The organism is Sphingobacterium sp. NPDC055346, from assembly GCF_053645235.1.
Genome location: NZ_JBSHMI010000001.1, coordinates 115,344 through 173,014, shown reverse-complemented (window position 1 = coordinate 173,014; position 57,671 = coordinate 115,344). Strand labels below are relative to the sequence as shown.

The window sequence follows — 57,671 nt, the reverse complement described above, 5'->3', positions numbered from 1 at the left end:
CTGTCTTATTGCTGCCATATACTTCTCCACGGCTTATGTTTGTTACTGAAGCGATATAGATAATCGGAATGATGGCAATGTACCAGTAGCTCAATGAATCTGGTAAAACGGCCATTCCCAATAATAGGTTCAATCCTCTACAGCCACCCATGACGATTGGGCCAGCTAAAAAATGATGTTTTGCTTGGCCATTGTACAGTAGGCACATCAGGACGATGGCCAATGAAATATAGAATGCCGTCATATTGACCTGAAAGGCCAAAAAGCATCCAATTGCAAAGGCTAATGTACCCAAGATACTGGCAGCGGATTTTTTGATCCTGCCCGAAGGAATAGGTCGTTCCGGACGCTCCACTTTATCCAGTGCAGCATCAAACACATCATTGAAGACTATGCCCCCAGTATATAAACACATACTGGAAATGGTAATCCAGATCAATGGATTGACCTGCGGCAAATCTTGTTGCAGAAACAAGCAGGCTAAAGCGACACCAGCTAAAACATCAGATATGGCTGTTAAAACATTGGACGGCCTGATGATTTGGATCCATGGTTTCAACATACGCAATGGTATTAAGAAATAATAATAGAATCCTTATTTAACCTAGGTTGTTGACCACCACGAAGGATTGTATTACCTTCAAATTTCTCATTCGGATCTGCAAATAAAGTCTTGTCCAAAGTGCTTAGGTCAAGATGCTTGCTGACTTGGAAGGCATCCAATGCATTCTGATAGGTCACCTTTTCCACATCTTCTTTGGAAACACCATATTGGAGCATCAGGGCAGCCGTTTTGGGCACAGCCAAGGGGTCTGAAATTCCCCAATCTGCTGCTGAATTGACCATGATCCTTTCCGAGCCGTATTCCTTTACGATTTCCACCATGCGTTCATTTCCCATCTTGGTAAATGGATAAATGGTAAAGCCGGCGTAAAAACCACGGTCCAATACTTCTTTTACCGTTTCTTCGGAGTTATGGTCAATGATCACCGTTTGAGGATCGAGGCCATGTTCAATGGCAATATCCATACTTCGTGTCGTACCACGTGTTTTATCGCGGTGTGGGGTATGAACCTGAACGGGAAGTCCAGCTTCTTTAGCAAGCTCAAGTTGAGCTCTATAATATTTATCTTCAGCAGGAGTCTGGTCATCGAAACCAATTTCTCCAATGCCGAGAACCCCTTCCTTGTAAATGAAATGAGGAAGTAATTCCATGACTTGTTCTGCTAAAGCTTCATTGTTAGCTTCTCTAGAATTAAGCCCAATGGTACAGAAGTGTCTTATACCAAATTGGGAAGCTCTAAATCTTTCCCAACCAATCAGGCTACTATAATAATCTTTAAAGGTATCTATTCCAGTTCTAGGCTGTCCAACCCAAAAAGCGGGTTCGATCAGTAATAGGACGCCCGCATCAAACAGCGCTTGGTAATCATCCGTCGTTCGTGAAACCATATGAATATGTGGGTCCACAAATTTCATCCCTTTAATTAATTCAAAGTCTAGCGGCATTGGTTTCCCCATGCTTGCTAGGTCTCTATTTAATTCTGTGCACATTCCTGTCTGTTTTTAATTTTTCTCTAATAATTCTGGGCTATTGTTTTGCTGCTTCAAGATGTCTTTAGCGCGAGGAGGTAAGTGATCCTTCGCCAAAACCCATAACATGGGATGTATCTCTCGATTGGCAGAATCGCGTTCATAAATATAGTCGACAATGGAGTTTGCAAGATGGATATTGTTGCGGTCGTACAGACCGTAGATCTTCTTGATGTCCTTGCCTGTAAAAAAGCTTTTTAAAATCATTTGGTTCCAGGCCTCTTCATTTAAATAGGTAGCAGGAAACTTATTCTGCTCCATGATAGCGCCTTGCACCAGCCCAATATTATTCCGAATACCCTCTTGGCAACGGTCGATCCAGATTCTTGGGAACTGGAAGATGTTCAAAGCCGAATACAGGGCTTCTAGCTCCTGCATGTCTGCATAGTTGAACAACTTCTCGATAAAGGTAAAATAGGGTTCTTGTTGATCTTCGATCAAACCCAATAGGTAAACTCTCGCAAGTCTAAGTACGGTCCAATGGTCAACAATCAGCGGATTGCTATCCTCTTGGACCATACTTACTGTTTTATCCTTGCTGGTATTTAATTTCCTGCTCAATGAGGAAAATATCCTTACAAAACTTGTAGAATAATTATCTGCAATATTTCTTTCACATTCCTCTAAATAGCTTTTCTCCTCTGCGGTCAGCAGTTCGAATAAGGTATTTCTCACTTGTTCTTTCCATTCCATATTGCGGTTTATATTATAATTACTTTAAAATTTTTATCTGCATGTCTTTGTACTCTACTTTCATTGGTGGACCAACATGCACTTGAACACCAATCAATCCCTTCTCCTTGCGGTTTTCTGGATCATTGTCAATCACCTCGGCGATTACCTTTCCATTGATAAAATGTGTTAATTTATTGCCTTCAGCAACGATTTCCAGATCATTCCAATCATTGGGTTTTACTATGGTCTTTAATTCTTCATCGGTAGCTACTGAATCGATTACCTTCATATTTGTCCAGGCATTGCCTTTCGACTCGCCTTTATTTCCATCTGCAGGGTTCAATATTTCAGTTCGCTGACCACGGTATGCTAAGGTTGTTCGCTTTCGTTCCTCATAGTTTTGACCAGTGTAATTATTCTTTCCATCAATGTCTGCCTGATAACCTCGTAGGGCATTGGGCACCTCTGTGAAACGATCGCTTCTGTAATTTACACCACTATTTCCATTTTCGGAAATTTTAAATTTAGTTTTCAGTGAAAAGTCCGCAACGTCACCTCCATTCCAGATCAAAAATGTATTGTTTTTCAATGGTTCTTGATCCTCACGGATCTCGCCTGAAAGGATCCCGTTTTCCATTTTCCAATAGGTCGTGTCACCTTCCCAACCGGATAGGGAATTGGGCTCAAACATCGCGATATAACCGTCTTCTAACCCTATGGTATCCGTAGCTGCACTGTCCTGTTTATCGTTTTGTTCTGCATTGCTTCCATTGCAAGAACCTAGTAAAATAGTAGCACTGAGGCAGATACAGCAATATTTGAATAATTTTTTCATAATGGATTTCTCTAATGCTTATTTATTCTTCCACTCTACATGGGTATCTTCCCATTTTCTGTTTTTTGCAGAGTTGATAACCGCTTCGCAGACCTTCTGTGTTTCCAGGGCATCCCTAAAAGTTGGGTGGCATTCTTCGCCTGTTTCCAAGGTTTGTAAAAAATCTGCTACTTGGTGTACGAAGGAATGCTCATATCCCAAAGATAGACCCGGAACCCACCATTTATCCATGTAAGGTTGGTCGCCATCTGTAACATGGATTGAGCGCCATCCTTTGACGATGGAATCATCAGCATTGTTGAAATATTCCAATCGGTTCATATCATGTAGATCCCATTTCAAGGAACCCTTTTCACCATTGATCTCAAAGGTAAATAAGGCTTTGTGACCACGGGCATAGCGCGTAGATTCAAACAGCCCTAAAGACTCATTATCAAAATGACAATGGAATATACAGGCATCATCGATCTTGACATCTTCCATTTTTCCGGTCTCTTCATGCATACGCTGCTTTACGAAGATTTCCGTCATGGCCGATACATCCTTGATACCTCCATTGATCCACATCGCTAAATCAATACAGTGTGCCAATAGGTCACCGGTAACTCCGGAACCCGCAGCATCTGCATCCATTCTCCAAAATGCGGCACCTCCCTGTGGAAGGTTCTCGTTGATGGTCCAATCCTGAAGGAAGTTACTTCGATAGTGGAAGATCTTGCCTAGCTTGCCGCTGTCGACGATCTGTTTAGCCAATGTAACGGCAGGTAAACGGCGGTAATTGTACCAAATGGTGTTTTTCACCTTATTGGTTTCAACGGCTTCTACCATTTTCTCGCCTTCTTCCAAAGTTCTGGAAAGCGGTTTTTCGCAGAGCACCATTTTACCGGCAGCCGCTGCAGCAACAGCGATTTCCATATGCATGTTGTTTGGGGTACAGATGTCTACCGCATCGATATCATCCCTAGCGATCAGTTTCTTCCAGTCGGTCTCGTAGGACTCATAGCCCCACTGCTCCGCAAAGGCTTTCACTTTGTCTTCACTGCGTGAACATACAGCCTTTAGGACAGGTGTATATTCCAGATCAGGAAAGAAATTAGGTACGCGTTTATATCCATTAGAATGGGTTCTTCCCATGAATCCACATCCTATTAATCCAATTCTTAATTCTTTTTTGCTCATGATTTTTTCTTTTGAAGATTACTCCGACCATCCATTTACCTCGCGAACCTCGATCAAGGTTTTCAAGATCGAATCCCAGGTTTCTTGTTTGTGCATGACCTCATTTGGGAACATACATCCATCCCAACAGATATGGTTGAAGGCTTTGGTCGGATTGCCATTTTCATCCTTCATCCAGAAGCCAGCATCCTTAGCGATATCCAAACGACCGTTAGGGTCTGTCGGTAAACAGTGTCTTCCGGTTTTATCGTGTGATCCTGATCCAAATACGGTTCCATCATTTTGGGCAACGTGGAAGTCTATGGTCCAAGGGCGTAGTTTAGAAGTCAGGAACTTAAGTCCTCGTTCCAATTCTTCACGGTCATCCCATTGGAAATCAGGTTTTAAGATGCGGTCTTCAGGTGCGTTATAGCCCAATAGATAAAGGAAAGTATGGGACATATCTGCCTGGAAGCCCATATTATCACGATCTACCATCTCTAGGGTTTCCAGCATGGTTTTCCAACTTTGCATACCACCCCAACAGATTTCACCTTCAGCCGCTAAACGCTCGCCATATTCTGCCGCAGCATCGCAAGCCCTACGGAAAGTGTCTGCAATTAATTTGGTGTTTTCCGTTGGGTTCTTCGCCCATTCCTCTACACTGCTCGCTGAGTCCACACGGATTACATTATTGGTTCGGATTCCTTCTTTTCTTAGTTTATATCCAAACTCAGCAGCTTTTCTTACCACTTCTACAAAGCGGTCTCTGTCTGCTTGAGAGCCCATTGCTGAACCACCATCGGGAGGCCAGATAGGGGCAACTAGCGTACCTATAGCTAGACCATAGGTTCCTCCAATCTTGTCTACCACTGATTTTATATGGTCGTCCGAAGTGTCCAACTTAACATGTGGGTCAAATAATCCTAAGTCAATACCATCGAATTTTACGCCGTTTACTTCTGCTTTTGCTGTTTTTTCCAATAACTCATCCAAAGAAATGATGGGTTCATGGTCTCCTTTTCCAACAATGCCTGGCCATGTAGCATTGTGTAATTTTGGGAAATTGTTCTTGCTCATAACTACGTTTATTTATTCATTAATTAACCTTTTACTACCAAATCCGGATTGTCTGGACCGAAATGCTTTAACATCACGATCGGATCTGTAGTAGAATGGTTCTGAATGGTTACTCCTCTTTTTGCCGCTTCTTCAGATACAAAGTATTCATCAAAAGTCAGTTGTCCATAACGGATCAAGGCTGGTGTTTCGATGGTCCAATCATTCATCTTGCCATATCCCTGCATCATGATCAATCCATAGGCTGCTCCATCTGTAATGGTTACGGTTTGTCCAGGGAATACCGTTAATTCTTTGGCACTGAAAGCGGTTGATTTATAGCATACCCATTTCTCTGAATAGCCTAGGCTTTCCATTTCTTTTTCATCCTTCACTGGAAGTGGAGCCATAAATCTATTTTTCATCATATCCGGGTCAACGTTCAGATCCCAGTCAATGATATCCATCAAGGCGTCATAATCGCCTTTCATGTTTTCAGGTACACCTTTCCATAATAACTCTTCAGGGATGATCGCTTCATTCACCAAGGATTGGTACATCGCAAAAACATCTGAAGCCTTTTGCGGTTCATAGGTACATAAGCTACCTGGAGCATGCAATAAGCCGGGAGGAACATCCCATCCGGTACCCGGTTCCAAGCGGTATGCTTGAGAGTAATTGGTGATCTTATTGTCACCTTTGGCAAAGTTCTCCAGACATTCTTTGATAGTCTCTTTCGGAGTTCCAGGAGCAATTCCCATAAAGGTATATGGGAAATCACCGCCATGGTTGTTCAACTGTGGTGGGAAATAATACGCCTCTGGTTTTCCTTGTTGTTCGATCAGCGCCGCTTTTTCATCATTGTGGTGGATGTGGTGGGGTAGTGGTCCCATGTTGTCAAAGAACTTGGAATACATAGGCCAGCTTTGATATTCATCCCAAAGACGGTCACCAATTAATTTTCCTTTTAAATGGTCAACGCAGTCAGCTAATAATACCTGTTCTGTTTTACCATTTTCTTCATATACTACAAAACTCAATCCTTCAAATTCACCCGTCAAAGGACCATTCTTAGCAGGAGTAGTCGATGAAAACCAACGTTCATCAATACCACCACGTTCACCGCCTAATACATAATAGTCATCGGGGTGAAGTTTTATCCTTCTGCCTGGTACACAAAAAGATCTTGGCACCCAGTTAGGTGCTAATCTCAATATTCCTTTGCCTTGTTCGAATGCCTTTTCAATGATTTCCATTCTAATTATTTTTATAGGTTTATATACTTGTTTACAAATTCCGTAATGGAGTCGGGGTTATTCAATATACTGATTTCTAAGTTATATTTCCGCTTTTCTCCAGGTTTCAATTGGATTAATTCCCCTCGTTCGCGCATCAGTTTCTGTCCGAGTGGAGGGTTGGTGCCAGGTTCCAGACCTGTTACATATTCACCTCTGCCCCAATGTTGCCAATTGGTCAACCAAGGCAGCTGCTTCTTATTGAAGCTTAATTTTAAGGCAAAGCCTAATTTTTCATTGAAGATTCCACAGTCTACTTGGCCTTGCTCATTACTATCCACATCTATCAATGCTGCTTCTTCCCCTGAACCACTGTGGTCCTCCCTTGGTTCTTGACAGGTTCGGAAGTCTTGTCCTTCTTTAAAAATCTTGTTGTCTGCGCCGGTTTCGCGAGATTGCCAAGCTCCTTTCCAGAGCAGTTTGGTTCCCGCATCAATGAAAGGCCACCCAAAGTTGAAATGGTATAAAATCATATGGGAAGAATAGATATTACCGATATTCTGGATCTCATCATCCAAATAAATGGTTGGATGACCTAGAATGCATCGTATTGTGCGCGTAATCTCGATGTTATCTCCTAGGGGATGGCCTTGAAATATTTTTCCAGTAATGGACATTTCGTAATCGCCGTTGGCTAGATCGGGCTGCTTGATGGATATGAGTTCTGCAGGGCTGTTGCTGAATTGATCATGCAAGCCGCGTTGTCCATGTTCATCTTGTTCCGGTCCTCCAACATGGGTGACCCCACAGGTCGTCAGTAATCCACCTCCAAAGGTTCTTAACCAATCGATTCCCTGGTCTGAGAAGGGTTGCGGAGCAGTGACCCCCAAGCGACTTAGCCAACTCAAGTTAAACTGATTGAACGAAGCGTCCGCTATGTCCATACCGCGGTCGATGACTACCTTGAATCGTAGTCCTGCCCCGGTATTGATCCAAGCTATACGTGTTCCTTTCCCCCTTCCATTATCCAAAATGGAAGTTTCTATGCCTCCAACTTGGGCCACATGGGAGACTTTGTTCAACCAGTCTTGCTTTGAGTTTTCCAATGCCTTACTTATTTTTTGTTATAAACTTCACTTTTTTCATTACCACCGGACATCAGGTAGGCCATGATATCTTTAACTTCATCAGGACTCATTACATTCAATGTTCCTGGAGGCATGATGGATACCTCGGAACGGTTCATGGATTTAACTGTGTTTTTCGCAATGGTCTTGGTCACTTGAGGAGCGTATGGATTCTGTGAAATCACATAATTGTGTTCATCCTCACTCATCAAACGGCCTAATACATTCGTTCCATCTTTCAGATTGAATACTTTGGATTCATACTGATCAGAAATCACCTTACTAGGTTCGATGATCGCCTCTAACATATCGCGTTTAGAAAAACGGGTGCCTAATTGGGTTAAATCAGGACCTACGGAACCCCCTTCACCTTTGATGGTATGGCAGGAACCACACTTAACAGCAAGGAACAGTTCTCTTCCGCGGTTGAAATTGCGAACACCGGTGTTTTCATCCACAACTTTCAGTGCCGAATCAATTTCCCATGCTCTACCTGGACCCTTCGGACCCTCTACTTTCTCAGCCAATCTATTTCCTTGAGCATTGATCAAAGAGTCTCCTGACATCTTACCGTACATGGCAAGTTGGTCTTGCGGTACGTTTTTCAATGCCATTTTACGTGCATTGTCAATAAAACCGATGTAACTGTTACCGCCTTTATAGCCGAATGCTTTGTAGAACCAATTGAAATATTGCTCACGTAGCTCCGGGGTCCAACCCACACTGGTATTGCTCAATGCAGTAGCCATGAAGATCTGTTGAGCAGGTGGAATATTGGCCAACATATCAGCAATGTCCAATCCATACTGTGGATTTCTCAGGATTAAATCCGAAGAGTTCATAAAGCTGGTTTGGGTGGTGTCATCTTTTGCATTGGCTAGAATGTCAAGTGTCTTCTTAACTGCCGGTTCACTGTTTAGGGCAAGTAAGATTTTGGACAGTTCCCTATTGGTATAGTTGGATTTGGCAGGGTAGAAAGGTTCTAACCTTTGGGCCAAAGCAGCTGCATCAGCATCATTGACCTTACCCATGCGGGCAATGACAATTTCGTAAACCCTTAGCAGGTTTTCCAACATCTTAGGTGTAATCTTTTCTACTGGAATAGTAGCCAGTTTTTTCATGATCTGAGGCTGAAGGGAAGGATCAGCAACATGTGCCATCGCTACCATCGCTTCAGTCAATCGAACCACGTTGCGTTCTGCAAAAACTTTGTCTTTCCAGGTCTCAAACGGTTGGTGTTCTACTGCTAAACGTGCAGCATAACGGATGAATCTATCCTCATGACCTAAATATTCCCAAACTTTATCAACAGTTCCTGCCGCAGATGGTCTGTGGTATTGCTCAATCTCTCTACGCAATTTCACCAATTCATTAGGCTCAGCTTTTTTGACCTCATTATTGATCTTATCACGATCTTTATGGTATACACGGTATAAGTCAGATTCCAAACGTCTACCACCCGTAAGGAAGTAAAGACTTCCATCTGGACCAATGGTTCCATCGGTCAAAGGTAGTGGAGATCCTGAGATAAATTCTTCCGCTTTCGCTGTATAGCTAGCTCCATTTGGTTGTAATTGGATGGCATAGATGATACCGAAACTCCAATCAAATGCGAACAGGCTGTTTCTATATTTATCAGGAAACTTAGCTTGGCTAGGGTTGATGAAGTTAGTAGGAGAACCTTGACCGATATTTAACGTCGCAGGTAGATTGTCCAAGAATCTTTCGTCCCATTTTGCATCTCCCTTTCTCCAGCCGTATTCACCACCACTAGGAACATGTAAAATCCTGGTCGGACGGTACCAAGGCATTCCGAAATCCCATTCCATATCCGAGTCGTAGGTAAATAATTCGCCTTCATTATTGAAGGCTAAGTCAAAACCATTACGCATACCCGATGCAATAAGATCCCAGGATTTTCCTTCTGAATCCGTCTTTGCAATCCATCCACCGTTCAAGTGTGAATCCGCATCGTGTCCATGGGTATCAAGGATATAAGGAATCAGATTGTCCACCTTATCGTTAGGTAATGAACGGTAATTGTCCATTTTTGGGATCTTAGTAAAGTTACCGGCAATTACATAGATCATAGAATCTGGCCCTAGCACAATGCTGTGCGGTCCATGTTCCCCTTCGCCTTCCAATTCCATCAATTGCGTGATTTTATCTAATTTATCATCGTTGTTGGTGTCTTGAAGTCTATATAGGCCAGAGCCTTTTGAAAGGTTCTCATTAGGACGGTGGTTGATCATCACATATAAGCTGTTATATGCCCATAGCAAACCTTGCGCAAAGCCCATCCCAACCTTATTGCTGGTCGTATCATTAGGGTCACGGCCTTCAATAGGGAAGTCTAATGCTTCAATTTTCGGCTTAACAGTTGAATCTGAACCAAGAGGAGGCAATTCAACGCGGAATAGACCACCAAATTGATCCGATGTTATCATACGACCTTTGTCATCAAAAGTCATGGAAACCCAAGATCCTTTTTTGTCATCAGAAGGGCTGTAGATATGCTCGATTTCAAAGCCATCGGGCAATGTTATTTTATCCGTTTTTGGATTGGGTTCTTTTACCTCCTCCTTTTCCTTCTCTTGCTTACATGCTCCTGCGAATATAAACAGGAACAAGGCAAACAAATACAATTGTGCTCTTTTCGTTTTTATCATTTGGTTTTTATGTTGATATAGTTTATAACAGCTTAAAAATGCCTACCAACCCTCATTCTGTTTGATTCCATTGATCTGAACCTCACGCTGAGGGATCGGATAAAGGAGTTTGAACGGTTGGATATTATATGAAGCACTGCTCAGTCGAGTCAATCTTTTCTTTTCCTCGGCACCATGAGCAGTCATCACTTCAATGGCTTTTCCAGTTCTCAGAAGTTGATACCACCTATGGTTTTCAAAGGCAACTTCAACTCTTATTTCATTTGCAATGGCCGTTCTCAAAGCATCTTTGGTCAGTCCTGACAAAGGTTTCAATCCGGCTCTTTTTCTCACGATATTCAGGTTTGCCGTTGGATCTCCTGATCCAACCTCGTTCTGCGCCTCTGCTAACATCAAAAGGACGTGTGCATAGCGATAGATTGGCCAGTTTTCATTCGATCTTCCATCCTCGATATAAGGCGCATGATAGTACTTCTTGATAAATGGCATACTACCTCCAAAAGCTTTTGACTCTTGAAATGCTGCATTTGAAGGGTCGTTGAACATTTGAATAGACTTATCTCTACGCACATCTCCCTGTTCATAGGCGTTATATATGCTCGGTGTAGGAATGTTGCTTCCGCCTAAGTTTCCGGAGAAACCGACCAATTGCATCTTGGCATTCCTAGGGCCGAACATGAATATGAAGTTGCTGTTTTCACCTTCTACTGATTGGTCAAACTGTACTTCAAAAACTGACTCTGCATTATTCTTTGAATTAGGACTAAAACAGGATGCATAATCTGGCATCAATGAATAGCCTAATTTGGTTACTTCTTGAAAATTGGTTACTGCCTCAGCATATTGCTTTCTCGTTAGGTAGACTTCGCCTAATAAGGTATAAGCTGCGCCTTTGGTCGCCCTTCCAACGCTACCCTTATCATAACTTGGAAGTAAGTTTGCGATGGCATCTTTAGCATCTTGGATAATGACTGCATAAATTTCGTCAACTGTCCCTTTCTTGCCATCCGAGAATGCATCCGAAGGATTGGCAACCTCTTTTGTCAGCAATGGAACTTCTCCAAAAAGTCTTACTAAATGAAAGTACGAAAATGCTCTCAAAAACTTCGCCTCTCCTAGGTATTGTAACTTTAATTTTTCATCCGAGAACTGTACTTGGTCAATTCTGCTGATGATGGCGTTGGATTGTTGGATCGCAACGTAAAGGTTTACCCAAGTGGTATTCACGTAGTTATTGGAAGAGGTGATCAAGAATTCATCAATTTCTTCCCGCTGCTGCACGCCACGGTCCGTTTCATCATATTGATAATTGGTATTGTCCGATCTCATCTCTGTCATTGCATTGAAATCACTCGTATAGAGTACCTGCAATCTGCTGTATGCACCATTTACTGCCCGAAGGATTTGTCCTTCGTTTTCATAATAGTTCTCTCCACTGGAAAAGGTATAGGGTTTTACATCCAATAATTTATTGCAGGAGCTCATGCTCAATAACCCTAGACCTAATAGAATATATCTTAGTTTCATAATCCTTGTCTTAAAAATTGAAATTCAACCCTAATGTGTAAATCTTTGGAACAGGGTAAGCCGAATAGTCGATCCCTGGTACCAATGGACTTATATCCCCTCTGTTTATGTTAGTTCCTTCTGGGTTTCCATCATAATTGGTAAATAAGAATGGATTCTGAAGGTTAGCATAAATCCTAAGGTTGTTTAACACTCCACCAATGCTCTTAGGGAGGGAGTAGCCTATTGTAATGTTCTTGATCCATAGGTAATCTGTCTTTTGGACAAATAGGGAATGGGTATCACGATACATTACACGGCCTCTACCAGTACCATTGGTTGTTGGTACCAAACCACTACCTGGATTAGATTCTGATCTCCAACGATCAGCAACCTCCTTACGCACATTGAATACCCCGTCGATGTTGTCTGTATAGAACCTGGTCGCATGCAACATTTCCTGTCCCATGGAACCGACCATCATCACTCGGAAATCGAATGCTTTATAAGTCAAGGTATTGGTCATACCAAAGTTGAAGTCAGGATAAGGATTACCGATTACCGCAAAGTCATCATTTGGTGTAATCTGGCCATCTCCGTTCACATCCTTCATTTTTAAGTTCCCTGGGATTGCTCCTGGGAATGCTGGATTATTGTCTACATCTGCTTGATTTTGATAAATTCCTTCTACCACATAGCCAATGATCATACCTACCGGTTGACCAATCTCGGTGATATTGGTAAAGTTTCCTTCCGAACTCTGTCCTGAGAAGATAGGGTCTGTACTACGGCCGAGGGCAATGACTTTGTTGCGGTTGAATGAAATATTGAAGTCGGTATTCCAGGTAAAGTTTTCACGGGCAATATTTGCTGAACTGATTGAGAACTCGAAACCTTTATTTTCGACATCACCACGATTTTCTACTACGGAGCCGAATCCTGATGAGTTAGGAATTGGGGTATTCAATAATAGATCTAAGGTGTTACGTTTATAATAGTTGGCGGTTAAAGTCAACCGGTTATTCCATGTAGTGAAATCCAAACCAATGTTCAACTCCTTCATCCTTTCCCAACCTAGGAAGCTGTTTCCAAGACTGTTCATCACACGACCTGGTGCCAATCCGCCTCCAAAAATATAGTTGGAAGCACCGATGCTGCTTAATGAAGCATAATTGGCAATATTGAAGTTACCTGAACGTCCATAAGAAGCCCTTAGTTTTAACTCATCGATCCATTCTTTATCTTTCAGGAAAGCTTCTTCGGATAATCGCCAACCGACTGCAACCGATGGGAAAGAACCCCAGCGATTGTCCTTACCAAATCTTGAGGAGCCATCCGCACGGAAAGACCCTGTCAAGATATATCGATCTAGGTAGGAGTAGTTAACCCTAGCTAAATAGGATATCAATCCCCAGTCTTCAATTCCTGTGCCTCCGGTTATTCTTGCTGCAGCATTCAAGGTCTGAATGTCGTCATCTGGGAATTGGGCACCGTTGAAGTTGGCATTCTTGTTCTTTTGCATTTGGATGGAATAACCTGCCAATGCAGAAATCGAATGTCCGTTATCTGAAGAGTAATCGTAGTTTAAGGTGTTTTCATTTGCCCAGTTGATGTATTGGCCTCTTCCATAACTTCCGCTAGGAATAGATGCACCAGGGGCATTTTGATTAGGTAGAGTGGAAGGTCTAAAGGTCTCGCCACTTTCATCTTGATAGTCTACGTTGAAGGTAGTCTTGAACTTTAGGTTGTCCAAAAAGCTATATTCTGCATAGGTACTCATCAATAGCTTTAACTTGGAGCTCTTGTTGGTCCGCTCATTTAAGAACATCACAGGATTTGGGTTCCCAAAAGTTCCAGCAGATTGAATATACGGAACATAGGAGCCATCATCGTTATATATTTTGGCGACAGGAGTCGTGATCTCAAAGAATTCATCCCGTCCTTGTCCATTGATTCCACCTTCAATGTAGGATAGGGTAGGGTTGATGTTCATCCCTAATTTTAATTTCTTTGCAAAATTCCCTTCCACATTCGCACGGATGGAGAAACGGTCAAAGCCCGAGTTCAACATCACGCCCTTCTGGTTCAAATATCCTGCAGACACAAAAGAACGAATGCTTTCATTACCACCAGAGAAATTCACGTTGATATCCGACATCGGAGCGATTCGGGTAACTGCATCATACCAATCCACACCTTCACCCAATGCAGCAGGGTTTCTATATTCTTCAGGGATATCATTTATTGTGGGTTCCCTTCCTTCTTCAAACCTGATTTTATCTTCGATGGCCTCTTTCCTGAATTGTGCAAATTCTTCAGCATTCATCAGGTTAGGTCTACCTTTCTGAGGGACTTGTTGTAAGCCGGAACTTGCCGCTACATCGATTCTCATCTTACCATCCGTACCACGTTTGGTATTGATCAAGATTACCCCATTAGAGCCTCTAGAACCATAAATTGCCGTGGCAGAAGCATCCTTCAATACGGTCATCGACTCAATATCGTTGGGGTTGATGGTTGCCAAAGGATTTCCCCTTTCACTGGATGATCCAGGAACTGGAAATCCATCAATAACATAGAGTGGCTGGCTACCAGCACCAATTGCCCCAATTCCCCTGATCTGAATCCTTGGTCCACCACCTGGAGTACCATTGGAATTACTGACCTGTACTCCCGAAAGTTGTCCGGTTAATGCTTGGTCAGGACTAGCGATAGCCTGTCCTTTTACATTTTTCATGGACACAGCGGCAATCGATCCAGTAACGTCTTTTTTCTGCTGACTACCATAACCAACGACTACCACTTCGGTAATGTCCTCACTGCTACTGTCCAATGCAATGTTTTGTGTACCAGCAGCATTGACAACGATTTCCTTCGAAGTGAAACCAATATTGTCAAAGGTCAGGGTTTGGCCTTTGTTCAATTCGATTTCATAATTTCCGTTTTCATCGGTTGCAGTCGCCGAGTTTGTGCCTTTTACGCGAACAGAAACACCAGCAATAGGAACCCCATTGGCATCACTAACCGTTCCTGTGACCTTGATTTTCTCTTGACCAAACAAGTTTAAGTTGCTGATGCCCGTGTTATGTTCCACGGAGATGTTGTGTGTTTCTTTATTCATAGTAGAATAATTGTTGACCTCGGAATAGCCGGCCTGCGATAGAATCAAAGCAGGAAAGATCAACGATAATTGCAGGAATCTTTTCTTGGGTTCATTTCCGAATGTGAACCCTAAAACCCTCCTAAATGTTACGATAGGCGCAATTGATCGATGGTTTTTAGTTTTGTTTAATTGGTCATATTGCATACCTTTGCAAAGTTAAATGGTTAAACAATAAAGAGTTTCGACCCTCTTGGTTAGTTTAAAAAGACCATTGATATTGAACCGATAGTGCGGGAACACTGTCGGTTTTTTTATTGGTCTTTTTCAATGTTATTGTTCAATAACAGATCATCCTTTTTCTAAGTAATACATGTTTTCGTTTTTCATTTGGTTTATTGGCAGTCTAGGTTGAAGAGCTACCGGAATTAGTTATTAGTTATAGGTTGCCAATACTTTGGCTGTAATCCAAATATAGCTATCCACTTTAGGTTGAGCATCCTGCACCGTCCTGTAGAATGGTTTTGAATGAGGATTGGAGGGGAGAAAAGGAGGGGAGATTTGAGAGGTGTTTTAGTCGTGTCACCCTGATGCAAGAAGGGTCTCGGAGTACGATTTTGACTTGAGTTCCATAAAGTTCCGAGATGTTTCGTGCCTCAACATGACAAAATAAAAGAAACTCACAAAAACACTTTTTCACTCACTAATCAGGAATTGGTTTAGGATCTAGTGTAATTCTTCTGCTTCATCGTTAAGAAACTTCCATTCTGGATTAAAATCATTTATTAATGCTTCCTTTTTCGCTCTGGTCCATCCCTTAATTTCTTTTTCTTTATTAATAGCCGCACGTATATTCTCGAAAATCTCATAAAACAAGAGGTATTTTATCTTATATTTTTTTGTAAAACTATTCATTCCATAATTTTGAAACTCATGTTGATATAATCGATATCTCAAATTATTGGTAACTCCAGTGTAAAGGACAGTCCTTGATAGATTTGGAATTATATAGACAAAATATAATTTTTTGATTGGCTTCATGTCAATAAGGTAGGGGTTCTGTATTACTTAGAACTTTACTTTTTATTAATTAATCCCCCCACCTGATAGGACAGGATAGTCTTACCCTTACCCATTCCTATCTTTAATCAATCCCGCTTTTCTTCCAAAACTTATCCACTTAATAAAACTATTGCATAAAAAGGATGAAAATGGAAAGGTAATTTCCGAAATTGAAGTACCTAAAATATTATACCTGATTAAATCATAACGAATGGGGACCCTAAGGATAGTATGCTGTATTTGTCTAGGCTTGTTGTTAAACCTTGCAGCTTCGTATGCTAGCATACAGCCTAAATATCTGCGTACAGAATATAAGATCAATCCCTATGTAGAAGAAAGTAAACCGCGATTGAGTTGGGAGCTTGAAGGCAAGGGATTCAACCAATCTCAATTAGCTTATCAGGTTATGGTAGCCAGTTCGGAACCCTTGCTTAGAAAGAACCAAGCAGACCTTTGGGACAGCAAAAAGGTAAATGGCAACCAAACCAATCAGATTGAATATGCTGGAAAGTTACTTCAGTCGGGACAACGGGTTTATTGGAAGGTCCGCTCCTGGGATGAAAAGGATAGAGTTGGCAAATGGTCGGAAATCCAATATTGGGAATTGGCGAAACCTAACCCACAGGATTGGAAAGCAAAGTGGATCGGGGTTGATTTAAACCACTTAGCTCCTAAAGGAGAATATCATTTACCACCTTCGCCATATTTACGAAAAGAGGTCTCTCTAAAGAAGAAGATTAAATCCGCGCGATTATACATTAGCTCCCTTGGACTCCATAATTTTTATGTCAATGGAGAAAAGATAGGGCGCGATTATTTTGCATCAGGTTGGACTGACTATAATAAGCGTGTATATTACAATGTATATGATGTCACAGACCAATTGAGCGATGGAAACAATGTGTTTGGCGCCATATTATCCAGTGGCTGGTATGCCGGTTATTTAGGCTATGCCTTGTTGGTCGGTTCCCCGCAGGTAAACCAGTTCTATGGAAAATTCCCTCTTTTGAAGGCACAGATCGATGTAACCTACGAGGATGGGAGCAAAGAGCATATTGCCTCCGATTCAAGTTGGAAATACAGTACTGGTGCCATACTGGAATCAGATTTCTTGGAAGGTGAAAAGCATGATGCCAGAAAGGAACCACAGGGATGGAATAGGGTTGGTTTCGATGCAAGTGCGTGGACCGATATCCAAGAGTTTCCAGACCAAGAAGGGCAGGAACTTGAAATCTATCCAAGTAATCCAGTTCGGGTATTGCAGGAGTTATCCGCCAAGTCCATTAAGAAAATTGCTGATGGTCAATATATCGTGGATTTTGGCCAAAACTTCGCTGGTAATATCCGGTTAAAGATCAATGGCAGCAAAGGAGATTCCCTGGTCTTTCGATATGGAGAAATGCTGTTTCCTGATGGTAAGCTGATGACGGATAACCTGCGAAAAGCAAGAGCTACGGATACATACATCCTAAACGGGTCAAAGAATGAGGAGTGGAGTCCTAGCTTCACCTTTCATGGGTTCCAGTTCGTGGAAGTTACCGGATTAAAAGTGGAACCTAGCCTTGATTTCTTGACAGGCTTGGTGATGAGTTCGGATCTCGACCAGGTAGGAAGTTTTGAATCCGACAATCCCATGCTAAATCAGCTGTACAGTAATATCCTTTGGACCCAGAAAGCTAATTATCTAGATATACCGACCGACTGTCCGCAAAGGGATGAAAGGTTGGGCTGGACGGGCGATGCCCAAGTATATATGCGTTCGGCGATCTTCAATGCCGATGTTGCGCCATTCCACAAGAAATGGATCAAAGACCTGAATGATTCCCAATGGCCGAATGGTGCCTATCCCATCTATGCCCCTATGCCAGTTAATGCAGAAGGGGTAGCTGCAATCAGAGCATCCGATTCTTTCTCACCGGGCTGGTCTGAGGCGGGGATTATCTGCACTTATGAATATTTTAAAGCCTATAATGACCTTTGCATTGTTCGGGAGTCACTTCCATTTATGAGGAAATTTATGGCTTTCCTAAAGTCCAGGACGAAAGGCCATGTGTTGCAGGAAGGAGCTTTTGAAGATGTAAACCCAAAAGGTGGATTTGGAGATTGGTTGTCGGTAGGAGAAAAGACAAGTCCTGATCTATTGGCCACAACCTACTATTTCTACTGCAATAAATTGATGGCTGAGATGTGTCGTGCAATTGGAGATATGCAACTAGCTACGGATTATGAAAAGGAGTCCTTTGCCGTTAAGATGGGGTTCAAACAACATTATATGGACGAACATGGAAAACTGAAAACCAATGCCGCGTTCTATGGAAAGGGTGAAGGCTATGTGGAAGGTCAAAACGGCTTTTCTGGCCATACCCAAACCGCCTATGCCAATGCATTGTATTCAGGAATATTGGATGAGCAGGATGAAGCTTTGGCAGGTAAATATCTCCGAGAGCTTTTGGAAGCCAATGGCAATAAGTTGAGTACCGGTTTCTTGGGTTTCAAGCCGCTTTTGCCAGCATTGACTGCTTCTGGTTCAACTGATAAGGCTTACATGCTCTTACAAAGTACTGAATACCCATCCTTAGGCTACGAGGTGGTAAATGGAGCGACTTCCATTTGGGAACGTTGGGATAGCTATAGCAAGGAAAAGGGATTTGTCCATAATGCAGCCATGAATTCTTTCTCACACTATGCTTTCGGTTCGGTAAACGAATGGATGTTTGAGCATTTGCTCGGCATAAAGTTGAAAGAAAATGGTTTCCAGGAGGTCTATATACAGCCTGAAATTGGTCATTTTGGAATCAATGAGGTAGCGGGATCCTTTCATTCCATAGCTGGCAACATCAAAAGTGCATGGAGCAGGTCGGAAAAGGAAGTCATACAGGAAATCCAGATTCCAGTCAATGTGGTCGCTTATTGCAGTATAAATACGGAGGATCTAAAGGATGTAAAAATAAATGGAGAACCCATTGATCGAAACAACCTCGTACGTTCCTTAAAGAAACTAGATGGGAAAATCTTGGTCGAACTTGGCTCGGGTAAGTATACAATCAGAACAGCTCTTTAATCAAAATATATTTATGAAACAGGTAGCTTTTAAAATGAAACTTCTGCCGGGCAATGAAGCGGAATATCTTCGTCGGCATCAGGAGATATGGCCGAAATTGGCAAAACTCTTAAAAGAGAATGGAATCTCTGATTATTCCATTTTTTTAGATCCGGAGACCTTGGATCTCTTTGCGGTGCAGACCTTGGCTGAGGGATTTGTAGAACAAAAATTAAAGGCAGATCCTATTATGAAGGAATGGTGGGCCTATATGAAGGATCTGATGGAAACCAATGCAGATTATTCACCAAAAACTTTTCCCTTAAAACAAGTATTTTACTTACCTTAGGATGTATACAAAGTAAACCTATATTGTAATACATATCTTATGACTTCCAAGGTAACTGATTTCTTAAAGACCATCCAGATTAGTGACTTTTCTGCTACCCCAAAATACAAGCAGCTAGCCAGTGCTATTATCGATGCGGTCAAGAACGGTGCATTGGAAAAAGAGGATATGCTACCCTCCATCAATGAACTTTCGGTGTATGTGGATATTTCTCGGGATACCGTGGAAAAAGCATATAAGTTCCTTAAAAATGCGGAAGTCATCGCCTCCATTCCGGGTAAAGGATATTACATTGCGACCACAGATGTCAAACAGAGACAGAAGATCGCGATCCTCCTTAATAAGCTCAGTGCCCATAAAAAGTTGGTTTATGATTCCTTTGCAAGAGAATTGGAAGATGATGCCGCCCTCGATCTTTTTGTATATAACTCAGATATCACCTATCTGCGGACCCTTTTAGGTGGATTGACGAAGACCTATGATTATTATGTGCTCTTCCCTCACTTTAAGGAAGGAAGGGATCAAGCTCCTGATATTATCAATAAATTGATTCCACCTGAAAAGTTGATCCTATTGGGTAAGTATATAGATGATATACAAGGGGATTTTGCAGCGGTATATGAGAATTATGAGAAGGATATCTATGGGGCATTGGAAGAGGCCCTTCCTTCCCTGAGTAAGTACCATACCCTGAACCTGATCTTTCCGGACAATAGTGACTATCCCAAAGCGATTATCAAGGGATTCTATAAATTTGCCCAGCAATATGCGTTCAACCATTCTCTAGTCAGTGAATTGGAGAAGGAAAAAATAGAATTGGGTAGCTGTTATATCAATATCGCAGAAGATGACCTGGTTAAGCTATTGGACAAGATCATTAAAAAGAACCTCAAGATAGGGCAGGATGTAGGCGTAATCTCCTACAATGAAACCCCTTTAAAGAAATTTATCCTCAATGGGATCACCACGATTTCCACTGATTTTGAAATGATGGGTAAGATGGCGGCAGAGCTTATCAAGAACAAATCGAAAGATCATGTAGAAGTTCCTTTTTACCTGAAGCAAAGGTCATCAATTTAATGAGTTAGTAAATTTAGTAAGTAAGGATCATCAAAAATCGTTTCCGTTCATAAACAATTTGTTCTGTAATCTGTTCAATATCAGGTTACAAAAGCAATAACCTTATGAAAATCGTAAAGACTGTTATTTTTACCCTATTCGGCTTGGCCTTTATATTCTTCGGAACAGCCAAGTTCATCAATATCATTCCGACACCTGAATTGACTGAGGAACAATTATCCATTACAGCAGCATTAGTGAAATTGAAATGGCTTATCCCCTTGGTCGGTACGATGGAGATTATCGGAGGTCTTTTGGTCGCTATCCCCAAAACTCGGGCATTAGGGGCTATAATCCTGTTGCCTATATTGATAGGAGTATTCCTTCATCATGCTACCTTAGATCCTTCAGGAGCGCCGATGGCTGCCGTATTGGGATTGATTGATATTTGGATCATAGTCGACAACTGGAAGAGATACCTGCCTATGATAAAATAGCACCTTCCGGATCCCTTTTCCATTCAATCGTTTGAACCAGGATTAAATGGATGGGAGGATGGACCAAGATCATGGTATAACCGTGGCATTCTAACTATTTTTGGACGTGCTACTGTAGTGGCGTATTGCAAACGACCGCCCCATACAAACCTAAAATAATATCATCCCTTTGGCTGACCCTTTTCCATTCCTTCGTTTGAACCAGGATTAAAGGGATGGGAGGATAGACCAAGATTTAAACTGCATCAAACAAATAATTGACCGATGGTTCTTTAGCACATTTCCAATTCTGAACGAGGAGTGAAGAATCTGTACGGTTCTTATAAAAATGGCCTGTCATCTTCAATCGAAGATTGAAGAACTGTACACCAATGCTATCATTTTTGATTATCAGTATTTATAGTTCCGAGATGTTTCGTTCCTCAACATGACAGGCAGAGGGAATTAAAGGGTATAGCTCTGAGATGTTTCGTTCGTCAACATGACAAAAAAAGCTAAAAAGATAGCCGCTTTCCACTCTCTCACATCTCATATCTCACATCTCAAATCCAAAAACAAAAAAAGCGAGCATCGCTCGCTTTTTTTGTTTTTCCTATTTCACTGGATATTCCTTAAAAATTCCTTCTACCACTTTCGGTAAATTGTTGATTGATTTTTCAGGGGTTTGAATTTCACCTGATCCTCTCGCTTGCCATACCACCGAATTTGATTTTCGGTCCAAGGCTTCGATGATCAAGTGGGAGTAGCGGACTTTTTCTTTTCCTACCGGATAAGATCTTCCGCCCCAGCCGTAACCCCACCAAGGACTGAAGCCCCAAGGACCACCCCAGCCCCAGCCTGTATTCCCGTACACCATTCTGCTTTTGTTGTTCACTATCGTGATATAACGGAACAGGATGTCTGGATTTTCTTTGCTGTAGCGCATTCCTCTAGCCTCTAATTCACGGTTTGCAGTCGACAGAATATTATTTCTGGCGATATCGTTCGTAAAGTAGTTCTTGGAAAGTGAATCTACAGGAGGTAACCAACCATATGTTTTATATTGTGCGAAGTCCAAAGTCTGGACCCTCGTGGTATTATATTTATAGGAGCTACAGGAGCCTAAAATGAAGACTACCCCAAGTAGCATGATTGACCAAAACTTTTTCATAAATCTCAATTTATTTATTAGACGTATTTTACCTTAAAAAGTTTAACCGCTAAACGAATATTTTGCAACCAATGGCATGGACCTGCCTGGGCCAAATGCTTTAGGGCTAACGCGCAGAATAGGAGGGGCTTGGAATCTTTTGAATTCTGCATTGCAAAGCAGTTTATAGATCCTGTTTACCAAGCTTTCCTCGAAGCCTAAATTGATCACATCCTCCTTGGATTTTTCCATTTCAATCAATTGGAAAAGGACAGCATCCAAAAGATCATAATCAGGTAGGGAATCCGAATCCTTTTGATCAGGTCTTAACTCTGCCGATGGCGGTTTAACGATTGTATTGATAGGGATAATTTCCCGTTCACGGTTTATGTATTTTGCCAGCTCGTATGCCTGTGTTTTATAAACATCGCCAATGACACTGATTGAACCAGCCATGTCGCCATATAGGGTGCCATAGCCAACTGCAGCTTCACTTTTGTTGGAGGTGTTCAAAAGGATGTTTCCAAATTTATTGGAAATCGCCATCAGCAAGGTGCCACGGGTTCTCGCCTGAATGTTTTCTTCGGTGGTGTCTTTCTCACGGCCAGCAAAGGTTTCTTCAAGAGTAGACTCAAAGGCAGCTGCAATATCTTTAATCGGAATAATCTGATGTTGGCATCCGGTATTCTCCACCAGGTCCAAGGCATCTTTCAGCGAGTGGTCCGTAGAATAAACCGAAGGCATCAGGATCGAAAGAACATTTTCAGGACCTAAGGCTTCGCAGGCTAATGCAGCAACCAATGCTGAATCTAGACCTCCTGAAAGCCCAAGTATCGCAGACTTAAACCCTGATTTTTGAAAATAATCTTTTAGTCCCAAGATCAAGGCATCATGGATCAAAGATATTTCCGAGGTTTTGCGTGGATTATACTCCACAGTCGATTTCAGTTCATTGTTGATCAATTCCACAAACTGTAGGTCTTCCTCAAAAGCCTTTAATTCCAAAATTACCTCAGCTTTTTTGTTCAATGCCAAGGAACGACCATCAAAAATGATATCCGTCTGGGCACCGATTTGATTGACATAGATTAAAGGAGCGTTTGCTTTGATCACATTGCGTTTCAGTACATTTTTTCGGCTTTCAAAATGGGTGTATGAAAACGGTGATGCAGCAATATTAATGATCAGGTCGGGGTTCTCTTTGGCCAACTCCAACATGATGTCGCCAACATAAGAATTTGGTCCATCATCATCCCATAGATCTTCACAGATGGTCAACGCAATGGTTTTCTCTTTGAATTTTATGCAGCTTACCTGCGCATTAGGTTCAAAATAGCGGTACTCATCAAAAACATCGTAATCTGGGAGCAAGCTCTTTTTGGTAATTTGCTTAACTTGTCCTTGTTCGATCAAAACAGCGGCATTGTAAAGGGATTTTCCTTCTCCGTCTTGATTCGGAACTGGAGCGCCAATGATACAGGCGATGTCCTGACAGTGTTCAGCAATGTTCTCTATGCTATGATAGCATTGCTGTAAAAAGGCAGTGTTTCGCAAAAGATCCTTAGCAGGATAGCCTCCAATAGCCAATTCTGCAAATACGATCAGTTCAGCGCCTTCATTCTTTGCTTTCAGGATGCTGTCGATAATTTTTTGATTGTTCTTTTCGAAATTTCCTATATGGTAGTTGAGCTGTGATAAAGCAATCTTCATGTGTTGACTTTTATTGTAAAAATAGTAATTTAATTTAGTTATTGCCTAAGGCCTTTATGCCATAAAGTAACAAATACAGGAAAATTTCAGGCCGAATTTAGAAGTCACTCTTTTGTTTTGACCTTATTCGAGACACATTCGGAATTTTCGCAAAATGAATTGAATACTTTGAAAGGATTTCCCGAATGTGTCTCGAATGAGTCTCGAATGAAACCCAAATTTCTATCTAGGTTTTTAGGTTGAGATCCAACAGAAAAAGGCAACCTTTCGATTGCCTTTTTGTAAATATTATTTGATTTTTTGCGCTTAGTTTGCGTTTCTGATATCTGTTACTTCAATAGTAAAGATCAGCGGTGAATCCGCAGGGATATTTTCTTGTGCTTGGTTATCATAACACAAAGGAGAAGGAGCGATAAATCTCACTTTATTTCCTTTTAATAATCCATGAGGTAAAACACCAGAATAACCTGATGAAGCTTTAGGGTAGAACATCACCATCCAAGAAGTGATTAATCTGTTGATGGTCATTTGAGTAGCGGTTGTTTTTTCTTCAAAAACTTTTCCATCCATTAATTCACCTTTATATTTTACGTTTGCAATTACTGGTACCCAACCATTACCTGCAGAAACATATTCGAATGCAGCACTATCAACTGTTGTAGGCAATACTTCGTACCAAATACCGTAAGCTGAATCTATGTTATCACCGAAATGCTCTCTTGCATAAGCTTCAATAAGTGGAGCCTGTTTTTTCAAAGTTGAATCGATTCTTCTTTGATTTGCTTCATAATCAAAATCATTAGTTTCCGTCTTCATACAAGAAGAAACACTTACCACAGCCAAAAGAGCAACTAAGAATAATTTTAAGTTTTTCATATTTGTTTTTAGTATCATTAATAATGCTTCTGATAACGCATGAATTTTTTAATACGCTACAGTTGCGGGTATAAATTTATAAAATATTTAATAGTTGCTTAATACTTAAGTAATTAAATTTTTTGAATTTCATGGAAAAATCGGTGTCTAAGATAATGGTAGTAGGGAAAACAGCCCTGTTTTTGCTGCCCATTAAAATACTTGCCAAGGGGTGATGTTTTCCAGTCCTTTTGGATTTTAATTCGCTCGCGTAGACCTCTCCGTCGAATCTCACGGTATCTACGGATTCTGCGTCAAACTCTACGGCATAATATCCTGAATTGAGCTTTTCGATCACTTGTGGGTCTTTAAAGGTCTCTCCTAGCATCTTTTTGCAATAGGAACACCAATCAGTATGAAAGAAAATCAATACGGGTTTGGGCCTAACCGTCAAAGAATCACTCAATTGCTCAAAGGAAAGCCAGTTGACGGCAGGTTCGTTCCGCTCTTGAGCTTGGAGCGAACCTGCCGTCAATAGGATGGCTATGGATATGAATTGTAACAACTTCATTAGTGAAAATGTCCTACCTTGATACCGAAGGTTATTGTCCTTGGTCTTGATGGTCCATAGATATAATTGGAGTCACGCAATGCGCCTTTGTCAAAATCTTTTTGGAAAGCATTGAAGACGTTTTGCATTCCACCGAACACTTCAATGCTGAAGTCTTTCTTCAGGGAGAAAGTGTAACCTAAACGGAAGTTTGCTTCCACAAAATTTGGAGAGTTTTTCAAGATCATCTCTTCGCCTTCCAAGACATGCGGCACGATCATACTACCGGTGTAAACACCAGTAATGTCAACGTTAAATGGTTCCAATGGTTTCCAGTTGGCATTAAAGTAACCGTAAACGTTTGGTGTACGAACAAACTTTTTGCTGCTTATATTCTCTGCAGGAGTTTTACCTTCATACAATAGCTGCTCATCGGTATATTCAGAGCGTTGAACCGTTCCGCCCATCTGGAAACTATATTTTGAAGATGGAGCAATATTCAATTCCACGTTGGAACCATATACCTTTGCTCCAGATCCATTGCGCATTTCCTGGATGATCAAGTTTTCATCTTGGGAGGTCATGATATTGGTGAATGGATTTTGGAGATCGGTATAGAAACCTTCCAATAGTAAACTGGTCTGTACAGAACCAAAGTTTTTGGTAATGTTAAATGAACCTGTATAGGCATTGGAATATTCGGTCTTTAGGTTTTCGCCGATCAATACGAACACTTGTTGCCCTCCGATGGAAGTGACGTGCATATCCTCGTTGAAAGCTTGTGGAGCACGGAATCCTCGGGCATATCCACCCCTGAATTGCAGGTAATCTGTAATGTCATATAGTAAGGTAAACCTAGGGCTGAATGTACCAAAGTTTTGGGCAGAATTTCTATTGTATCCGGCCAATTTATAGTTTCCATCCACATAAGTGTAATCATAACGGGCACCAATCAAGGTTTTAAGGTTTTCGAGGATATTCCACTCGTACTGCGCATAAGAACCCACTCCATGGGTCTTTTGATCGATCAGTCGATCGTATCCTGGGATATTGTCCTTAGTTCTATTGTTGTTGTATTCCACCCCAGCTGTTATGACATCGCGTTCGAAGGTATAGGTATATTGCGCTCCTACAACCATGGCAAAATCATCGGTGTCACCGTATGCATTGGAAGCCAATACGCTGTCTTGAGCAGTTCTGCCACCTCCTAGACCACCATAGAAGCTTTCTCTATCGGTGATCTGGCCGGAGCCATAGATGGACAGTTTATGTTTGTAATCTTTAGAATACTGATCATAGGTCAAACCTCCGATGAAGGTGTTTGTCCTTAACTGTTCCGTTACATCGGTAAAGTGTGGAGCTTTGTCCAGATTGTCACCACCTCTTCGGAATTCATTCAAGGCACTTAAGTCTAAAGTAATCTTATTGAATTCAGAAGGCTTATAGAAGGCTTTGGTACCAAAAGTGATGTTCTTCAATTTGGTCATTTCCGAAAAACCGTCGCCATTTGCGTCATAGGCTTGACGGTTACGGTGCATTCCGTAGAAAGTAGCACCTGCTTTAAGATCATTGTCTACATAGGAGGTGTTGAAATCAATGGTGTTGTCCCAAGCTTGTCCATCGATGATGGAGTTGGTCGATTTAATCTGCCAATCGTTTTCAACAGGGTCTTTGGTAATGATATTGATCGTTCCGGCAATGGCATTTGCACCAAATAGGGCAGAACCACCTGAACGTACCACCTCGATGCGGTCTATCATGGATGTTGGAATCTGGTCCAAACCATACACACTGTTTAAGGCTGAGAAAACAGAGCGCGAGTTGATCAAGATCTGTGAATATGCCCCTTCCATTCCATTTAATCGCACTTGGGTAAAGCCACAGTTTTGGCAATTGTTTTCCACCCGAACCCCAGGTTGGTAGTTCAAGGTTTCAGACATGGCCACAGACTGTGTTGCGGTAAATAGTTTAGGACTCAATACATTCACGATTACCGGCGCCTTTTTTCTTTCCATACCGTAACGGGAAGCACTGACCACCACTTCGTTCAAGTTTAAGTTGTCTTCATGCAGGACGATGTTCAATCCTGATTCGTTTGCACTGAACTGTTTTTTAGCATTTTGGTAGCCTACAGCCCTTACGGAAAGGCTTTTGCTGTTTTGGCCTTTGGTATCCAGTTCGAAATATCCTAGGCTATCGGTTGAAGTTCCCACTTTGGTGCCATCCAATAGAATGGTTGCATTTGGGACAGCTTGTTGTTTGTCATTGATTACGCGACCTGAAATTTGGGCATAGACTGCCTGATTGCCTAGGCCAAGGCATATAATGATCAGGAAATTCCTGAGTAGAAATAATTTCATATATAATTTTAACTGTTCAATTACATTTGAATCCCTGAAAGAACAGGTATCCAAATAGGGTAGGGCATCATTCGCGCCACTACGTAAATTAATGAATTGCGAACCTGATTGAGCAGTATAATCCCATAGCATATAGGATTGGAGCCAATAGGTTCAAAAAGAAAAATATTGATTAAGCTAAAATTGAAGGGGGGCCACGTCCAGCACGGATATCGTGGATTTGGAAAACAATATTAAAGGTCTTGAATCCGAATTTATAGACATTGAATTCAGGTAAGATCGGTGCTTCAAATACAAATGGGGACCAATGTAAGTAAGAACCTTGGTAGACAATATCCAAGAATCGGATTTCAGCATCGGAATGGTGATGGTGGTGATTCTTTTCGCCAAGGTTATAGGGGTGGATGTGCGTGACGATCTCCCCGGTTGAGGTGACCTCTTTGTGCATGAAGACCACGCCAGAGACGATGATGCCACACATCCATACAAGAAGGAAATGGGCAACGAATTGGCGGTATGAGGTTAGTCTATGCATGCACTGGTCAAATATCTGCTAAAATTAGCAATTAAATTGCTAAGATCAGTGTTTAAACGATTTTATTGTGTTCATCTGGGAACACAAGCAATGGTTTGTGGTTTCTTGCTTCCTCACGTTCCATTAAGGCGTAAGAAATAATGATTACGATATCGCCAACCTGTACCAGGCGGGCAGCAGCACCGTTCAAGCAGATTGTTCCAGTACCGCGTTCACCTGGAATGACGTAGGTTTCAAGCCTTGCGCCATTATTATTGTTGACAATCTGTACTTTTTCATTGGCAATAATATCCGCAGCATCCATTAGGTCTTGATCAATGGTTATGCTTCCCACATAATTCAATTCAGCTTGCGTAACGCGAGCTCTATGAATTTTTGATTTCATTACTTCTATCATCATGATGCAAAGTTACTCTTTTAATATAAAACAGCTTAAAAATTATTCTAACGGGAAAGTAATATGTTGTCGATCAAACGTACCTTTTCTACCCATGCAGCGATCAGTGCAACGTAGTCTTTGCCTGATTCGATATTGTCGACAGGGGCCAAGGTGCTGGTTTCACATATACTTAGGTATTCCAATTCCACAGCAGGGTTGGAGGCAATAATTGTTTTTGCTCCATCCAATAGTTCAGCAACGGACTTCTGCTCCAGGTTGTCCTGGATAAAGCGAAGGGCAGTAATTATAGTTAGGGCATTTTCTTTACCTTCTTCAGAAAGGCGTGCATTTCTAGAACTCAATGCCAAACCTGCCTCACTTCTGATAATAGGGCAGATCAGGAGTTTGATGTCCAGGTTTTTGATGTCAATCATGCGTTGGATGACCATGACCTGTTGGAAGTCTTTTTGGCCGAAGCAAGCTTGGTTCGGTTTTACCAGATCAAATAGCTTAAAAACGATCTGTGTAACACCTTGGAAGTGCCCAGGGCGGTGTTCACCTTCCCAGATTTGATCTAGGTTTCCTAGGTCGATATGCCATTCTGGGTCGTTTTCAGGGTACATCTCCTCAACGGTCGGCATAAAGAGGATATCACAGCCTACGGACTCCAATAGGGCGATATCATTTTCAATAGGGCGTGGGTATTTCTCCAGGTCCTTAGGGTCATTAAATTGAGTTGGATTAACAAAAATGCTACATACCGTGATGTCGGTAAGGGGTTTGGCATAGTTGATCAAGGAGAGGTGACCTTCATGCAGCGCGCCCATGGTTGGTACCAGGGTGATGACTTGATTTTGTTGGCGGATTCCAGCAAGTTCATGTTGGAGTTCCTTTTTAGTGCGAAAAATTTTCACGGTCAAAAATTAGAAATAAGGTGCAAAAATGGGGAATAAAGTTTAAATTATAAAATGATGATTTTTAATCAATTGTAAAATTGATAAATTAATTGTATCTTTGTAGACCGATTTTACTATTCAATAATATAAAAAACAGTTGGAGATGGCAAAAACGAAAATCTTGTTTATAACCCATGAAATGTCGCCTTTCCTTGAACTAAGTAAAATTTCTGAAATAACACGCCAGTTACCACATGCTATGCAAGAAAAAGGGTTCGAAATCCGAATTCTGATGCCGCGTTTTGGTAATATTAATGAGCGCAGAAATCGTCTTCATGAAGTGATAAGGTTGTCGGGAATGAACATAGTGGTGGACAATAATGATAATCCGCTAATTATTAAGGTAGCATCATTGCCAGCGGCAAGGATGCAGGTGTACTTCTTGGACAATGAAGAGTACTTTCAGCGGAAAAAAGTTTTTCGTGATGAGCATGGTAAGGGCTTTGCAGACAATAATGAGCGTTCATTATTCTTCTGTAAAGGCGCTTTGGAAACCGTTAAGAAACTAGGATGGTCGCCAGATGTGGTTCACTGTCATGGATGGTTTACCGCGATGGTACCTGCTTACTTGAAAACAGTTTATCAGGATGATCCTACATTCAAAGATTCCAAAGTGTTCTTCTCCTTGTACAATGAAGAATTCGGAAACGATTCTTTAGGAAGCAAGTATGCTGAGATGGCTGCGCAGTCAGACATTGATGCGAGCAAATTGAAGGATTATGGGTCTGGCAGTTATGTTGATATCTATAAAGGTGCTCTATCCTTTACAGACGTTGTCGTGAAAGCCGACGCAGACATCAATCCGGAAATTCTTTCTTACATCCAAGAAAATAACATCCGTACCTTCGAACCTTCGTCAGATGAGGACTATGAAGCCTTTTCTGAACTATATGATGAGTTCGTAAACGAAGAAGTTTCAGCCTAAGCTGAGGATAAAAAGAGACCAAAAAAGGGCAGAGATCAATTCTCTGCCCTTTTTTGGTTTTTGATTTTGAACCAGGGTATGGCAAGCGAAGCCGAGCCATATTATGGTTCAATAATATTCCTTATCTTCGTTACATGAAAATTAAAGTAGGATTTGGCTTTGATGTCCATCAGATGAAGGCGGGACATCCATTTGTTGTTGGCGGTGTTACCTTAGATCATCATGCGGGGGCTTTTGGGCATTCGGATGCGGATGTTTTGGCGCATGCGATCTGCGATGCGATTTTGGGTGCTGCAAATCTGGAAGATATTGGATACCATTTTCCGAATACGGATGATCGCTGGAAGGGAGCCAATAGTTTGGACCTGTTGAGACATTGTATCAAGTTGATCAAGGATAAGGGCTTTGAGTTGGGAAATATTGATGGGATGCTTTGTTTAGAGGCACCAAAGATCAAACCTTATATTTCGCAGATGAAAGCGAATATTGCGGAGGCTGCCGGAATTTCTGTTGAAGATGTTTCCATTAAAGCGACGACAAATGAGCAGATGGGCTTTATAGGTAGGGAAGAAGGTGTGGTTGCCTATGCAGTCTGTTTGTTGGAGAAAACAAATTATTGATTAAATCGTCTAAAGTAATTGATGGCAATAACAGTTGCCGTCAAAGCTAAAAGACTTCCAAGATAAAATGGTGCGCTCGGTAGATATATCGGGCCATTTTTTTTGGTGAAATAGGAGAATAAGGTTGTCATGAGTAAAGGTCCGATGATGGCCGTCAGACTGATAATACTGGCCAAACCGCCTTGAATCTGTCCTTGTTCGTTGGCTGGGGTATTATTGGAGATGGAACTCTGCATGGCAGGTCCAGCGATTCCGGCAAATACATAAAAAATACTGGAGACAAATAGGGCTAAGGTTCCTCCCGCCAATCCAAAACCAAGTAAGGAAATACAATTCAGCAATAGCCCAAAAATTATACTCTTTGGTATGCCAATCTTAGGGATGATGACTCGGATCAGTCCAGCTTGCACAATGGTAAGTAGGACGCCAATGATCCCTAAGGAATAGCCCACCATCCGTTCATCCCAGTGGAACTTTTCCATGGTAAAGTAGGACCATGTACTCTGCACGGCATGTGCGGCAATATTGATCAAGAAAATACAGATGACCAAGGGCATGATCACGGGGTATTTTCTGATATGTCGGAAGCTTCCTACCGGATTAGCATTGATCCAGCGGAAATTCCTGCGGTGTTCTTTAGGCAATGATTCGGGAACCACAAAATAACCATATAGGAAATTGAGAAAGGTAAGCCCTGCAGCGGCAAAGAATGGGTATCGAGGGCCATAATGCCCTAAAACTCCACCGATTACTGGTCCGATAATAAATCCAAGACCAAAGGCGGCACCGAGCAGGCCAAAATTCTGAGCTTTATTTTCCTTGGTTGAGACATCGGCAATATAGGCTGCTGCCACGGTATGGCTTGCTCCGGTGATTCCAGCGACCAATCTTCCGACGAAGAGCCAGAAAATACTGGGTGCAAAGCCTATCAGGAGGTAGTTGATGGTAAATCCAAAAAGGGAGCAGAGCAGCACAGGTCTTCGCCCATAATGGTCACTTAAATTCCCAAGGATGGCTGCGAAGAAGAACTGGGTAAAAGCATAGCAGAAAGTCAACCAGCCCCCATAAGCAGAAGCTTGGCTGAGGTTGCCGTGGATCAGTTCCTTGATCAGGGCAGGCATTACAGGGATAATAATTCCTAAACCAATGGAGTCTAAAACTACAGTAATAAATATAAAAAGTAACCCGGCTTGAGATTTTATTTTCGGCATATGCTACTCTAAATATACTGTTTTTTTTGCCCCTGAAAACGGAATCAGGAAAGAAATTTGGAGCTTAGACCACATTTTTTGGAACTATAAGGGTCAAGATTTATTTACATCGGGAAAAATATGGTATTTTTGTTGTTGCCAAATGAGATTTGGCACACTTACTGTTTATAGGGAAATGGACTTAAAGTAGTAAGGATAAGTTCGTTGTTTCATTAATTTATCAAATGAAGAGAGAATCAAAAAGTAGTAAACTTACAGAAGAGGATGTAAAACGATATACAGGGGTCTTTTGGAAGGTATTGTTGGGTTTGGTGGCTTTTGCGTGTTTATTCCTCCTGAGTGTTAGAATTGGTATTTTTGGTAAGTTGCCTACCTTCAAGGATCTTGAAAATCCAAAAAGTAATTTAGCTTCAGAAATTTTGACCGATGACAATAGGGTCTTAGGAACCTATTTCGTTCACAACCGTTCAAACGTAAAATATACCGAATTGGCTCCATCCTTGGTTCAAGCCTTGATCTCAACAGAGGACAAGCGTTTTTATGAACACTCTGGAATCGACTATTCACGTACCATGTCAACTGTACTGTTGACCTTGGCTGGGAACAAGCAAGGTGGTAGTACCATTACACAGCAGTTGGCCCTGAATCTTTTCGCTGAGAAAAGGGAAAAGAACTCCTTAAAACGGATCATGCAGAAATTCCAGGAATGGATTACCTCCGTTCGTTTGGAAAGAAACTATACCAAGGAAGAGATTGTGATGATGTATTTCAACACGGTTGATTTCGGAGCGTACAATACTTTTGGGATAAAATCAGCAGCAAGGACTTTCTTTAATTCCACCCCGGACAAATTAACACCGGATCAATCAGCGCTATTGGTCGGAATGTTGAAGGGACCTGGTTATTATTCTCCGGTTCGTTACCCAGAAAGAGCGATTGCGAGAAGAAATTTGGTGCTTCAGAACATGAGGGACCAGAACTATATCACCAATGAAGAATTCGATAAGTATAAAGCGCAGCCTTTGGGCTTGAAATTGACGATATCGAATTATGGTGAAGGATTGGCGCCTTATTTCCGTGCGGTATTAAAAGAAGAGATCAAGAAAGAATTCCAGCGTTTGGCGATTACCAAACCTGATGGAACCCCATACGACCTAGATCGTGATGGATTAAAAGTATATACGCCAATCAACTACAAGATGCAACAATATGCAGAAGAAGCTCAAAAAGAGTGGATGCGTCGTTTGCAGAATGAATTTGACAAGCAATGGAGAAGAAGGAATGCCTTTACTGGAAAGAATGCCAATCTATTGGTAACGGGAATGAAACGTTCAGACCGTTATAGAGTCTTGAAAGCGGAGGGTCTATCGGAGGATCAGATCAAGAAAGATTTTGAGAAGAAAGTTCCGATGAACCTGTTTACCTGGAAGGGTGCTGTGGATACGGTAATGTCTCCGATGGACTCCATCAAGTACACCAAGTTGTTCTTGCGTAATGCGATGATATCCATGGAACCTCAAACGGGATATATCCGTGCATGGGTTGGTGGTGTTGATTTTGAGCATTTCAAATATGACCAAGTAAAATTAGGTACCCGTCAGGTAGGTTCGACTGCGAAACCATTTGTCTATGCATACGCCATCGATAATGGATATGGACCATGTGTTTCGGTTCCGAACCATATGCGTACCTATGGCGATTGGACACCAAGAGGAACAACCCAGGGTGGTGATCCTATTACCTTGAAAAATGCGATCAAATATTCCCAAAACTTTGCATCAGCTTATCTGATCAGTGAAGTTGGGGCAGCCAATGTTGCAGACCTGACCAAACGTATGGGTGTGAACTCGAATATTCCGAGCAACCTATCCATCGCATTGGGATCCTATGATGCATCATTATTTGATATGGTTGGAGCGTATTCTGCATTTGTAAACCAAGGAACTTGGGTAGAGCCGACGATGATCTTGAGAATTGAAGATAAAAACGGTTCTCCGATCTATGAAAAGGCACCTAAAGTATTGAAAGCCTTGAACAGTGAGACAGCTTATGCGATGGTAGATATGCTGAAAGGTGTTGTGGACGGGGGTACTGGTTCCCGATTGAGATGGGACCCTAACTTTGGTGGATTGAAAAATCCAATTGGAGGAAAAACAGGTACAACCAACGATAACTCTGATGCCTGGTTTATCGGTATTACACCGGAACTGGTTACTGGGGTTTGGACGGGTGCGGAGGATCGCGGAATCAGCTTTAGTAGTATGCAATATGGACAAGGTGCCGCTGCAGCGATGCCAGTGTTTGGTCTGTATATGAATAAGGTGTACAAGGATAAGGACCTGAATTATACGCAGGAGGATTTTCCTCAGCCGCCTGGAGGAATCACGAGGTTCGAGATGAACTGTTCCAACTTCTCGCAATTCTATGGAAATGATCCTTCGAAGAGCGATTCACAAATATTGGAAGACGATAGGTTAGGATTTTAACCGTTTCTTTAATAAATTAGACCAGACCTTTATTCTTCAGAAATAAAGGTCTGTTTTTTTTGCTACGATGGAATTTGACTATAAGAAAGAATTGACCAAGATTCCCCATAAACCTGGGGTTTATCAGTATTTTGATAAGGATGATACGCTGATCTATGTAGGGAAGGCGAAGAACCTGCGGAATAGGGTTGGCTCTTATTTTGTCAACGAAAACCAACTCAACAGCAAAACTAGGGTATTGGTCCGGAAGATCAGACGGATTGCCTTTACCATTGTCGATACCGAAATTGATGCCTGGTTATTGGAAAATAACCTGATCAAAAAGCATCAGCCTCGATATAACGTCATGCTCAAGGATGACAAGACCTATCCTTGGATCGTCATCAAGAACGAACCCTTTCCGAGAATATTCTGGACCCGTAAGTACATCAAGGACGGTTCCAAATATTACGGCCCCTATGCTTCTGTAGGGATGATGCATATCATCCTGGACATGATCAGGGAGTTATTCCCATTGCGAACCTGTAACCTGAGCCTGACCCAGGAGAATATTTCGAAAGGGAAGTTTAAGGTCTGTTTGGAATATCAGTTAGGCAACTGTTTAGGTCCTTGTGAAGGGTATCAATCGGAGGCTAGCTATGATGAGAACCTTTCTGACATCAAGGATATCCTGAATGGTAAGATCGCGGTAGTGACCAATCGGATCAAGGAACAGATGAATGAAGCCGTTCGGCAAATGGATTTTGAGGGGGCGCATAAACTGAAGGTCAAGTTGGATAAGCTATCCAACTATCAAAGCAAGTCCACCGTAGTTAGTTCTTCCATTACGAATGTTGACGTATTCAGTATAGCATCTGAAGATAATTATGCCTTTGTAAACTTCTTGAAGGTAGTAAACGGCGTCGTGATCCAGACCCAGACCGTCGAATTGAAAAAACGGTTGGATGAAACCAATGAGGAATTACTGGCCATTGCCATTCCGCAGTTGAGATCGCGATTCAGAAGCCATTCCAGGGAGATCATCGTTCCTTTTGAATTGGATATTGAAGGCAATGAGGATATCAAGTTCCATGTGCCTAAGCTAGGTGATAAAAAGAAATTATTGGAGCTTTCGCAAAAGAACGTGGCCTACTTTAAGAAGGAGCGCCTATTGCAATATGAGAAGCTCAACCCCGAGGTGAAGACGGACAGGATCTTGAAGCAAATGCAAAAGGACCTTCGCTTGCCGCAATTGCCAAAACATATAGAATGTTTTGATAACTCGAATATACAGGGTAACTATCCTGTTTCAGCGGTAGTAGTTTTTAAGGATTCCAAACCTTCGAAAAAAGACTATAGGCATTTCAATGTAAAGACAGTTGAAGGACCAAATGATTTTGCGACGATGGAGGAGGCTGTTTTTAGGCGGTATAGAAGACTTTTGGATGAGGACCAGACGTTGCCACAACTGATCATCATTGATGGTGGTAAAGGGCAATTAGGGGCTGCTTTGAAGAGTTTGAAGTTGTTGGGGATAGAAAAGCAGGTCACTGTAATCGGTATTGCCAAACGATTGGAAGAACTCTATTATCCGGGAGATCAGTATCCATTATATCTAGATAAAAAATCGGAAACCTTAAAGATCATTCAGCACCTGCGGGATGAAGCGCATCGATTCGGTATCACCTTCCACCGAAACCAGCGGAGTCGGAAAACCTTTGTTTCGGAGCTGGACAATATTCCAGGTATTGGTAAGGTTACGGTCGAGAAGCTATTGAAGACTTTTAAATCGGTGAAGAAGGTTCGGGAAGCTTCAGAAGAAGAATTAAAAAAAGTGCTTAATCTAAAACAGATGCAAGCACTTAAAACGTATTTTGCTGAAAAGAGCTAGATTTTTACATAAATCCTAATTCCAGTTTAGCTTCTTCAGACATCATGTCTTTCGTCCAAGGCGGATCGAAGGTAAGTTCAACGACAGCCTCTTCGATACCCTCGATTGCAGCAACTTTTTGTTGCACCTCATCCATGATCTGTCCGGCCACAGGACATGCAGGAGCAGTCAATGTCATGACGATTTTCGCTTTTTTATTTTCCTTGGTAATGATTTCATAGATCAATCCTAGGTCCAATATGTTAGCGGGTTTTAATTCGGGGTCGTAAATTGTAGCAAGGGCTTCTTGAATTTGAGGAGCAAGGCCCAACCTATCCATGATGATTATATTCATATCTTAATTTTTTGAATCAGCCAGAACCTCTGCATAGATTCTTTCAAGTTCATCCATTACAATGGGTTGGCTGTATTTATCTAAATATTCTTTTTGGCAGTTTGCTTTGATTTCCAGGATCTTCTCTTTGGGGAGTGCTATCCATTCTGCCAATGTCTGAACCATATTGATATGGTTGTGGGGGTCAAACAATAACCCGGTATACAAAGGTACAACCATTTCATTTAAAATGCCAATACTACTGGCAATGACTGGGGTACCGAGCGCATAAGCTTCCAGAACGGCTAAGGGCATGGATTCGTAGCATACCGATGGTACGATGACAGCGGAGGCAGATGCGATTTGATTGCTCAAGGTCTGTTTGTCCTGGAAACCCATGTACTGCATGTTTGGGCTATGGCTACAGATCAATTCCACCTCTTTCTGTAAAGGCCCAGTTCCATAGATCTTAATCTGATGATCGGTTGCTTTCCAAGCGTGTAATAAAGGAATTATGCCCTTTTCTTCCGATAATCGACCAACATAGATAAAATAATCAGATGGGTACTCCTTGTTCACGTTTGCCACTTTTACGAAGTTTGGTCTGACGGTGAATTTATCCATTGGAACATTGAACTTGGACTTTGCAAAGATGGATTTGGAAAATTCAGAGAGTACGATGTAGCGGTCTATTGCCTTGAAGGTGCCTCTTTTTCTATGGATCCAATAGGTGAAAGCTGTCCAGAAGGTTTTGATAAGGGAGTTTTCCAATACTTTCTTCTTAACGGCATCCCATGGGAAGTCTGCATTGATGGACTTTAAGTAAATGTTTCCATCATAAAACAAGGTTGCCGAAGGGCAGATCAACCTGAAATTATGCAGGGTCATGACCATCGGAATTTTCATTTTTTTGATATGAAGGATAAACAGTGGACCTAAAGCATAATGCATATTGTGGATATGAACAATATCCGGTTTGAAGGTTTCGATGCGTTCCTTGATTTTTTTTACCTCGGGCCAATTTATGGGGTAAAGCAGGTATTGTAGGTATCCTTTTGCCCCTTTGACATTGCGTACGGTATAAAGATCTACTTCATGGTTCTTTCTTAAAGCTTCCATTTCTTGACCCATGACAAAATCCTCGCCGCCTATATGTTGGTATTGATTGTGAATGATGAGTATGCGCATGAGTAGATCCTTAAAAGTTCCCTGCAATTTACATGTTAAAAGGCTAAAATCAAATCCTAAGGCTTCAGCTATTCCGTCTCAAATTGTTATCTTCGTCCTAATTTTACAAGATTATGTTCGAACAGCATCCCTATGGCAAGTTGATTGCTGGATATATTCAAAATGCTGAGTTTCCAAAACAACCTGCCGACTTATATGATCCAATAGCTTATATCCTTTCCTTGGCTGGCAAGCGCATCCGACCGATGTTGGTCCTGATGGGAGCAAAGTTGTTTGGTAAGGAAAATTTGGAGGAGGTCCTTCCTGCAAGTATAGCCATTGAATATTTCCATAATTTCTCGTTGATACATGATGATATTATGGATCGGGCACCTTTGAGAAGGGGCAAGGAGACGGTTCATCAGAAATGGAACGATAATGTTGCGATCCTATCAGGAGATGCCTTATTGGTGAAAGCCTACCAAGAATTGGGAAAAAGTCCTGCTGACCGTATCCCAAGCTTATTGCATGTGTTCAGTAAGATTGCTTTGGAAGTATGCGAAGGGCAGCAGTTGGATATGGATTTCGAGAAAATGGCAGATGTTTCCGAGGATGATTATCTGAATATGATCCGTTTGAAAACATCGGTTTTACTTGGTGGAGCACTGCAAATGGGAGCGATATTGGCGCATGCTGATAAGCAACAGCAACAATTGATCTATGATTTTGGAGTGAACCTAGGGATAGCCTTTCAGCTTCAAGATGATTACCTAGATGTTTACGGAGATCCAAAGACTTTTGGAAAGCAGGTAGGCGGTGATATCCTATGCAACAAGAAGACGTATTTACGGATAAAGACAGAGCATTTGATTGATGATTCCGCTAGGGCTGAGTTTGTGGAACTGATCAATTCGGAGGATATAAAAGATACAGAGAAAGTAAGCCGAATGAAAAATCTATATGCGAGATTTAATATCGACAGGCATGCTGAAGAAATTAAGTTGCGATTTATGGATCTGGCTTACAATAAATTGGAAGAAATTGCCGTTCCTGAATCGCAGAAGGTGGAATTGAAGAATTTAGCAGATACTTTGATGCACCGTACACGCTAATTATGAAAATTGCCAAGATTTTTATAATTTGGTGAAAACAGAAAACGAATTAATAGAGCTAAGGACATTAATGGAGCCACTAAAAATCACCATATTTCAAGCATACCTTTTTTGGGAGAATGTAGATAAGAACCTTCAGAATTTAGGATTAAGGTTGTCTTCATTGCGTGAGAAAACGGATCTGATTATTTTGCCAGAGATGTTCAATACAGGCTTTACCACGAATGTGGAAAAATGTGCAGAGACCATGAATGGCAAGACCATGCATTGGTTGTATGAGACAGCGAAGAAGTTTGAATGTGTAGTTGCAGGTACCTTAATCATTGAGGAAGACAGTAAGTATTTCAATCGATTTGTGTGGATGTCGCCAGATGGCAGCTTTGTACATTATGATAAGAGGCATTTATTTTCAATGGCAGGCGAGGATAAAGTCTTCACTGCGGGACAATCGCGTATTATCTTCCAGTTGAAAGGTTGGAGGATCTGTCCGATGATCTGTTATGACCTTCGGTTTCCGACTTGGTCGAGGAATCAGAATGGGGCATATGATCTGATGGTCTATACGGCGAGTTGGCCAGACAAGCGATCATCGCATTGGCGAGCCTTGATACCGGCACGTGCAATTGAAAATCAGGCATTTGTAATCGGTGTGAACCGAGTAGGCCATGATGGGAAAGAAGTATATTATTCAGGTGGATCGATGTGTATCTCGCCGAATGGGGATGTAGTTTACTATAAGCCAGAGGATGAAGACCTGTATACCTTTACCCTGAACCCTAAAGATCTGGAAGAAAGTAGAGAGCAATTTCCTTTCCTGAAGGACCAAGACCAATTTAAATTCTTATAGTTCTTAGGAACGGATAAGAGTTAGGCCAATTTGAAATTCAATTTATTTCTGATTCAGTGGATCAAGAGGGTTTATCAATCCTTATACGGTCTTTCTAAGACTGCTTGTTGGATGATGGCTTGACGTAGGTTAAAGTGCTGAGGCTCTAAGTCTATGACTTCCATTGGTTTTCTTTCGGATTTCAATTTCTCTTCTTTGAGTCTTTTTTCAGCAGCCAATCTTTTCTGTTCTATTTTTCTTTGCCTTGCTATTTCCACTTCATCGTAAGATGGAATCTCGCTATAGGTTTCTACCTGTTTGGGTTTTTGGAACACGACAGGTTTTGGGGCCGGTTTAGTGGTCTGTACGGGGGCAGGGGCTGGTTTAGTTTGTTGAAATGGATTTTGGTTTGGAAGCTTCTTTTTGAGCACTTCCAATCTTTTTTTAGCTTTTTCTTGCTCTTCTTGGTAGCCTTGGTAAATCTTGTAGATTACACTGCCGATAACGATAAGAATGATTAAAATAGGATTATCCATATCTATAAAAATAGCTAAATTTTTCATTGAAATTATTTAACATGGATAAATAATTTGCATTTACAGCAATTAATCATTTAATTGCATCAACAACTTTATTACCAAATTAACCTGATATGATCACAAATGAGACTTATTATGCCAATGAATTCTATTCATTCTTAACGGGGAGAGTTTCGACAGCAATCGGCAGACGGTTGCAAAGGAACTTTAAGGATAGTGGACTTCATATTACAGCGGAGCAATGGAGCGTCCTTTATTTCCTATGGGAATCGGAGGGATTGAGCCAACAGGAGATTGCCAAGCTGACCTTTCGCGACAAGCCCAGTGTATCGCGTTTGATTTCCAATCTAGAAAAACAGAAGCTATTGGTGCGGGTGAGCAGTTCTGGGGACAAACGGGCAAACCAGATCTATCTAACGGCACAGGGCCATAAAATCAAGGATAAGTGTATGCAACAAGCAGAAAAAACTATCTCTGAAGCTATGGCGGGTGTTGATAGAAACTCTATGAAACAGGCCCAACAGCTTTTAGAGATAGTTTTTAATAACTTGAAGTAAGCTTGGCTTAATCAAACACTTCCGGAGCGAAGTCGCTGCGGTTGTTTACCAATTTACCTGTATTCTTAAAGTATATATCTTGGAAGCTTAGGGTATTCTGACTATCGACCTTGCGGAAGAATTTGTCGGCATTGACCTCATCGAGGCTATTGAAACCACAGGCTTCCATGATTTCTACGGTAGCACGTAATGTGTTACGGTGGAACTGTGCTACACGCACATATTTATCTTCTACATCCAATCCTTTGTAAAGGTGTGGCTGTTGAGTTGCAACACCTACCGGACATACGTCTTCATTACATTTCAGGGCTTGGATACAGCCTAATGCGAACATCATTCCACGTGCGCTATAGCATGCATCTGCACCTAAAGCGATCACTTTCAGGATATCAAACCCCGTAACGATTCTACTTGAAACGATGATCTTGATATGTTTCTTTAATCCGAAGTTGATCAAGGTCGTAGTTACGAAAGCCAAGGCATCGTAAAGCGGCATACCCAAGTTGTCCGTGAATTCCAAAGGAGCAGCACCGGTACCACCTTCTGATCCATCGATAGAGATGAAGTCAGGCATGATCTGGGTTTCTTGCATCGCCTGGCAGATTTCGATGAACTCTTGTTTATCACCGATACAAAGTTTGAACCCTACAGGTTTGTAATCAGAAAGTTCACGCAGCTTTTGGACGAAGTTCATCATCTCTACTGGAGTTTTGAATGAACTGTGTGCCGGAGGAGACATAACATCGGTACCCGGAACAACGTGACGGATTGCGGCAACCTCAGGGGTGTTTTTTGCAGCCGGAAGGATACCTCCATGACCAGGCTTAGCACCTTGAGATAGTTTCAATTCGATCATTTTCACATAAGGGCGTGTCGATTTTTCACGGAACAGGTTTGGTTCAAAGTAACCATTTTCATCCCTACAGCCGAAGTAACCGGTACCCACTTGCCAAATCAGGTCACCACCATTGATATGGTATTGTGAAATACCACCTTCACCGGTATTGTGGGCAAAGTTTTGCAAAGCAGCACCTTTATTTAACGCAGTAATCGCAGTGCGGCTCAATGCACCGTAACTCATTGCGGAGATGTTGAACACACTTAAGCTATAAGGTTGCTTACAGGCAGCATTACCTACTGTAGTACGCAAATTATGATCCTCGATATGAACAGGGAAGATACTGTGGGCAGCCCATTCGTTTCCTACAGCCTGCGGGTCGCTTTGCATACCGAAGGCAACAGTTTCGCGTTGGTTTTTCGCACGTTGATAAACGATTGAACGCTGACGTCTGTTAAAAGGTCTACCATCTGTATCAGACTCCCAGAAGTACTGTCTTAATTCTGGGCGGATGGACTCCAAGAAATAACGGAAGTATCCAACCACGGGATAGTTTCTTAAGATCGCATGTTTCGTTTGGAAACTGTGATATAGGGCGATGATTAAGAGCGGGAATGGAATCAGTAACAACCAAAACCATTTTGGAGTAAAGATGACACCAAAAGAGATAATTATTAGGTTTACTAAAATAATGATCCCTAGGATGAGTTTTCTTACCTGCATGATGAAATTATTATGCTAAACTTATTATAATTTATTACCACAGTCTAGGTTCCGCCATAAATGTGCCATAAACGGAACGAGAACCCTATAACCGGTTATTTGCATGCAAAATTAGCAAGTTCAGAGGGTATTATGAAAAAATTAGTAAGAAGTTTAAAGATTTATTGAATTGTTAATTTTCTGAATTATTCTCTCTTGTTTTAATAATAAGGTCCGATATTTTTTGGTAAATAAGTTGCCAATCAGGATGGGGGCTAAGAAAGTTGAAATGCGTAACCATGGTTGTTTTGTCATTTCTTGTTGCAGGTCCTGTCTGAACCTGTCTAGGTTCGTGATTTTGCACTTTTTCTGCCGTTGCCTGGATGATCGGGCGGATGAGATCGAAGGGTAAATTATGCTCTTTGAGCAGATCAAAGGAAAGCTGGAAAAGAGCGTTGCTGAAGTTATTGGCAAAAACAGCGGAGACATGCAGGGTAAGTCTCTGTTGTGAATTGCAAGCGAATGTATTGTCTGAAATCTCTCTGGCTAGTTGCAAGAGTACTTGATCGGATTTTTCATTGTTTCCTTCAATGCCAAAGGGGGTCTGGTTCAGGTCTAATTCCTTGTGCTTAGAAAAACTTTGAACAGGGTAGATCACTCCGTGGTTTTTGAAGTCCTTGAGGACTTCAACATCAGTGGCACCAGAGCAATGGGCAATGGTGCCTTCCAGATCATTCGGAAGGTTTTGAGCAAGCTCAGCGATTGCTGAATCAGAAACGGCCAAAAGATAGAGGTCGGCCTTTGGGTCCAGTTGAGCTAAGTTATCGATGGCTTGAGCGGATAAAACATTAGCCAATGCATTGGCATTGGCTAATGTTCTAGAATATACTTGAGCAACATGATGTCCAGCATCAGTGAATGCTTTCCCTAGGTGGGTCGCAATATTTCCACTGCCGATGAGGACGATATTCATTATGCTGCTTGTTTAGCTTCTTTAATTTTATTGTCTTTTAACCTACGATAAATGGCCATTCCAAAACCAATGGTCATGACGATGGTACCACACCAGAAGAAGTTGATATAAGGGAATTTGATGGCTTTGAATACCACCCATTTCTTTTCAGGAAGAGGTTTTTGGTAAGCCATTAATTCCAGTTTGTTCTTCTCAGGCATAATCTTCGTAAACCTGAATCTTAGGCCTTGTTCTGGGACATCTTTATAGAAATCGAAGGTATTGCCACCTTTGATCAAAAAGATTGGTTCTACTGGGAATTCTTTGCCATCTGAAGCAATGACCTTGATCTTTAATCCAACCAAAATGTCATCGTCAGCTTTTGGCATGTTTTCCAATTTAGCATCCTTGTTGATACCTTGGATTACATAGAATCCATTTCTATAACGAAGGGTATCACCAACATTGACCTCATAGGTTGCAGGTTCTTCATACTCTTCAAAACCAGCGCTTCCTTCCTGAGCATCCTGTTCAGCTGGTTTCTGGGAATCAGAAGCTGCTGCGGTGATAACCGTATAGATGTCATGGGTAAGGAAATGTTTAGTTCCTGGAGTTCCGATCAATCCACCCATTTGCGGGTTGTTCTGCGCAAAAGGCTTTAAGACAAAGGAGTTTTTGATGTTTCCAGTCTCTTCGTCTATTTCATCGTATTTGATTTTGTAAAAAACGTTCGGTTTGGCAACAGAGTCACCGATGTAAGTGATCTTGTATTTTCCCATATCTACGGGTTCACCTTCTGTTAAGAATAGGTTGTCTCCTGGTTTTTCAACTTGGTCAAATCCTGCTACGGCGATATAGTTACTGCTGTTTACAGAAACCACTTCGTTGGTAGCTGCGGCGATCAAAGCTCCAATCAGCAAAAGACCAAAACCAATATGGGATACAGCTGATCCTGCCAGTCGCCATTTACCTTTGAACGAATCACCCAATACCCTTAAGTTCACCAAGATTGCGAACACCGAAGTAAAGGTGATCAGGATGAACATGATGTTGGTGTAAATGTTTGTGAAGTAAACGATAGCTGCTGAAATGACCAAAGCGAAGATAAAGGATGCCAAAGTAGCTGCCCAGAACTTCTTGCTATCGGTACGTTTGTATTTTAGGAATTGTGTAAATGCAGTTAATAGCATAACAACAACTGCAAATGCACCTTGCCATTTGTTATAGTGAGGGATTGGGTCTACCGGAGGGGCTACCTTTGTTCCAAACAAAGCATTGAATACGGGAATGGAGGTCGTTGCGATCATCTGAACACAGGCAACGGTTAGGACCAATGCACCGATGAATAACCAAAATTCGCGTGAATATATTTCTTCTTCTTTCTTGGTGCTTGGCATTTCTTTTCTTCTTGCAACCAATAACACGATCATAATGATCAGGAAAATCAGGTTGAAGATGATAAGCTGCCCGGACATCCCTAAACTGGTGAAGGAGTGTACCGATGTTTCGCCCAAGATGCCGCTACGTGTCAGATACGAAGCATAGATTACAAGGACAAAGCTGATCATTGCCAAGAATACGGCAGTGAAGTAAGCATGTCCGGTATTTTTATAAGCTACCATGACGTGAACGGCAGCAATCAAGGTCAACCAAGGAATGATCGATACGTTTTCAACAGGGTCCCAAGCCCAGAAGCCACCAAAGTTCAGTGCTTCATATGCCCAGAAAGATCCCATGATGATACCTGCGCCCAGGATCATTACTGCGAACAATGCCCAAGGCAATCCTGGATTGATCCATTCTTTATAGCGTTTTTGCCAAAGTCCAGCTGCTGCGTAAGCAAAAGGAACGATCATAGATGCAAAGCCTAAGAATAAGGTAGGAGGGTGGATCACCATCCAATAGTTCTGTAACAATGGGTTTAATCCTCGGCCATCCTTGATCATGCTTAGGTAATTCGGATCCTTTAAGATAGGCCAGTTCATGGCATCCCTAAGCAAAATAAATGGTGAACTACCAATGCGGGAACCGAAGACCTCTACACCTAAAAGCATGGACGCCAAGAAAAGTTGACATAGCATAACGAAGGTCATTACCGGGCTTTCCCAGCTTTTCGCCTTGAATACTAGGATTGATCCCATGACCACTTGCCAGAACATCCATAGCCAGAAACTTCCCTCTTGTCCTTCCCAAAATGATGAAATGATATAATGGGTAGGCAGGGTCATCGACGAATGCGCGTAGGCATAGTGATATACGAAAAGGTGATTGTAAATGATATAAAAAAGGGTGGCACCAATGACAACGATTGACAGGGCATTTAGCCAAAAGCCAATACGCCCTAATTGTTTCCAAGATTTTTCTTCAGGGTATTTGGTTGCAAAGAAATAGGAAATGAAGGATAATAATGCTGCTCCAAAAGAAAGGACTACGAAAAACTGTCCAATTTGACCTGGAAGTAGATTTTCTCCAACGTAATTTACGTCCATAGAATATTGAGGTATTGAATTGTTAATTGACTGATGCTGTTGCTGGGGTAGATGATGTTTCAATCACCTCCATTTGATCCTGATTGTATTTAGAAGGACATTTCATCAAAATCTTGCTGGCATGGAAAACATTACCTTCCATTTTACCGGTCAAAACAATTTGTTCAGAACGCTCGATATCCTGAGGTTTAGAACCATTGAATACTACCTGACACTCTGTACTGTCATTGTCAAACATGTAAAAAGAGAAATGGTTTGCATCCTTCACAGGATCATAATGCAGATCTTTTTGCTTATTCAAAACACCTACTACATAGATCTCTGTCTTCTTTTCCCTCGCCTCAGTAAATGTTGAATATGTACTAGAATCGGTATAGATCACAAGTATCATCGCAATAGCTATAGCTATAATTACAATTAAAATGATCGAACTTTTCTTCATCTCTATATGAATATAATATTAACCAACTGCAAAATTACGAAATAGTAGTGCAAGGAATGAATTTAGCAATGAAATTGGGTTATTTAGAATGTTTCTATTTAAGTTACATTATTTTTTGTAAGTATCTTAAATGTAAGTACTTGCGGATGTGTTGGGAGTATTAGATTCTTGATTTCCAGTAAAATCTAATTTCAGGCTTTTGTAATAAAAGTGATTCAAATAAGAATGCTCAGCCAAATTAATGTTTTTGAATGAGCTTTCTTATATTCTTTTAACCTTATTTATTAAGCTTCAGCTTGTTCTGGGTTAAATTTTTCTCCAGAGAATCTGGTGACTAACATCGCGGCGACGGTGTCACCTGTTGCGTTCAGGACGGTAGCTAATGGGTCTACTAAAGCGCCTATGATCAAAATAGATGGTACTGCTTCATTTGGTATTCCATAGATGGAGATCATTAGCATTTCTCCGATAAATCCTCCATTGGGAATCCCACCAGCAACCATAGATACCAAGACGGTGATGCCTACTGCGGTAATCAAAGTGGTTGGCTCAAAGAAATTCCATCCTAAGATGGAGAAAGCAACATAGATCTTTAGGATAGATGAAATGGCGGATCCGTTTTTGTAAAGGGTGTTTCCCAAAGGTACCACGATACTAGATATTTCTTTTGGAATCCCAATCATGTTGGAAGCAATCAAGTTTGCAGGCAAAGTTGCCAAGCTGCTACAGGTACTGATGGCCGTTAATGATGGTGAAATATTATGTTTCCAATAAGACTTTACGCCTGATGAACCTTTTGCAACAAAGGCATAAAGGCTGAAGAATACGATAAAAAATACGACTCCAAATCCATAGTAGAACCCTAATGGCTTGGCATAGAATCCAAAGAGTTCAGGACCTAAGGTCTTCACCTGATAGGCGAAATATGCGCCTAAACCAACAGGTCCAGCTTTCATGACCAAGATCAAAAGGTTTTCCATGACCTTGTTTCCGGCATTCAGAAAGGCAGTGAACTGTTTTCCCATCTCACCAGATTTGCGGGTTGCCGTCCCGACCAAAAGGGCAAAGATGACAAAGGCCAAAATGTTTTTTCGGGAAAGTAGGTTGGCAAACTCATCAACACTCAAAAAACGTACAATTCGGTCGCCCCATGTTTCATCGGCATTGGTGGAAAGGGCTTCATTGACTGCCGAACCATCAGAAATGGCAGTGACAGGAAATGCCCAAAGACCTGCGATGGTCGCTATGGCTGCGATGATAATCGTTCCGATAAATACCGCTGTCATAACCCCAATGGTCTTTCCAAGTTTGTTACTGTCCTCAATATTGGCAATGGAAGATGAGATGGCAAAGAATAGGAGTGGGATTACGGAAACAAAGAGTAAGTTTAAGAAAATATCACCTATGGGTTTAAGGATATCAACTGCCTGAGGGAAGAATATTCCGATTAGACTACCAATAGTAATACCTATTAGAAGTAAGATGATACTTCCGTAATTTTTTAGGATTTCTTTCATTTAAGTAATTTGCTCAAGCTAAAATAGTTGTTTTTATTTTAGATTTGCCAAAAATATATAATGGAATTCGTTAAAACAGCAGATGGCTCAAAAACTTTGTACCATGAGGAGGTGGGAGAGCATTACCATTCTAAACACGGCGCACATCAAGAAAGTGTCCATGTATTTTTGAATACAGGGTTACGCTATTGGTTGGAGAAGGAATCAAGTGGTTCGGCTTCTGTCTTGGAAATTGGATTCGGGACGGGTTTAAATTTCTTGATGACTGCAGATTATTGCCATCAGCATCAGATTTCCCTTGGTTATGTTGGCATTGAGGCTTTCCCTTTGAGCCAAGAATTGATTCAGCAATCTGATTATGGGGAATATATTGCTGACGTCGTTTGGGAGAATTTTATTGAAAAATATCCAAATGCGATCAATTCAAAAACCAACCTTTTAGATGCTGTGCAGGTTCAAGTTGCTCATCAGAAAGTAATGGATTTTGATAGTAATGAACTTTTTGATGTTATCTATTTTGATGCATTTGCAGAAATCCATCAGCCAGAAATGTGGACGCCTGAAACTTTAGCTCATGTTTGTCAGTTTCTAAAACCGGGAGGTGTCTTTGTGACTTATGCCATTACGGGCAACTTAAAAAGAGCGATGAAAGCGTTGGGTTTTAGTATTGAAAAAGCGCCTGGTGCTCCCGGAAAACGTGAAATGTTGAGAGCAACCAAGCTTTAAGATTTCTTATTTTTTAGGGATTCTGCCCAGAGGTCTTCGGTTTTGTCCTTCAGCCTTGGTCAGGTTGTCTCCAAGATCTCTACGGGCTTCATCAGCAATTTCGAGTAATTTCTCTAATACCTCTGGATTCTGTTCGATGACATTGTACCTTTCTCCAGGATCGCGACGGAGGTCATATAATTCCATGGTTTTTATTTCTAGTTCTTTGTAATTGCCTCCAAAGCCATCATTTCCGGGAAGGATGCCTTCGTAAGATCTGGATTTATGGGGTAAGACCAGCTTCCAATTCTCAAAACGGACAGCCTCCAGGTCATTCTGGTTGTAATAATAGTACATGGATTTCCGTGGAGCTTCTGCCTTAGGATCTTTGATCTGCGCTAAGAAGCTAATTCCATCAATCTGATTGGGATTGTCTTTATAATTTACGATTTCAGCAACTGTAGCAAAAATATCCATGCTACTGGTTAGGTTGTTGTTGATCTGACCTTCCTTAATCATGTTTGGCCAATAGATGATGCAAGGAACACGCTGCCCGCCTTCCCAACTGGCTCCTTTGCCTTCTCTAAACCCTCCTGATGAACCATTATGGTTCCCGAAGTTAAGCCAAGGACCATTATCACTCGTGAAGATAACAATCGTATTGTCGCTCAGTCCATTTGATTTTAAGGTTTGGAAAATCTGACCCATGGAATCATCTATTTCGTGCATGACATCACCAAATAACCCTTGGTCAGAAGTCCCTCGGAATTTTTTCGAAGCAGCAATGGGCACATGGGTCATGCTATGGGCTAAATACAAAAAGAACGGATTGTCCTTATTGGCCTTGATAAAGTCTAGAGCCTGTTTAGTGTAATTTTCTGTTAATACTGCTTGATCTTCCAGGTTGTTGATTTTCAACACCGTATCTGGAATACTTTGTCCAGTTTTTGTCTTCAATAAAGGTAATACAGGGTATTTTGAAACATGGGTATCAGGTTTTGCTGGTTTACCATCAAAGCCTACTGGCCACATATCGTTGGAGTAGGGGATTCCGTAGTAGGCATCAAAACCTTGTTTGGTAGGAAGAAATTCAGGTTCGCTTCCAAGGTGCCATTTGCCGATGATCTGTGTGCTGTAGCCTTTGCTCTTGAGCATTTCCGCCATCGTGATCTCATCTGGGTTCAAGCCTACTCCAGTAGAAGGCATAAATGCTCCACTGATCCCCATTCGATTCGGATAGTTACCCGTCAATAATGCCGACCTAGAAGCTGAACAGACTGCTTGAGGAACAAGGAAATTGGTGAAACGGATTCCATTGTTTGCCATTCTGTCCAATACTGTTGTATGATATCCCAATGCTCCGGTAACTCCAAGGTCACCATAGCCAAGGTCATCCATAAAGACGAGGATAATATTGGGCTTAGTCTGATTTTTCTGTGCAAAAGCAGTGTTAAAGAGGATGCTTATTACGAGCATCAATGGAATTCGATAAATCATAGGGCTTAGGTCTTTTAACTAATATAAGCAAAAAAAGGTCGCTGAGATAAATCCCAGCGACCTTTTTTTTGTGTTAAATTTTCTTAGTGTCCTTCGTTACCATCAGCACCGTGAGCATGTCCATGAGATAATTCTTCAGGAGTAGCTTCGCGAGTGTCTAAGATTTCGATATCGAAGTTTAATTTTTTACCAGCCATTGGGTGGTTCAAGTCAGCAACAACTGCATCTGGAGTTACTTCTACAACAACAGCACGGAATTGGTTTCCTTGGTTGTCTTGCAATGGAAGAACTTCACCAACTGGAGGAAGTCCAGTTTCTTTGAACATATCAGCAGGTAATTGTGCAATTGCACGATCATCGCGTTCGCCATAAGCATCAACAGCTTCTAACTCGAATGATTTTTTGTCACCAGCAGCTAAACCAGCGATGTTTTCTTCGAATTTAGGAAGCATCATGCCTACACCATATAAAAATGTTAAAGGATTCTCAGTCGTTGTTTGCTCTACAAATGTTTTTTCACCGTTATCTTCAATTGTGTGAAGAACGTAATTCAATGTTACTACATTGTTGTTTTCTACTGCCATTCTGATTAGATTGTGGGAATCTATCCCTGTTTATTATTTATTAATTCTATAATATCCTTAATTGACGATTGTGGAAGGCTGCAGGTTTTCTTCTGACAAAGGTATGCTTTGTCTTCCACTGTGTTTTTATGCTCTAACAAAGGAAGACTGCTTTTTGTTCCCCCTAAAGTGATTTTATTGGGGATGTAATATTGATCTAATTCCTTTCGCCAAGCCTGTCCTTGATCTCCCGTGATTGCGATCTCCCAAACTCCGAAGTGGAGTTCTAAGAGTTGGATTGCCCAATTTGAATAGGCCGAACCATAGGATTTAATATGAGGAAAAACATTGGCAAAAACTCGATCTGCAATTTCCGTGTACCTACTATTATCAAATAATACGCCGAGTTTGAACAATGAACGCACTATTGTTGAAGAGGATGCCGGAATTACATTGTCCATAATCTCACTTTTTCTTGCGATCAGAACTTCAGCGTCCTTACTGCTGTAATAAAATACAGCTTCATTCTCGTCAAAAAACTGGGATATCGCTATTTCTAGGTAAGATTTTGCACGCTCAAGCCACATTTCCTTAAAGGTTGCCTCGTATAAAGCTATATAAGCTTCAATGGTAAATGCATAATCATCTAGAAATCCTAAAATTGTTCTGTTGTGGTCTGACGGCTGATGAAGAAGTCTGCCATTTTGGCAACAATGCTCTTCGATAAAGGTTGCAATCCCTTCTGCTAATTCTAAAAAATGTGAATTACCAAAGGTCCTATAGGAGTCAATTAACCCTTTCATGAACAAGGCATTCCAGGTAGTCAACTGTTTATGGTCCAATCCTGGTCTAATCCTCTTGCTTCTATATTGAAGGAGTTTTGCTTTTATTTCTTTTAGGTGTTCCTGCCATTCATCCTCACTGTAACCCGCTTCCTCGATGAGTTGATTATCCTCGGGGTTCACAAAAGGAATGTTGATTTGTTCTTCAGTCCAATTTCCACTCTTTTTGATGTTGAAGTAGTTTCTTGCGAGGTCAGCATCTTCACCCAAAATATTAAATTCTGCATAGTCGAAAGTATAGAATTTACCTTCTACACCTTCTGAATCAGCATCCAGTGCAGAATAGAAACCTCCATTTGGGTCCAACATTTCGCGTTCAGCCCAAGCTATGGTTTCTTCAACAATGTTTTTATATAATATTTGGGGTCTGTTTTGATAAGCTTCACTATAGAGACTCAATAGCTGACCATTATCATAGAGCATTTTTTCAAAATGGGGAACATGCCATTTCCCATCCACAGAATAGCGGGCAAAACCACCACCAATCTGATCATATATGCCCCCATTTGCCATTTTTTCTAATGTAAAATGAACATGGTCTACAACCCCTTGATCATGGTTCAAGAAGCCATAACGTAAGAAAAAGACCCAGTTATTGGGGAGAGGAAATTTAGGAGCACGAGTATAACCACCGTTTTTACCATCAAATTGCTCCTTCCACGGTTCTACGACTTGGAGGATATCACTTAGGGTGTATTGTTCAGGAATGTTCTGTATGGGGAGCTTTTCAGCTTGTTGGATGCCTTGGGTAAGTTTTTCAGCATAATCTATGGCGACCTCCGGTTTTTCCTCCCACATTTGCGCAATCTGAAGCAGAATCTGTTGCCAATCATTTGGCTTAAAATAAGTTCCGCCATAAATTGGTCTACCGTCTGGGAGACAGATACAGTTCAGGGGCCAACCACCAGAATTAGTCATTAATTGAACCGCTATCATATAGATCTGATCAATGTCCGGACGTTCTTCTCGATCCACCTTAATGCAAACAAAAAACTTATTCATGGTTTGCGCGATGGCCTCATTTTCGAAGCTCTCGCGTTCCATTACATGGCACCAGTGACAAGCCGAATAGCCAATGCTAACGATGATTAACTTGTTCTCTTCTTTTGCCTTATTTAATGCTTCTTCACCCCATGGAAACCAATGAACAGGATTATGTTCATGTTGCTTTAAATATGGGGAACTTTCACCTTGTAGTTTGTTTGCCATAACATACGAAGGTAAAAACTATTATTTTAATAATCCTATTAGGTTGGCAGTTCCTCCTCCTAACATTTCAAAGGTCAGATCACCCTCAAGCTGTAAAATTGATACATTGGACGTAGCCAGCTCAATCTCAGAATGGCTCAAATAGTTGGTCAGGTTAGAAAGCCCTGGATTATGACCAAATATCAACAAGGTATCATATTCTTCCGGAACGCTATTGATCACTTTTAGGATATCCATAAAATGGGCCTCATAAATATCTCTCGTCTGATGGATGGATTCTTGAGGGTAACCAAGCACTTCACAGAATAATTCTGCTGTTTGGATGGCACGATTTGCAGAGGATGAGATGACAAGGGTCTTTTCATCTATTTTAAGAGAGTCTTTTAGCTTTTGAGCAATCCTTTCCGCTCTTTCTCTGCCCTTTTTTTGTAGGTCTCTATAAAAATCATCTTTTGAAAAAGAGTGTTCTTCAGCTTTGGCGTGCCTGATAAGATATAATGTTTTCATGTTTTGAATACCTAGTTAAAACACCAAGATAAAGAAATAATAATTAACAAATCGTTCTGAAATTGTTAAGTATTACTTCTAAACTCTGTAATTCTCAATGAATTGTATGCTGCCTTTAAGCTTTTCAACAGAAAATGGCCTTAAGCTTTTCTCAGAATTATCTTGCAGTTTTTTCCAAAGCACTTCATCATTGTACAAACGCAAAATTTGCTCAGCGAATTTGTCTGTCGTATTGGCGTCAAGGATATTGGTACCATCCTGAAGATTCATTCCCTCAGCCCCAATCTTGTTGGTGATTACTGGTAAATAATATTCAAAAGCTTGGCCTATTTTTCCTTTTACACCTGCGCCATAACGAAGTGGAGCGATCATGTACTTCGTGTTGAGGTAAAAAGGTTCTATATCTTCAACGAAACCATGGAAAACAACATTTTTTAAGGTTTTCTTTTCTTCATCAATATGTTCATCTAAGTCTCCTACTACATGTAATTTTATTGCGGGATTGACTTTCCAAACCTCAGGCATGATTTCATCAATCAGGTAATTTACAGCATCAATATTTGGGGTATGTTTAGAGCCAACAAAAAGGATTCCTGAACGGTCTTGAAAGCGCGGTGTTTCTTCCTTCCTGATCCTTGGGTAATGGATATTTGAAATTACATGAAGTTTTTTGTTGTCACAGAGTTTAGCCATATAAACCTTTTCCTGTTCAGATATAGGAATGACTATGTCAGCCTTTTCTGCAGCTTCCAATTCGTACTGATAGAATTTTTTATATAATTTTTGGAGTTCTTTATTGTTTTCCTCAAACTCTAATGCCCTTTTAAATCTCAAATGATGGATGTCTACCATATCAAAGATTACTTTTGAATCTGGAATGAATTTTTGGGCAGTTTTGTAATATTTATTAAAACTGATTGCGGTATGAAACCATACGATCGGCTGATGGAAAACACTTCTTTTTAAAAATTGGACCACATCATTTTTAGCATGATGCTCATAAACCACGCAAATCCCTAACTTTTGGTAAAACTCATTTGAATCATTCTCAAATTTGTTCTGTGTTGTAATCAAGATGACTTGATAGCCCAGTTCACAAAATTCCTTCATGATCTCTGTAAACCGTATCTCTCCTGAATTATTGTCAACTTTAGGCATTTGGTCGTGAAAGAAAATTATCTGTTTGTTGTTATTGATTTCCAACTTTCTTTCTTCGACGGTATTAGACTTTATTTTATCAAGATATTTTCCCCAGCGAGAATAAAATATTTCCTTGTTTTTCTTAAAGATCATTTCTTTTTGAAGCGCTTTCTCTTGACTTTTATTCTTATAGGTCAGTCCGTCAAAATGAATCACTTTTGAAAAAGGGCTGAAGTATATTTTCTTCCCTTGGTCATATCTTATTCGAAAACTAAGGTCCGTTTCTTCAAAATATGCAGGTTTATAAACAGGGTCTAATAGATTGAGATTTCCTAGATCATCCGTTTTCCTGAAGAGTAGACTGCATCCTGAGGCATAATCCACCTCATACACATAATTTACTTCTGGGAAATAGGCAGGAACATTATTGACCTGATGGATTCTGTCCGCACTTAAAAAAAGCGAACCAGCTTCCTGAAGGGAACCATCGGTATTCAAGATCATAGATCCCACTGCTCCAGCATCCTCCTTCGTGTTGAATACATTGACCAATTCATCTAAAAAACCTTTATGCACGAGGATATCATTGTTTAATAAATAGATGAAATCGCCTTTTGCTGTCCTAATACCTTTATTTACACTCTCCAAAAAACCTAAATTGGTATCATTGGTTATTTGAACTGTGTTTTCAATATCCGAAAAATCGATGGCATCCTTGCTGCAATCATTGATTAAAAGGAGTTCGAAGCTATTCTCGGGTAAATTTGAATGTATGGATTTTATACAGGCTCTAGTGGTCGCTTCCATGTTATAATATGGAATGATTATAGAAACTAAGGGCTGTTTTGTTTCAGGAAAAACAAGGGTTTCTTTAACTAAATCAGGCTCTTGAACATTTATTGTAAAGTCATTGATCGTATTCTTTAGTCGTTTCTTTTTCTCGAAATATAATCTGATCTGCTTAGATAAACCCATTTAAGTATTGTAAAGTATTTTATAATAGCTATCAAAAATCTAACCGTAAGTAAATTTTAGACGAAATTTATAATAAAAATGCTACAGAACTAGTCGATTTTAAATGCTAAACCATCAAATTCCTGTGAATATTTTTTATGTTTGATGATGATCCCAGAACAACCTGCAAATGTTTGTTTCGACGTCGAACGTTTAAAATATAGAAACGTTGGACTTTTTCACTTTTGCCTTCAATTGGGAAATGCCTTAATTGATATCGCTGATTCCGACCCTACCCTAAAATTGTATTTTTATGCTCCCCAAAACAGCCAAATCTTGAAGGGAGCCCATAACTACATAAACAGCAAGCCGATCCATAAGTATATCCAGTCATTCCAGGTTGATCTAAATGTTTGGCATGGTAGCAACCAAATGACCGACTATCTACCAAGGAACAAAAAGATAGCCAAGGTCCTGACCATCCATGATCTGAATTTTTTACGAGAAAAACCTAAGGATAAGCAAAGGAAATACCTTGCCAAGGTTCAATCCAATGTCGATCACTCCGATGAAATTGTCTGCATTTCAGAATATGTGAAGCAGGAAGTTGTGGAGTATATAAATTTGCGGAATAAACCTTGTTCCGTAATTTACAATGGCAATAATATCAACCCAGCAGTTAGTCCAACAGCAGTCAACTTTCCACTTTTGGACTTATCGGTTCCATATTTGTTTTTCATAGGGGCAATTTTGCCGAAAAAAAACATCGAAAGCTTAGTCTATCTGTTGGTGAAGAATGATTTTAACTTAGTCATAGCGGGAGAGATCTTCGACAAAACCTATCAAAAGAAAATCCTTGAATTGGGTAAGGAACTGGGAGTGATGGAAAGGATTTATTTTATTGGAGCAATAAGTGAGGGAGAAAAAGTTTACCTTTTAAAGAATTGTAGATATTTTTGCTTCCCTTCAAAAACGGAAGGCTTTGGATTGCCTGTCGTGGAGGCGATGAGTTTTGGCAAGGACATCATTTTATCAAACTCTACCAGTCTTCCGGAGATTGGAGGGAATGTAGTACGATATCTTGATTCCTTTGAAAAGGATTATTTAATTGAATACGGAAAGGAATTATGTTCTTTCCAGTTTTCAAAGGAAATGGAACTTGCAGTAGTGGAAAGAAGTAAAATGTTTAGCTGGAAAAAAGCAGCTGAAGCCTATTGGGAAATTTATAAAGAATTAGCTTAAATGAGTCAAGTAAAGTTTGGAGAAGGAAAAACTATTTTATTGGCAATGCCAGATTGGTTCCTATACCACTCCGTGAAACAGCAATTGGAATTATTTGGGTTTCGCGTCATTGGTATTCCTTTTACTGGAAAATTTAAGTATAAAAACCTTACTGATAGAACCATTAACTTCTTGAGGAAGGTCTTTTTCAATGACAGGAAATACAAGCCCTATTTAAAATACCGTGATACTGGCCAAGGGATAACCAAAGCCGTAGAAGAATTGACCGAGGTCGTTGATTATTGCCTGATGTTTCGAGCAGATTATTACCCTTTGGATATCGTTAAGAAGATCAAGGAAAAAAGTAAGGTCTTGGTTGGTTACCAATGGGATGGATTAGATCGCTTTCCAGGGATAAAAGATTTAATTCCCGAGTTCGACCGATTTTTCGTCTTTGACCCTTCGGATCTGGATTTTCCATCCGTGCAATCTGCCAGCAATTTTTACCTCAATAGCAATAATCCCCATGTTGAAAAGGATATCGATGTTTATTATTTAGGGAATTATGTGCGGTCTAGGATTAATAAACTTGAAAAATTAAGTGACTATCTGAAAAATATCCATTCTAATTCCGTGATCAAGGTCCATTCTGATAAAGAGAAGATTCAAAAGAAATATGGCGATAGATCTTTTGAATTGACAAAGAATTATGTCTCTTATGAGGAAAACCTAGATTTAGTGAACAGGTCTAGGATTATGGTTGATCTATTGCACGATGTACACAAAGGTTTGTCCTTTAGGGTTTTCGAGGCAATCGGGAATGATAAAAAACTAATACTAGACAATCCAGAAATAAAAAAATATGAATTCTATAATCCTTCAAACTTTTTCCTTCTACAGGGGGACAATTTTGACGGTTTAAAAGAATTTATCAATTCTCCATACGAGCCATTACCAGAAGACATCAAACACAAATACTCCTTTGAAAACTGGATCAGATATGTTCTGGATATTGCGCCCTACCAAAAA

The 57,671-nt window shown here is 41.0% G+C and carries 48 protein-coding genes (2 of these 48 cut by a window edge); 14 read left to right on the top strand and 34 right to left on the bottom strand.

What is annotated here, in order from left to right:
* The 12 genes from eboC to ACWICE_RS00675 all read right to left on the bottom strand — a co-directional run.
* On the bottom strand, positions 1-562 hold the 5' portion of the coding sequence (gene eboC / locus ACWICE_RS00730; protein WP_185211007.1) for a UbiA-like protein EboC. Its footprint begins 311 nt before the window's first position; 562 of the gene's 873 nt are visible here — the first part of the coding sequence; it begins with the start codon at positions 560-562; its stop codon lies beyond the left edge, outside the window.
* 11 nt (positions 563-573) lie between these two features.
* Complete coding sequence (locus tag ACWICE_RS00725) at positions 574-1,554, bottom strand: TatD family hydrolase (RefSeq protein WP_214649433.1); 981 nt, start codon at positions 1,552-1,554, stop codon at positions 574-576.
* Between the two features lie 12 nt (positions 1,555-1,566).
* Positions 1,567-2,286 carry an EboA domain-containing protein gene (locus tag ACWICE_RS00720; protein ID WP_313260290.1) on the bottom strand — a complete coding sequence of 240 codons (720 nt, stop codon included), beginning with the start codon at positions 2,284-2,286 and terminating at the stop codon, positions 1,567-1,569.
* Positions 2,287-2,305: 19 nt separating this feature from the next.
* Positions 2,306-3,103, bottom strand: coding sequence for a 3-keto-disaccharide hydrolase (locus ACWICE_RS00715; protein ID WP_454297419.1), 798 nt, complete (start codon positions 3,101-3,103; stop codon positions 2,306-2,308).
* 18 nt (positions 3,104-3,121) lie between these two features.
* Entirely contained in the window at positions 3,122-4,282 is a 1,161-nt protein-coding gene (locus tag ACWICE_RS00710; RefSeq protein WP_214648383.1) for a Gfo/Idh/MocA family protein, read from the bottom strand.
* Positions 4,283-4,300: 18 nt separating this feature from the next.
* Entirely contained in the window at positions 4,301-5,341 is a 1,041-nt protein-coding gene (locus ACWICE_RS00705) for a sugar phosphate isomerase/epimerase family protein (protein ID WP_454297418.1), read from the bottom strand.
* Positions 5,342-5,364: 23 nt separating this feature from the next.
* Positions 5,365-6,576, bottom strand: coding sequence for a cupin domain-containing protein (locus ACWICE_RS00700; protein WP_185216012.1), 1,212 nt, complete (start codon positions 6,574-6,576; stop codon positions 5,365-5,367).
* Between the two features lie 11 nt (positions 6,577-6,587).
* The gene (locus ACWICE_RS00695) at positions 6,588-7,661 is read right to left on the bottom strand and encodes an aldose 1-epimerase family protein (RefSeq protein WP_185216013.1); all 1,074 of its coding nucleotides are present in this window, start codon (positions 7,659-7,661) and stop codon (positions 6,588-6,590) included.
* 8 nt (positions 7,662-7,669) lie between these two features.
* Positions 7,670-10,351 carry a c-type cytochrome gene (locus ACWICE_RS00690; protein ID WP_254526366.1) on the bottom strand — a complete coding sequence of 894 codons (2,682 nt, stop codon included), beginning with the start codon at positions 10,349-10,351 and terminating at the stop codon, positions 7,670-7,672.
* Between the two features lie 42 nt (positions 10,352-10,393).
* Positions 10,394-11,878 (bottom strand): RagB/SusD family nutrient uptake outer membrane protein, encoded by a 1,485-nt coding sequence (locus tag ACWICE_RS00685; protein WP_454297417.1) that lies wholly within the window; start codon positions 11,876-11,878, stop codon positions 10,394-10,396.
* A gap of 10 nt (positions 11,879-11,888) precedes the next feature.
* Positions 11,889-14,978, bottom strand: coding sequence for a SusC/RagA family TonB-linked outer membrane protein (locus ACWICE_RS00680; RefSeq protein ID WP_185216014.1), 3,090 nt, complete (start codon positions 14,976-14,978; stop codon positions 11,889-11,891).
* Between the two features lie 705 nt (positions 14,979-15,683).
* Positions 15,684-15,998, bottom strand: a complete 315-nt coding sequence (locus ACWICE_RS00675) for a GIY-YIG nuclease family protein (protein ID WP_454297416.1) — start codon at positions 15,996-15,998, stop codon at positions 15,684-15,686.
* A 232-nt stretch (positions 15,999-16,230) separates the two neighbouring features.
* Here ACWICE_RS00675 and ACWICE_RS00670 point away from each other — a divergent pair, with 232 nt between their 5' ends.
* From ACWICE_RS00670 to ACWICE_RS00655, 4 genes are all read left to right on the top strand, one after another.
* Positions 16,231-19,080 (top strand): family 78 glycoside hydrolase catalytic domain, encoded by a 2,850-nt coding sequence (locus ACWICE_RS00670; RefSeq protein ID WP_454297415.1) that lies wholly within the window; start codon positions 16,231-16,233, stop codon positions 19,078-19,080.
* A 13-nt stretch (positions 19,081-19,093) separates the two neighbouring features.
* A complete protein-coding gene (locus tag ACWICE_RS00665) occupies positions 19,094-19,408 on the top strand; it encodes an L-rhamnose mutarotase (RefSeq protein ID WP_185210979.1) in 315 nt (104 codons plus the stop codon).
* A 39-nt stretch (positions 19,409-19,447) separates the two neighbouring features.
* Positions 19,448-20,488, top strand: coding sequence for a GntR family transcriptional regulator (locus ACWICE_RS00660; RefSeq protein WP_185210977.1), 1,041 nt, complete (start codon positions 19,448-19,450; stop codon positions 20,486-20,488).
* A 104-nt stretch (positions 20,489-20,592) separates the two neighbouring features.
* Positions 20,593-20,964 carry a DoxX family protein gene (locus ACWICE_RS00655; protein WP_454297414.1) on the top strand — a complete coding sequence of 124 codons (372 nt, stop codon included), beginning with the start codon at positions 20,593-20,595 and terminating at the stop codon, positions 20,962-20,964.
* Positions 20,965-21,556: 592 nt separating this feature from the next.
* Here ACWICE_RS00655 and ACWICE_RS00650 read toward each other — a convergent pair.
* The 8 genes from ACWICE_RS00650 to panC form a co-directional block, all read right to left on the bottom strand.
* Positions 21,557-22,114: a DUF4136 domain-containing protein gene (locus tag ACWICE_RS00650; RefSeq protein WP_185210971.1), complete on the bottom strand. Its 558-nt coding sequence runs from the start codon at positions 22,112-22,114 to the stop codon at positions 21,557-21,559.
* 42 nt (positions 22,115-22,156) lie between these two features.
* Complete coding sequence (locus ACWICE_RS00645) at positions 22,157-23,803, bottom strand: NAD+ synthase (RefSeq protein ID WP_454297413.1); 1,647 nt, start codon at positions 23,801-23,803, stop codon at positions 22,157-22,159.
* A gap of 306 nt (positions 23,804-24,109) precedes the next feature.
* Positions 24,110-24,679, bottom strand: a complete 570-nt coding sequence (locus tag ACWICE_RS00640; RefSeq protein WP_185216018.1) for an FKBP-type peptidyl-prolyl cis-trans isomerase — start codon at positions 24,677-24,679, stop codon at positions 24,110-24,112.
* Between the two features lie 76 nt (positions 24,680-24,755).
* Complete coding sequence (locus ACWICE_RS00635; RefSeq protein WP_454297412.1) at positions 24,756-25,229, bottom strand: thioredoxin family protein; 474 nt, start codon at positions 25,227-25,229, stop codon at positions 24,756-24,758.
* On the bottom strand, positions 25,229-27,568 hold the full coding sequence (locus tag ACWICE_RS00630; RefSeq protein WP_185210963.1) for a TonB-dependent receptor: 2,340 nt from the start codon (positions 27,566-27,568) through the stop codon (positions 25,229-25,231). Before ACWICE_RS00630 ends, ACWICE_RS00635 begins: the two co-directional genes overlap by 1 nt.
* Before the next feature lie 172 nt (positions 27,569-27,740).
* On the bottom strand, positions 27,741-28,103 hold the full coding sequence (locus ACWICE_RS00625) for a hypothetical protein (RefSeq protein WP_185216020.1): 363 nt from the start codon (positions 28,101-28,103) through the stop codon (positions 27,741-27,743).
* A gap of 52 nt (positions 28,104-28,155) precedes the next feature.
* Positions 28,156-28,503, bottom strand: a complete 348-nt coding sequence (gene panD / locus ACWICE_RS00620) for an aspartate 1-decarboxylase (RefSeq protein ID WP_094255370.1) — start codon at positions 28,501-28,503, stop codon at positions 28,156-28,158.
* Positions 28,504-28,547: 44 nt separating this feature from the next.
* On the bottom strand, positions 28,548-29,396 hold the full coding sequence (panC, locus tag ACWICE_RS00615) for a pantoate--beta-alanine ligase (protein ID WP_454297411.1): 849 nt from the start codon (positions 29,394-29,396) through the stop codon (positions 28,548-28,550).
* Between the two features lie 145 nt (positions 29,397-29,541).
* Here panC and ACWICE_RS00610 point away from each other — a divergent pair, with 145 nt between their 5' ends.
* Entirely contained in the window at positions 29,542-30,363 is an 822-nt protein-coding gene (locus ACWICE_RS00610; RefSeq protein WP_093098612.1) for a glycogen/starch synthase, read from the top strand.
* Positions 30,364-30,497: 134 nt separating this feature from the next.
* Positions 30,498-30,983 (top strand): 2-C-methyl-D-erythritol 2,4-cyclodiphosphate synthase, encoded by a 486-nt coding sequence (ispF, locus tag ACWICE_RS00605; protein ID WP_313260264.1) that lies wholly within the window; start codon positions 30,498-30,500, stop codon positions 30,981-30,983.
* Here the strand turns inward: ispF and ACWICE_RS00600 are convergent.
* The gene (locus ACWICE_RS00600; RefSeq protein WP_454297410.1) at positions 30,977-32,194 is read right to left on the bottom strand and encodes a TCR/Tet family MFS transporter; all 1,218 of its coding nucleotides are present in this window, start codon (positions 32,192-32,194) and stop codon (positions 30,977-30,979) included. The two genes, ispF and ACWICE_RS00600, sit on opposite strands and share 7 nt — an antisense overlap.
* A 224-nt stretch (positions 32,195-32,418) precedes the next feature.
* On the opposite strand from ACWICE_RS00600, the gene ACWICE_RS00595 reads away from it, so the two are divergent.
* Positions 32,419-34,680, top strand: a complete 2,262-nt coding sequence (locus ACWICE_RS00595; RefSeq protein ID WP_313190403.1) for a penicillin-binding protein 1A — start codon at positions 32,419-32,421, stop codon at positions 34,678-34,680.
* 67 nt (positions 34,681-34,747) lie between these two features.
* The gene (gene uvrC, locus ACWICE_RS00590; RefSeq protein ID WP_454297409.1) at positions 34,748-36,550 is read left to right on the top strand and encodes an excinuclease ABC subunit UvrC; all 1,803 of its coding nucleotides are present in this window, start codon (positions 34,748-34,750) and stop codon (positions 36,548-36,550) included.
* Positions 36,551-36,554: 4 nt separating this feature from the next.
* On the opposite strand, the gene ACWICE_RS00585 is transcribed toward uvrC, so the two are convergent.
* Together ACWICE_RS00585 and ACWICE_RS00580 are read right to left on the bottom strand one after the other, a co-directional pair.
* Positions 36,555-36,884 (bottom strand): iron-sulfur cluster assembly protein, encoded by a 330-nt coding sequence (locus tag ACWICE_RS00585; RefSeq protein ID WP_185210951.1) that lies wholly within the window; start codon positions 36,882-36,884, stop codon positions 36,555-36,557.
* 3 nt (positions 36,885-36,887) lie between these two features.
* Positions 36,888-38,051 carry a glycosyltransferase family 4 protein gene (locus tag ACWICE_RS00580; protein WP_185216025.1) on the bottom strand — a complete coding sequence of 388 codons (1,164 nt, stop codon included), beginning with the start codon at positions 38,049-38,051 and terminating at the stop codon, positions 36,888-36,890.
* Positions 38,052-38,164: 113 nt separating this feature from the next.
* On the opposite strand from ACWICE_RS00580, the gene ACWICE_RS00575 reads away from it, so the two are divergent.
* Together ACWICE_RS00575 and ACWICE_RS00570 are read left to right on the top strand one after the other, a co-directional pair.
* Positions 38,165-39,142 carry a polyprenyl synthetase family protein gene (locus tag ACWICE_RS00575; RefSeq protein ID WP_185216026.1) on the top strand — a complete coding sequence of 326 codons (978 nt, stop codon included), beginning with the start codon at positions 38,165-38,167 and terminating at the stop codon, positions 39,140-39,142.
* A gap of 70 nt (positions 39,143-39,212) precedes the next feature.
* The gene (locus ACWICE_RS00570) at positions 39,213-39,989 is read left to right on the top strand and encodes an amidohydrolase (protein ID WP_185210940.1); all 777 of its coding nucleotides are present in this window, start codon (positions 39,213-39,215) and stop codon (positions 39,987-39,989) included.
* A gap of 74 nt (positions 39,990-40,063) precedes the next feature.
* On the opposite strand, the gene ACWICE_RS00565 is transcribed toward ACWICE_RS00570, so the two are convergent.
* Positions 40,064-40,531 (bottom strand): hypothetical protein, encoded by a 468-nt coding sequence (locus tag ACWICE_RS00565; protein WP_454297408.1) that lies wholly within the window; start codon positions 40,529-40,531, stop codon positions 40,064-40,066.
* Between the two features lie 89 nt (positions 40,532-40,620).
* Here ACWICE_RS00565 and ACWICE_RS00560 point away from each other — a divergent pair, with 89 nt between their 5' ends.
* Positions 40,621-41,064, top strand: coding sequence for a MarR family winged helix-turn-helix transcriptional regulator (locus tag ACWICE_RS00560; protein ID WP_185210937.1), 444 nt, complete (start codon positions 40,621-40,623; stop codon positions 41,062-41,064).
* A gap of 7 nt (positions 41,065-41,071) precedes the next feature.
* On the opposite strand, the gene ACWICE_RS00555 is transcribed toward ACWICE_RS00560, so the two are convergent.
* From ACWICE_RS00555 to ACWICE_RS00535, 5 genes are all read right to left on the bottom strand, one after another.
* The gene (locus ACWICE_RS00555; protein ID WP_185210935.1) at positions 41,072-42,625 is read right to left on the bottom strand and encodes an FMN-binding glutamate synthase family protein; all 1,554 of its coding nucleotides are present in this window, start codon (positions 42,623-42,625) and stop codon (positions 41,072-41,074) included.
* A 172-nt stretch (positions 42,626-42,797) separates the two neighbouring features.
* Entirely contained in the window at positions 42,798-43,577 is a 780-nt protein-coding gene (locus ACWICE_RS00550; RefSeq protein ID WP_454297407.1) for a Rossmann-like and DUF2520 domain-containing protein, read from the bottom strand.
* Positions 43,577-46,045, bottom strand: a complete 2,469-nt coding sequence (gene ccsA, locus ACWICE_RS00545; RefSeq protein WP_313260256.1) for a cytochrome c biogenesis protein CcsA — start codon at positions 46,043-46,045, stop codon at positions 43,577-43,579. Before ccsA ends, ACWICE_RS00550 begins: the two co-directional genes overlap by 1 nt.
* A 22-nt stretch (positions 46,046-46,067) precedes the next feature.
* Complete coding sequence (locus ACWICE_RS00540; RefSeq protein WP_185210929.1) at positions 46,068-46,487, bottom strand: cytochrome c maturation protein CcmE domain-containing protein; 420 nt, start codon at positions 46,485-46,487, stop codon at positions 46,068-46,070.
* Between the two features lie 284 nt (positions 46,488-46,771).
* Complete coding sequence (locus ACWICE_RS00535; protein WP_454297406.1) at positions 46,772-48,004, bottom strand: dicarboxylate/amino acid:cation symporter; 1,233 nt, start codon at positions 48,002-48,004, stop codon at positions 46,772-46,774.
* Positions 48,005-48,064: 60 nt separating this feature from the next.
* On the opposite strand from ACWICE_RS00535, the gene mnmD reads away from it, so the two are divergent.
* A complete protein-coding gene (gene mnmD, locus ACWICE_RS00530; protein ID WP_454297405.1) occupies positions 48,065-48,730 on the top strand; it encodes a tRNA (5-methylaminomethyl-2-thiouridine)(34)-methyltransferase MnmD in 666 nt (221 codons plus the stop codon).
* Between the two features lie 6 nt (positions 48,731-48,736).
* On the opposite strand, the gene ACWICE_RS00525 is transcribed toward mnmD, so the two are convergent.
* From ACWICE_RS00525 to ACWICE_RS00505, 5 genes are all read right to left on the bottom strand, one after another.
* The gene (locus tag ACWICE_RS00525) at positions 48,737-50,206 is read right to left on the bottom strand and encodes a sulfatase family protein (protein ID WP_454297404.1); all 1,470 of its coding nucleotides are present in this window, start codon (positions 50,204-50,206) and stop codon (positions 48,737-48,739) included.
* A gap of 83 nt (positions 50,207-50,289) precedes the next feature.
* Positions 50,290-50,790, bottom strand: a complete 501-nt coding sequence (locus ACWICE_RS00520) for an FKBP-type peptidyl-prolyl cis-trans isomerase (RefSeq protein WP_185210923.1) — start codon at positions 50,788-50,790, stop codon at positions 50,290-50,292.
* 20 nt (positions 50,791-50,810) lie between these two features.
* The gene (locus tag ACWICE_RS00515; protein WP_454297403.1) at positions 50,811-52,820 is read right to left on the bottom strand and encodes a thioredoxin domain-containing protein; all 2,010 of its coding nucleotides are present in this window, start codon (positions 52,818-52,820) and stop codon (positions 50,811-50,813) included.
* Between the two features lie 21 nt (positions 52,821-52,841).
* Complete coding sequence (locus tag ACWICE_RS00510; RefSeq protein ID WP_185210920.1) at positions 52,842-53,327, bottom strand: SixA phosphatase family protein; 486 nt, start codon at positions 53,325-53,327, stop codon at positions 52,842-52,844.
* Between the two features lie 78 nt (positions 53,328-53,405).
* Entirely contained in the window at positions 53,406-55,442 is a 2,037-nt protein-coding gene (locus ACWICE_RS00505) for a glycosyltransferase (protein WP_454297402.1), read from the bottom strand.
* 144 nt (positions 55,443-55,586) lie between these two features.
* Here ACWICE_RS00505 and ACWICE_RS00500 point away from each other — a divergent pair, with 144 nt between their 5' ends.
* Both ACWICE_RS00500 and ACWICE_RS00495 read left to right on the top strand, forming a co-directional pair.
* Entirely contained in the window at positions 55,587-56,663 is a 1,077-nt protein-coding gene (locus ACWICE_RS00500) for a glycosyltransferase family 4 protein (protein ID WP_454297401.1), read from the top strand.
* Positions 56,664-57,671, top strand: partial view of a hypothetical protein gene (locus ACWICE_RS00495; protein WP_454297400.1) — the 5' portion only. The gene runs 21 nt beyond the window's last position; 1,008 of the gene's 1,029 nt are visible here — the first part of the coding sequence; its start codon is at positions 56,664-56,666; the stop codon falls past the right edge of the window.

Coding starts and splice junctions, on each gene's coding strand:
- ACWICE_RS00685 (WP_454297417.1), bottom strand. CDS start 11,878: ATGAAACTAAGATATATTCTATTAGGTCTAGGGTTATTGAGCATGAGC.
- ACWICE_RS00715 (WP_454297419.1), bottom strand. CDS start 3,103: ATGAAAAAATTATTCAAATATTGCTGTATCTGCCTCAGTGCTACTATT.
- panD (WP_094255370.1), bottom strand. CDS start 28,503: ATGATGATAGAAGTAATGAAATCAAAAATTCATAGAGCTCGCGTTACG.
- ACWICE_RS00705 (WP_454297418.1), bottom strand. CDS start 5,341: ATGAGCAAGAACAATTTCCCAAAATTACACAATGCTACATGGCCAGGC.
- ACWICE_RS00505 (WP_454297402.1), bottom strand. CDS start 55,442: ATGGGTTTATCTAAGCAGATCAGATTATATTTCGAGAAAAAGAAACGA.
- ACWICE_RS00570 (WP_185210940.1), top strand. CDS start 39,213: ATGGAGCCACTAAAAATCACCATATTTCAAGCATACCTTTTTTGGGAG.
- ACWICE_RS00700 (WP_185216012.1), bottom strand. CDS start 6,576: ATGGAAATCATTGAAAAGGCATTCGAACAAGGCAAAGGAATATTGAGA.
- ACWICE_RS00640 (WP_185216018.1), bottom strand. CDS start 24,679: ATGAAAAACTTAAAATTATTCTTAGTTGCTCTTTTGGCTGTGGTAAGT.
- ACWICE_RS00720 (WP_313260290.1), bottom strand. CDS start 2,286: ATGGAATGGAAAGAACAAGTGAGAAATACCTTATTCGAACTGCTGACC.
- ACWICE_RS00610 (WP_093098612.1), top strand. CDS start 29,542: ATGGCAAAAACGAAAATCTTGTTTATAACCCATGAAATGTCGCCTTTC.
- ACWICE_RS00515 (WP_454297403.1), bottom strand. CDS start 52,820: ATGGCAAACAAACTACAAGGTGAAAGTTCCCCATATTTAAAGCAACAT.
- ccsA (WP_313260256.1), bottom strand. CDS start 46,045: ATGGACGTAAATTACGTTGGAGAAAATCTACTTCCAGGTCAAATTGGA.
- ACWICE_RS00600 (WP_454297410.1), bottom strand. CDS start 32,194: ATGCCGAAAATAAAATCTCAAGCCGGGTTACTTTTTATATTTATTACT.
- ACWICE_RS00560 (WP_185210937.1), top strand. CDS start 40,621: ATGATCACAAATGAGACTTATTATGCCAATGAATTCTATTCATTCTTA.
- ACWICE_RS00565 (WP_454297408.1), bottom strand. CDS start 40,531: ATGAAAAATTTAGCTATTTTTATAGATATGGATAATCCTATTTTAATC.
- ACWICE_RS00510 (WP_185210920.1), bottom strand. CDS start 53,327: ATGAAAACATTATATCTTATCAGGCACGCCAAAGCTGAAGAACACTCT.
- ACWICE_RS00625 (WP_185216020.1), bottom strand. CDS start 28,103: ATGCATAGACTAACCTCATACCGCCAATTCGTTGCCCATTTCCTTCTT.
- ispF (WP_313260264.1), top strand. CDS start 30,498: ATGAAAATTAAAGTAGGATTTGGCTTTGATGTCCATCAGATGAAGGCG.
- ACWICE_RS00585 (WP_185210951.1), bottom strand. CDS start 36,884: ATGAATATAATCATCATGGATAGGTTGGGCCTTGCTCCTCAAATTCAA.
- ACWICE_RS00650 (WP_185210971.1), bottom strand. CDS start 22,114: ATGAAAAAGTTTTGGTCAATCATGCTACTTGGGGTAGTCTTCATTTTA.
- ACWICE_RS00630 (WP_185210963.1), bottom strand. CDS start 27,568: ATGAAATTATTTCTACTCAGGAATTTCCTGATCATTATATGCCTTGGC.
- ACWICE_RS00555 (WP_185210935.1), bottom strand. CDS start 42,625: ATGCAGGTAAGAAAACTCATCCTAGGGATCATTATTTTAGTAAACCTA.
- ACWICE_RS00540 (WP_185210929.1), bottom strand. CDS start 46,487: ATGAAGAAAAGTTCGATCATTTTAATTGTAATTATAGCTATAGCTATT.
- ACWICE_RS00635 (WP_454297412.1), bottom strand. CDS start 25,229: ATGAAGTTGTTACAATTCATATCCATAGCCATCCTATTGACGGCAGGT.
- ACWICE_RS00595 (WP_313190403.1), top strand. CDS start 32,419: ATGAAGAGAGAATCAAAAAGTAGTAAACTTACAGAAGAGGATGTAAAA.
- ACWICE_RS00520 (WP_185210923.1), bottom strand. CDS start 50,790: ATGGCAGTAGAAAACAACAATGTAGTAACATTGAATTACGTTCTTCAC.
- ACWICE_RS00500 (WP_454297401.1), top strand. CDS start 55,587: ATGATGATCCCAGAACAACCTGCAAATGTTTGTTTCGACGTCGAACGT.
- ACWICE_RS00550 (WP_454297407.1), bottom strand. CDS start 43,577: ATGAATATCGTCCTCATCGGCAGTGGAAATATTGCGACCCACCTAGGG.
- ACWICE_RS00675 (WP_454297416.1), bottom strand. CDS start 15,998: ATGAAGCCAATCAAAAAATTATATTTTGTCTATATAATTCCAAATCTA.
- ACWICE_RS00710 (WP_214648383.1), bottom strand. CDS start 4,282: ATGAGCAAAAAAGAATTAAGAATTGGATTAATAGGATGTGGATTCATG.
- ACWICE_RS00525 (WP_454297404.1), bottom strand. CDS start 50,206: ATGATTTATCGAATTCCATTGATGCTCGTAATAAGCATCCTCTTTAAC.
- ACWICE_RS00660 (WP_185210977.1), top strand. CDS start 19,448: ATGACTTCCAAGGTAACTGATTTCTTAAAGACCATCCAGATTAGTGAC.
- ACWICE_RS00645 (WP_454297413.1), bottom strand. CDS start 23,803: ATGAAGATTGCTTTATCACAGCTCAACTACCATATAGGAAATTTCGAA.
- ACWICE_RS00580 (WP_185216025.1), bottom strand. CDS start 38,051: ATGCGCATACTCATCATTCACAATCAATACCAACATATAGGCGGCGAG.
- uvrC (WP_454297409.1), top strand. CDS start 34,748: ATGGAATTTGACTATAAGAAAGAATTGACCAAGATTCCCCATAAACCT.
- ACWICE_RS00655 (WP_454297414.1), top strand. CDS start 20,593: ATGAAAATCGTAAAGACTGTTATTTTTACCCTATTCGGCTTGGCCTTT.
- ACWICE_RS00670 (WP_454297415.1), top strand. CDS start 16,231: ATGGGGACCCTAAGGATAGTATGCTGTATTTGTCTAGGCTTGTTGTTA.
- ACWICE_RS00680 (WP_185216014.1), bottom strand. CDS start 14,978: ATGAATAAAGAAACACACAACATCTCCGTGGAACATAACACGGGCATC.
- ACWICE_RS00535 (WP_454297406.1), bottom strand. CDS start 48,004: ATGAAAGAAATCCTAAAAAATTACGGAAGTATCATCTTACTTCTAATA.
- ACWICE_RS00665 (WP_185210979.1), top strand. CDS start 19,094: ATGAAACAGGTAGCTTTTAAAATGAAACTTCTGCCGGGCAATGAAGCG.
- mnmD (WP_454297405.1), top strand. CDS start 48,065: ATGGAATTCGTTAAAACAGCAGATGGCTCAAAAACTTTGTACCATGAG.
- ACWICE_RS00690 (WP_254526366.1), bottom strand. CDS start 10,351: ATGATAAAAACGAAAAGAGCACAATTGTATTTGTTTGCCTTGTTCCTG.
- ACWICE_RS00725 (WP_214649433.1), bottom strand. CDS start 1,554: ATGTGCACAGAATTAAATAGAGACCTAGCAAGCATGGGGAAACCAATG.
- ACWICE_RS00575 (WP_185216026.1), top strand. CDS start 38,165: ATGTTCGAACAGCATCCCTATGGCAAGTTGATTGCTGGATATATTCAA.